Consider the following 56,397-nt stretch of genomic DNA (forward strand, 5'->3'; position numbering starts at 1 on the left):
GATTGTAGAGCAACAAATCATTAATTTAATTACAAAGATTGATCGAGAAAAAGAAATTAAAACGAATCATATGATGGTATTGGCTAGAGAATACATAGCTCAACACTTCATAGAGGATATATCGCTGGAGCAAGTAGCCAACTATTTAAAATTAAATCCAGTTTATTTTAGTAAATTATTTAAAAAGCAAACGGCTGAAACTTTCAGTGATTATTTAATGAATTTAAGAATTAATAAGGCAAAACAATTAATGGAAAATAGAGAATTGAACTTAAAAGAAATTTGCTACCAAGTAGGCTATAATGATCCGAATTATTTTAGCCGAGTTTTTAAAAAATGTACGAATGAATCTCCGAAAGAATATAGGAAGAAAGTTTTAATGAATATTTGAAGAATTACTGATAGTTGTACTCATATATAATCTAAAAAGAGGGACAAAATTTAATATGATGAAGTTTGTACGATGATAAATACAATAAATTTATACTAGTAGAAGAGTAAGTTCCGACCTTTTCTTGACGTTATGTCGAGGAAAGGTTTTTTTATGGAAACGAAAACCCCTGGCTAAGCCTAAGGTTCCAAAAAGCTTACAGCGTGGTAGTATAAAAATTCCTCAGAGGTACTAAACTTTTTTGGTCCGCAAACCAAAATAGCATCAGCTCACCGGTTTATGGACAAAACTCACCCAATTATGCACAAATCCAGTTACTTTAACCGTCGGCTTGACCACGAGTGGTTATGTTTTATTTTTTCTAGTTAACTAGTATTTTTTAGTGTTTACAATCAGTCTATTACTTAATTAAAATTGAAATTTTCTGCACTAATATGTCCTAAAGTTTAAAAAGTGCTAGTTTTAATATTCTGAATGTAACCGTTTTCTGTGGTGGGGTAAATTAGTACAGGTAATAGACAAGAGAGTGAAGGAAATGGGTAAGCGTTTTCAATTGAAAACATGATAATCTTATTTTGTAAGCGTAACCAGAAAAAAAGGGGGAAATACTTTGAAAAAGTTAACAAGGATTTTTTCAATAATTTCAGTAATTTTAGTAATGACTCTTCTTGCTGCTGGATGTGGAACTTCTTCAACATCAGGTGATAGTAGTTCTGCTGGTAAGAAAAGCAAAAATGGTAAAGTTGATATCGGTATCGTTTTACCTACAAAAGATGAGCCTCGTTGGACTCAAGATGAAACTCGTTTTAAAAATGCTTTAAAAGATACAGATTATTCAGTTGAAATTTTATTCTCACAAGGTGACTCTGCTAAAGAAAAAGCAAACGTTGATTCTTTAATCGCAAAAGGCATCAAAGTTTTAATTATTTGTCCTCAGGACGGCGCTGCTGCTGCTGCTTCAGCTGAAGCTGCAAAAGCTGCTGGTGTTAAAGTTATTTCTTACGATCGTTTAATTACAGGTACTGACGCTGTTGATTACTATGTTTCATTTGATAGTGTTGCTGTAGGTGCTGCACAAGCACAATATCTTGTAGACCATGCTTCAGGTAAATCAGGTCAACCTTTATACCTATACGCAGGTGCTGCATCTGATAACAATGCATTCTTATTCTTCCAAGGTGCTTGGAAAGTTCTTCAACCAAAAATTGCTGATGGTACATTCAAAGTTGAAAACTCTGCTGCTGCAAATAGCTTAAAAGCTAAAGCTGATTTAACTCGTGATGAGCAAGCTAAAATTATCGGTCAAGTTACAACTAACTGGGACTTTAACGTTGCTAAAAACTTAACTTCATCTAACTTAACAAAAGCTACAAAAGCTGACAAAGGTGATGTATTAGTTCTAGCTCCAAATGATGGAACTGCTCGTTCAATCGCTGATACGTTTAAAGCTGATAAAGATGTATCTTCATATATTATTACTGGTCAAGATGCTGAAAAAGCTTCTGTACAATACATCATTGATGGCAAACAATCTATGACTGTTTTCAAAGATGTTCGTACTTTAGTTAAAGATGCAATCTCAACTGCAACTTCAATCTTAAAAAATGAAACACCTGATGCTTCAGGCGTTACAAACAATGGTAAAGCTGATATTAAAACAAAACAAACAGATATTATTGTTGTTGATCAAAGCACAGTGAAGAAAGACTTAGTTGATTCTGGATACTATAGTGCTTCAGACTTCACTGGATTGAAGTAATTAATATAAGAAACAATTACAAAATAGTGATGGTCTAACCGTCACTATTTTGTTAATTATTCAATTTAATAAAGACTCAAGTAGATGGCAAATTCGGGAGACGGATCATATGAGTGAATATATTTTGGAGATGAGAAATATCTCAAAAGAGTTTCCAGGCGTTAAAGCATTAAGCGATGTTAACTTCAAAGTTAAAAAAGGTGAAATACATTGCTTAGTTGGTGAAAATGGTGCTGGAAAATCAACTTTAATGAAAGTATTAAGTGGTATTTATCCTTTTGGAACATATACAGGTGATATTGTTTTTGGAGACGAAGTTCAAAAGTTTTCAAAAATAAGTGATAGTGAAAAAAAGGGAATTGGAATTATCTATCAGGAATTATCTCTTTTTCCAGAGTTGTCCGTTTACGAAAATATTTTTATCGGACATGAAATTAAAAAGGGAATTACTGTAGATTTCAATGAAACGATTGTAAAAGCAATCGAAATGCTAAAAAAAGTAAAATTGGATGTAAATCCAGACGTGCAAATAAAAGAATTAGGTGTAGGGAAACAGCAACTTGTTGAGATCGCTAAAGCACTTTGTAAAGATGTTAAATTGCTTATTCTTGACGAACCTACTGCAGCTTTAAATGAAGATGATAGTGAAAATCTACTTTTCTTAATGGAAGAGTTAAAAAATCAAGGCATTTCTTGTATTATGATTTCGCATAAGCTTAAAGAAGTAATTGCTATTGCCGATACTGTTACAGTACTTCGCGATGGGAAAACAATTTGTTCTTTAAATAAAGAAGAAATCACCGAAAACACAATTATTAAACATATGGTTGGTCGTGAGATTGACGATATTTATCCGAAACGTCCAAACCAGAAGTTTGGTGAAGTTTCATTAGAATTAAAAGACTGGAATGTATACGATCCAAAATTAGGTCGAAAGATTCTTCATGATATCAATCTAAATGTTCGAAAAGGTGAAATTATCGGGATTGCTGGATTGATGGGGTCTGGACGAACAGAATTAGCGAAAAGTATTTTTGGAAATCCAACAAACTTCAAACTTGATGGTTCTGTATTAGTAAAAGGTGAAGTGAAGCGCTTTAAACATCCAAAAGATGCAATAAAATCTGGTATTGCCTATGTAACAGAGGATCGTAAAGGCGATGGATTAATCCTTGAACAAGATATTAAAAACAATATTTCCATTACAAATTTATTCGAAATTTCCAAATCAAGTGTGATTAATCAACATGAAGAAATTGTCGTTGCAAATGATTACTTAAATAAGCTAAACATTAAAGCTCCTTCAATCACTTCAATCGTTGGGAAATTAAGTGGTGGTAATCAGCAAAAAGTATCATTGAGTAAATGGCTATTTACAAATCCGAATGTACTTATTCTAGATGAACCAACACGTGGAATAGACGTAGGTGCAAAATTTGAAATCTATAGCTTTATGAATCTACTGGTTGAACAAGGCATGAGCATTGTCATGATTTCCTCTGAACTTCCAGAAGTCCTTGGTATGAGTGACCGAATTTATGTTATGGCAGAAGGTAAAATAACCGGGGAATTATCAAGAGAAGAAGCAACTCAAGAGAGCGTTATGGCTCTAGCTACCGTTTAAGAGAGGTTGAATAAAATGAACTTTTTTCAAGAAGCAGGCATGTTATTAAGAAAAAACATCCGTGAATATGGAATGTATATTGCTCTTGCAGTAATAATGTTAGTATTTACTTTAAATACAGATGGACTATTTATGTCATCTCGTAACTTAAGTGATTTAATTAATATGACAGGTTATGTTGCAGTCCTTGCTGTAGGTATGACACTAGTAATCGTCATCCGTCATATTGACCTTTCAGTTGGATTCGTTGCAGGTTTTCTAGGAGCAGTAGTTGCTCTATTTCTAACACACGGTTTGCCAGTGTGGATCTCAATAATTGCAGTTCTAGTATTTGGTGCTGTTATTGGTTTAATTAATGGATTCTTTGTTGCTAATTTAGGAATTCCATCATTCGTAGTTTCACTAGCGGGAATGTTAATATTCAAGGGACTGCTACTAATGTCTCTTGTTAAAACTGGTACGATCATCGTAGCTAACGAAAGCTTTAAAGCGATTGGAAATGGCTATATTCCTAGTTTAGGAGATTTGAATGGCTTACACTTATCAACACTATTAATTGGTGCGATCTCTATTATTCTTTTCATATGGAGTGACTTTAAAAAGCGAAGTGTAAACATAAAATATGGTTTTGAAGTACTTTCAATGCCAATGCAAATCATCAAATTATTATTTATTTCCGGTATCATTGGTTACATTTCCTATATTCTTGCAGGCTATCAAGGAATTTCTTGGACTGCTGTCATCATGCTTATTGTTGTAGCAGTTTATCATTTTATTACAACAAGAACTCCTTTAGGACGTCACATCTATGCAGTTGGTGGGAACCCTGAAGCTGCACAGCTAAGTGGTATTAGCGTAAAGAAAATCACTTACATCGTATTTGGTTCAATGAGTATGCTTGCGGCATTATCAGGCGTATTATTTACAGCTCGACTTGCATCTGCTTCTCCCCAGGCAGGTACAATGTTTGAGTTAGACGCAATTGCTGCTGCTTATGTAGGTGGTGTTTCTGCTGCAGGTGGTGTTGGTAAAGTAACAGGTACAATCATTGGTGCATTCGTTATGGCTTCATTAACAAGCGGTATGAACTTAATGGGTATCGATATTTCATACCAATACGTCATCCGAGGCGCAGTTCTTGTTCTTGCAGTAGTTTTTGACGTAATGACACGTAATAAAGGGAAATAATGATGAAAAACAGAAACGGTCTATGGCTTGTTTCTGTTTTTTTATTTTTGGCTCTGTTAAATTTAATGTTGATTTTGAGTTGGAAAAATGTTGAGTAATTAGACAACAGTTTAGGAACTGTTACTGGACTAAAGCATGCTTTAGTTGAATACTTTTTTTGATTTAGACTCTATACTTTCCACTAAATCCTCTATTGTACCGAAGTATTTTTCGACTTCGGGCAAATGGTAAAATGTACTCGTAGTTTCAAAGTTATCTACTTCTTTGTTTGGTGAATATAAATAGACTTTTTTGCCACTTCCAAGAGCGATACCTAATTCAATATGGCTTCCTTTTCCTGCTGGAAACAAAACAACTACAAAATCAGCTTTAATTACAGCTTCCTTCTCTTCTTGACCTATTACTTTTAGTTCTTCAAGTGTTGCAACGTTCTCATTTGTGGTCCAATCATATGTATTAATGAATCCTTTTTCTATTAAAATTTTACTAACATACCTAACCAATTCAATATTTTTAAGACTTGATGCAATATAAAACTTCATTATTTCCCCTCCTTTTTATTCTAAATTTTATAATAAATTTGAATAACTCTCATTAAACTAATCTGTCATTTTGTTGAATAAAAAAAGCGATCTTCTTATTGAAGAATCGCATGCGTTAGTTGGACAGCCAGTAAAATAATAATGAAACTATTATGCTTGGAAATCCTATTAAAGCTAACCTTATAGTTGTTTCAAGTCGTTGACGTCTATCTTCTTTTGATTCAGATGAATAATTTGCTCGCATTCGATCACCACTAACCAGTGAACCAGAAAATAACATTGATAACACAATAAACACAACTCCAGTTGCTCCTGTAATTAGTGATGCGTTATTAATTCCAAATATGAATAAAGAGAACAAAACTCCAATTATTGAAAGTATGATACCAAAATAGAAATATTTCATAGATTTCTCCTCTTCCAATTTAATCCATATATAATTTTATTCAATTTTTATTAATAAAGTCCTTTTCTTAATTAAACTAGACTGTCATTTAGCTACATAAGAATTTTAATAATCTACTCTAACAGAGCCTATTTTTTAAATTGGAATGTCTTATGCAAAGGGTGAATGAATAAGGAAAAGAGGAAAAATAATTGTTTTCTAGAATAGTTAAGAAACAAATATATTGTTAAATTTTGTAAAATGGAGTGGAGTATATGAAAAGCAATTCAGCAATTATAGGAGCATCAATTATTATTGGGTGTGCGATTTTAGGATTTTTCATACAGTTGACATTTTCAAATAATAAAAACGAACCATCCAAAATTTCGAAAGAATACAAATTTGAAATGATTCCAGTTAACGATAATAATGTGATTATTTTCAACAAAGAAACCGGAGAATATTGGAGAAAGTTTTTACCAAATAATGAAGGACCTACAAATTGGGAAAAAGAAAAGTCCCCGATTACAAAATAGTTTTTGCTATGGTTGGAAAAGGAGTAAAGCAATATGTTCTTTGGGAAAGTATTACTTACAATTGGAACAATATTATTCATTTTAGCATTACCTGTGGCTTACTTTATTGGAGGCATGTCAACAGATGATCCAAATGCTCCATGGTGGGCTTTTTGGGCTGGTTTCTTTTTTATTGAAGGAATACCAATATTAATCATCTTAAGTAGTCTAGTAATCATAAAGATTGTTAAGCGTGATGAGAAGAAATATAAGGAATCTCAATTGAAAGAGAAATAGTTGTATAGATAGAATATAGGTTCACTAAGAATGTCTAATTAGGCATTCTTTTTTTATTTCAAAACAATTTTTTAATTTTAAATTTTAATTATTTGAATATCAAAATATAAAAGCATGAGCTTCCTCCTTCACCTAATATAATAGAATATCTTTCGATTAATCCTTCTTGAATGGAGTTGGTTTTATGGTTGAAGTTAAAGGGTTGTCTTCTTATTCACCTTTAGGGCATTTGAATGAATTTCGGAAAGATCCTCTACGGTTTTTAATTGATCTTTATACAAACCATGAAACGATTGTTTCTTTTCGATTTGCTCATCGTAAAATGAATTTACTATTAGATCCAGATCTCATAAGAGAAGTATTAGTAACGAAACAAAATTCCTTTCATAAATCAAAGCCATTTCAGGAGATGAAAACCTTACTTGGAGAGGGTTTATTAACAAGTGAGGATGAAGTACATATGCGCCAGCGTCGTTTAATTCAACCGTCGTTTACGAAGCAGCACATACAATCCTATGCAGAGGATATGGCGATGATCACCGAGGAGTTTATTCGTTATTGGAATGACGGAGAAGACCGTCTAATTAGTAGAGATATGATGGAGCTTACATTAGCGATTATTGCTAAAACGATGTTTAGTATGGATATGAAACAAGGGCATGATCGAGTTGGGCGGCATTTCGATATTATTATGGATATAGCAACGAAGAGAATCCGGTCTGTATTAAAAACGCCTCTCTTGTTGAACACACCAAAAAATAAATCCTTAACGGAGGCTATTAAAGCGATTGATAAGGTCCTATATGAAATTATTGAAAAAAGAAATAACTCGGATACTAAGGATGATTTACTTGGACTGTTAATGCGAGCAAGAGACGAAGAGTCAAAACAGGGAATGACTAATCAACAATTAAGAGATGAAGCAATGACAATATTCCTAGCAGGTCATGAAACAACAGCAAATGCATTATCATGGTGTCTTTATCTATTAACTCAGCATTCTGATAAAGCTAAATTATTATATGAGGAAGTAGATCGTGTTCTTGGAAAAAGACGTGTAAATTATCATTCGATGAAAGATTTGATTTATACACAGCAAATTATTTGGGAAAGTATGCGTCTTTATCCTCCTGCATGGCTTATAAGTAGGAAAGCAGTAGAGGATGTTAGTATTGGAGATTACAGAATTCATAAAGGGGAAACCGTTATGATGAGCTCATATATTATGCAACATTCCGATAAGTATTTCCAAAATGCAGGGGAGTTTATCCCAGAGCGCTTTAAAAATGGAAAGGTAGAAGGAGTGCCTGAGTTTGCGTACTTCCCTTTTGGTGGCGGACCACGTGTTTGTATCGGGAATCATTTTGCAATAATGGAAGCAACTTTAGTATTAGCAACCATTGTGCAGCATTTTTCTATTGAATTAGCACCAAATCATCATAAGGTAGAGACAGAACCGCTTATTACACTTCGCCCGAAAAATGGACTTCGAATGATTGTAAAAAAGAGAAAATAAGCAGACTAAAGTACCTATAGTCATGTAAGTGTCCTTTCCTAGGTTTTTTCATAGAATATAACATTCTCTATACAGTATTTTTGGAAGGGGTTATATTACTTGGAAAAGACAAGACTTACTGGTAGGATTGTTACACCTGATGATGCGGAATATGAACAAGCCAGAACAAACAATACTTTAAACAATCCAAAATTTCCTAAAATAATCGTATTTTGTCAAAAGAAACGTGATGTATTGAATGCTTTAAATTGGGCGAAGGAAAATAATATGCCATTTAGAGTTAGAAGCGGCAGGCATAGCTTTGAAAACTTTTCCCTCGTAAATGGTGGGCTTGTAATAGATGTTAGCGAAATGAATACTGTTACTGTTGATTGTAAAAATATGACCGCTAAAATACAGGCTGGGGCTAATTTAGGGAAAGTTTATAATGTACTATGGGAAAACGGTACGACAATTCCAGCAGGAACAGAAAGCAGTGTGGGGGTTGTCGGTCTTTCGCTTGGCGGGGGCATTGGAATGCTGTCACGATTGTATGGACTTACATGTGATAATTTGCTTGAAGTAGAATTAGTTGTATCGAATGGCAAGGGAAAAGCTAAAATCATTAAGGCAAATAAGAAACAAAATAGTGATCTATTTTGGGCTTGCCGTGGCGGTGGTGGAGGGAATTTTGGCATCGTAACGTCGCTTAAATATAAAGTTCATCCAATTTCAAATGTATCCATTTTCTCAATAATATGGGAGTGGAATGACTTCGAAGCTGCTTTTGATGCATGGCAAAAATTTGCAACAAACACTGATAGCAGACTAACTTCAGAAATTGAACTAAGATCTAAACAAGCAAATCAAATTATTGCTCAAGGTGAATTTGTAGGGCCGGCTGCGAAATTAAGAGAACTACTCCGACCGCTAACGGAAACCGGCACACCTATAAATGTGGAAATAAAGGAAGTTCCTTATATTGAAGCTGTTCATTTCTTTGACGAACCAATTGGTAACATTCCTACTTACAAAAAGAGATCTGGATCCTTTATTAATGAAATACTTCCAAAAAGAGCAATTTTAATTATGAAAAGTTTTCTTGAAAATACACCAAATGAAACAACCGCCATTTGGCAACAATCTCTTGGGGGAGAAGTAAAACGCATTAAACCAGATGAAACAGCCTACTATTACAGGGATGCCATTATCGTTCAAGAGTATTATTCTAGATGGAAAAGGCCTGAAGAGGAAGAAAATAGTATACGATGGGTAGAAGAGTTAAGGAGTACTTTATCAAAATACACTACTGGTGACTATGTGAATTGGCCTGATCGATTTATTAGAAACTGGCCAACTGCATATTATGGTGGAAATTTACAACGTCTTAGAATCGTGAAACGAGAATATGATCCATACAATCTATTTAATTTTCCACAAAGCATTCCACCGTTAAATTTTTGGTTTTGAACTGAACACATACGAATGAATAACCGACCGATTAGATTTCTTAATTTGGTCGGTTATTATTTATGACTAATTCTGTTTCTTATTTCCATTAATAAAAATTATATAATTCAATATTCCTGCTAAAAATAAGTACCCAAAACCGAATAGAACGATTTGATAGTTTTTATCTACATAACCAAGATAACAACACGCCAAAGTTATAGGTAAAACCATTATAATAATGCAAAACTTAAGCACAAAACTAGGATAATCCATATGTTTTTCACCTTACAAAAGTATTTTTTATTTTAATTAGTTTTTCTTATTTATCGTTAGTTATTCTTTTTTATACAAAAATGAAATTCTCTTTTATGACTTATACTAATTTAAGAAGTAAAACTATTAAATAGAGGGTGTCAAAATGAATGATAAACAAATTGTAGGTGAAAAGGCAGTAGAGTATGTAAAAGATGGTATGATCGTTGGTTTGGGTACGGGATCGACCGTTTTTTATACGATAAAAAAGCTAGGGCAATTAGTTAAAGACGGACTAAATATAAAGGGTATTGCAACCTCTGTTCAGACGGAAAAGTTTGCTAAAGAGGTTGGAATCCAACTCACAAGTTTTAGTGAAATTGAGCAAATTGATATTGCGATAGATGGGGCAGATGAAATTAATCCAGACTTGGAGCTTATTAAAGGAGGAGGAGGTGCGCTTTTAAGAGAGAAAATCATTGCGAAGGCAGCTAAAACATTTTTAGTAGTTGCCGATCCAAATAAGATGGTAGAGAAATTAGGTAAGTTCCGACTTCCGGTAGAAGTTATTCCATTTGGCATGGAAATGACTATGAAACAGATTAGAGCAATTGGTTTATGCCCTGAAATTCGTTTAAATGGAACGACACCGTTTATTACGGATAATGGAAACTATATTTTTGACTGCAATATACCTAATAACGTTCAATCTGAAATAATAGAAAGAGAGCTTAACTTAATACCTGGTGTGGTAGAAAATGGATTATTTGTTGGTATGACCGATCTTGTTATTACCTTGGACAAAGATAAGAATGTAATATTATTAAGTAAATAGTACATAGTAAATTTTTGCACTCAATGAAATGAAAAAGTATATACTTGCCCCTTCTTTCTATTTACCTAATAATAGGATTAAAAGAATAAATAGGAAGAGGGGGATTCTATGCAATTAAGAGTTTCAGCTGTTCAATATCATCTTCACACAATTAACTCCTTTGAAGAGTTTGAAAATCAAGTAGAGCATTATATTAAAACTGCAGAGGAATTTGAAGCGGATTTTATCATTTTTCCGGAATTTTTTACGACTCAGCTTATGTCTATTGGCAATGAAAAAGGTGAAGCGTTAACGATTCAAGATTTACCTAGCTTTACGGAGCTATATCGCTCTTTATTTATTAAGATGGCTAAACAATACAATGTCCATATTATTGGAGGAACTCATGTAATCCGTAAAGGGGATCGACTATTAAATGTTGCACATTTGTTTTATCCAGATGGTCGGATTGGTGAGCAGGCAAAGCTTCATATGACGCCAACTGAGGTTAATGAATGGAATATGAGCACTGGAGATGGCTTAGAGGTTTTCGAGACAGATAAGGGTACGGTTGCTATGCTAACTTGCTATGATATTGAGTTTCCGGAAATCGTTCGAATGGCAAAGGCAAAAGGTGCAGACGTTATTTTCTGTCCGTCCTGCACAGATGATCGTCATGGATTCCATCGAGTACGTTATACATGTCATGCAAGAGCAATCGAAAATCAAGTATATGTCGTCAATACGGGTACGGTCGGTTCACTTCCAACCGTTGATTTTATGCGTGCAAATTTTGGTCAGGCAGCAGTGATTACTCCTAATGATATTCCGTTTCCTCCCAAAGGCATTATGGTGGAAGGTGAAATTAATCAGGATATGATTGTGACAGCTGATCTTAATTTAGATTTATTATATAAAGTTCGTGAAAAAGGATCTGTTACAACATGGCGTGACAGACGAACAGATCTTTATCCAGATTGGTAATTTGAATAAGTTTACTCTTAAAGAGAAAAGAGGATTCAATATGTATCGAAAAGAATTTTTTGTTTTCGAACAAGATAAACCAGTCTCAGTAGTAATCCGAAATTATAATGAAAATGATTTTGCAGATTTAATTCGCATTCAACAAGAAAGCTTTCCACCGCCATTTCCATCAGAGTTATGGTGGAATGAAGAACAGCTAAAAAATCATGTGACTCTCTTTTCGCAAGGCGCGTTATGCATCGAAGTAAATGGTCAAATGGCTGGCTCCATGACTGGTTTGCGCGTCGATTTTAATCCTCAACAACCGGACCATTCATGGGAAGAGGTTACAGATAATGGCTATATTCGTACCCATAATCCGAATGGGAATACCTTATATGTTGTTGATATAGGCGTCAAACCAACTTACCGAAAATTGGGTTTAGGCAAGTGGCTAATGTTTGCAATGTATGAAGTTGTCGTTCACCTAGGTTTGGAAAGATTACTAGGTGGAGGAAGAATGCCAGGCTACCATAGAGTCGCAAATAATCTGTCACCAGAACAATATGTAGATGCTGTAGTTAAAGGTGATTTAAAAGATCCCGTGATTAGCTTTTTACTACGATGCGGTCGCATGCCTGTTAAGGTTGTAGCAAATTATCTAGAGGATAATGAATCATGTAATTATGGGACTCTAATGGAATGGAGAAATCCATTTATACATTCTAATTAAAAGGAGATTAAGAAAATGGAATATAGAAGAATTACGAATATTAATGACCCATTATTTAAACAAATGCATCAGTTAATGCAAGATGTATTCCCTCCAGAAGAAGTATTAGAATTTGATCTTTGGAAAGAGCCCTTGGAGGATCCAGGAATTCGTGTTTTTGTTGCAGTTCATGAAGATAAAGTTGTTGGCGCTACTGAATATCGCTATTATGAGGATTTTAATGTTGCCATGACTGATTTTACAATAATCGGACAAGCCGGTTTAGGAATCGGTCCATATTTAGCACAAAATAGATTAGTAGATTTACAAGCGTTAGCAGCTGAGAATAATAAGAAGTTATCTGGCATGTTTGCTGAAATATATAATCCTTATAAAGTAGAACACTATGAGTTTGGCGGCGTTAAACCAATGGACCCGTATGTAAGACGTGAAGTATTAGCTCACCTAGGCTATAAGCGACTAGATTTTGATTATGTTCACCCATCATGGAATAACGATGGTGAGGCTGTTACAGGACTTGATTTATGTTTCCTTCCGATGAACGACGAAACAAATGAACTGCCATCAAGCTTAATCGTAAAATTTCTGAAGCGTTATTACACAGTATTATCAAATAGACCAGATTCATGGTATTCAATGATTGAAAACTTAGAAAAAAAAGAAAAAACTGCATTAGTGTATTTCTAATAACATTTAGCCACCAAAAAAAGCTTTTCGATCAAGTCTATACATAGACATGTCGAGAAGCTTTTTTAATGCTCGATTTAGTAGACATTAATAAATGTCGAACAATGCTTTTATTGTAATCGTTAGTCTGACTGTTTTTGTTTTTCTTTTTCCTCTTTTTTATTATTCACTGAAGTAGTATAGGTTTTGTTTTTTTCGGAACCTTTTATTAGCTTATATATATAATCAGAAGTGAGTTTATAGCTATCTTCAATCTTTGTCGTTAAATAACTTGCTCGTTCAAATATTATAGAACGGATATTGTTGAGTTGGTGAGAGACTCTTTCCAGTAACGCCTCTTGTGTATCAAGTCGATCTAAAACCCCGTGTTGAAATTCTTCTTGCTGAAGTAAACTATGAGCCACTTCATTTTGTTTTTCGATTAACTGATTTAATTGTAAGGAAAGAGTTTGGTTATCAGATTCACTTTTTTCTAAACGTTTTGTTAAATCTGTATACGCTTTATTTAAACTAATCATTTGATCAATAAGCGTTTGTTTCTCTAGACTTTCATTTGCGTCTAATATTTGTAACCGTTGAATCATTGCGCTATCAAATTTTTCACGCTCATGGTTACTAACTATGAGACTATTTATTTGATTTATAACATGATTCCATTGGTTTGTTTGCAATTCTTCTAATTGTTCATAATGCGGCTTCAAATCAGAAATTGATTTTTCTAAGTTCATGTTATTCTTTTGTTGCTCTTCCATTAGTTCAGCTAAGTAATTATGCCGAACAAGCCCTTGATTTGCTGTTTGAATTTTTTCATTGTTTTTAAAGACATCTGGGTGTTCATTCTTATTAATAAATAATCCCACTACTATTTCTCCCTTTCTTTATTTTTTTCTAATATTTTATGTTCAGGAATAGATGGGGGAACTTGGGTTTATTTAGTTGGGCTAACGTGTAGTTAGAAAAATGCTTTTCTAGGAAGTATGAATTAAATAGTGGCCTGGCTATTTTTAAATTTAAATTTTAGTAAAAGAGTAACTGCCGATCAATATGAAGTGAGTATTTAAATTATTTTCATCTGAATCTCTTATTAAATTAATATGTTAAATACAAGGATAAAGACCTATCCTAATGACTTTATAACGATTTAAAAATGTTATCTGAAAATTAAGTTAATTTATATCACCAGCCTATTATCTTTGAATAGTATGATGTAAGGTGGTGATAATTTATGGATTTAGGTTTCGGACTTGCGGATTGGATGCTATATACTTTATGGGCAGTTATGGGATTATTGATTCTTGATTTTTTAGTAGCATTTATTCGTTCTTTCTGGAAAGGTTCATTCGATACTTCTTTTATACTAGGATATTTAAAAGATATTCTTTACTTTGTATTTCCATTGCAGTTTTTAATATCGATGTATGCACTTGATCCTTCTGGTTGGATTCTAATTACATTTTATTTTATCTGCGGAATCGCAGTTGTTATTAAGTATTTGAAAGATATTTTTAGTAAATTTCAATAAGCATGGAAAGCCCTCATAACAGAGGGCTTTCTTATTTTTAAAATATAGTTTTTACATACATAAATTTATAGGCACCAATGGGCTGAGAATTTCATAGGATATTCAAAAAATTCCCTAAAAGGAAGTCATGTCATGAAGAAATATCAATGGGTAAAATGGCGAAGAGTAATAATTTGGTTTGCAGTTATCGTTATTATTGGTGCTGTGCTTATACATGGTGGCCCAACTTACTGGAGTGTAGCATTATCGCTTGTTAGTATTTTATTTCAGCTAGTCTTAGCAATGCTGTTTATGATTATACAATTTGTAGCGCTTTTCTGGTTTCTTGCCCGGGGACGTACCTATTGGATATTGCCTGGTGAAACTGGTTCGACGTGGGATGATTATCGTGGAAACCCTGAGATTGTTGAAAATGCAAAACGAATCGTAACGCTATTAAAAGGTGTCAAAACATTTAAGGAGATGGGTGGAGAGGCAATCCGTGGATTGCTACTTTGTGGTCCTCCAGGTACAGGGAAATCCTATCTTGCTCAAGTAATTGCCAATGAAGCTCAAGTACCTTTTGCTTATGCTTCGGCACCAAGTTTTCAAAACATGTTCTTTGGCGTAGGGAATTTGAAGGTAATGGGAATATACAAAAAGGCTAGAAAGTTAGCTAATATTTACGGGGCGTGTATTATTTTTATAGATGAGGTAGACGCAATCGGAATGTCTCGTCAAGGCGGTGGAGGAGCAGGCGGCGCAGGAATGTTCGGTATGGGAATGGGATCCGGATTATTGAATGAGTTGTTATTACAAATGGACCCGCCAAATATTGATAATTCTAAAATCGCAAAATTGCTTCGCTCACTTGGGTTACGGAAAAAGAAAGCTGAGCGTCCGGCGGTTCTGACGATTGCAGCTACAAATTTACCTGATGTACTTGATCAAGCGCTACTTCGACCAGGGCGTTTTGACCGAAAACTTTGGGTAGATTCTCCAGATTATGACGGAAGAATCGATGTTTTCCAATATTATCTTAAAAAGGTGAAAAGTGATGATACTCTAACACCAGAGCGGGCTGCACTTGATACAATTGGCTATAGCCCTGCACAGATTAAACATATTGTGAATGAGTCTGTTGTAATCGCTCATCAGCGAGGCGCAGAGGTTACAAATTATACTGACTTCAGGGATGCAATGGAGACTTATGAGTGGGGACTTAAACAGCCACTTAGATCCATGAGTGAAGATGAGAAGAGTAATGTAGCTTATCATGAAGCGGGCCACGCAGTTGCTCAATATTTACTAAAACCACATGACCGAGTTTGGAAAGTAACGATCATTCGTAGAGGTGACGCTCTAGGCCTAGCAGCAACTAAACCAACAACCGAAAGATACAACCGAAGCGATAGCGAGATTCTCGCAGGTATCCAAGTTTGCTTAGCGGCTAGAGCAGTAGAAGAAGAATTTCTACACAAAAAATTAAACGGTGTTACTTCTGACCTGCAACAAGCTACACTTCTTGGTGGTGCATATTTAGGTTTAGTCGGTATGGGAGATGAACTTTTCAGCTGGAATGCATTAGGATCACAAGCAGAAGGTCTAAGAGCACTTCGACCTAAAATCAACCTTCTTCTAATGGATCAAATGAACCAAGTCAAAAAACTTGTAAAAGACCACTCTGAATTCGTACATTCAATTGCCCAAGAGCTTCTAAAAAGAGGAGACTTAACTGGTGAAGAAATTGAAGATATTTACGAAAGCTTATATGACCGCACTCGTCCTGAGCCTCCCATTGTAACGGTGGGGAGTTATTACGAGAAGAATATTCAAAGATTGTTAAAGGACTTTGATCAGTTACCTGAAAGCGAGTAAATTTGCGATTGGGGTCAGAGTGACTATATAAACAAGTGAACCCACAAGGTAATTAATTTCCTTGTGGATTTTTTACGTAATTTCTTAAATTGTGGAAAAGTGCTACATACCTAAGTACGATATCGACGAATTTTAGCGAACGATTAATAGTGAGTGGTGAGATCTAAATGAGTTCTGGCTATATATCAACAGAGAGTGGTGATTATCAAGGAGTTTTAGTCAGATATCAACAGAGGATGGTGTTAATCAAGGAATTTTAGTCAGATATCAACAGAGGATAGTGAGATATCAACGAGAATTAGCGATATATCAACGGATGATAGCGATATATCAACGAGATTTAGCAATATATCAACGAAGTTCACAACTTTATCAACAATGTTCACAGAGTGTTCGGCTTTTGAAGCACTAAATTGGTTTTAATTTAACAATCATAATGAGTTCTAGCGTTTTATGCACAAAACTTTGCGTTATGCACAAAATGCTTTATGAACGAACTACTGTGCTTTAATCACAAAGTGTCACCACCAAAAATAAAGGAATTCTCAATAGATAAACTGAATCAAAATAAAGTCCCCACAATTAAAAGTATCTTTTCAATCCCACGAGCATATTGATTAACAAATCTTAAATAGCATACTTGTCACAATAGACAGGAGAGTGAATAATGGACAGTCTTTCAAACAAGCTAGGAAACGCAAATACAATCGACGAAGTAATTAATCAATTAGATCAGATTATTTCTATGAGTAATCAAACAAAAAGTAAACTAGGATATTTTGCTTCTTTATATCGGATGGTAACCATTAAAGTAAAAGAAGGGATTTTAGCAGATCAATTTGAAGATGGTGCAAGAATGGAAAGTCTGGATGTGAATTTTGCAAATTTCTATTTAAAAGCACTCAAAAAATATTTAAATGGTGATGCTTGTAGCCTTAGCTGGCAGTTAGCGTTTCGACAAGCAGAGGGCCGTAAATCTATTTTGCTACAGAATTTATTGCTCGGTATTAACGCACATATTAATTTGGATTTAGGCGTAGCAGCTGCAATGGTATGCCGAAATACTGATATTTCATCTCTCTACAATGACTTTATGAATATAAATCGTATATTGGCATCTTTAGTGGACGAGGTAAGGGATGACATGGATCGAATATCGCCATGGATTGGTTTTTTAGACCGTGTTGATCCAAAGGCTTCTAAGGCGATTATAAACTTCAGCTTAGAGAAATCACGGAATTATGCTTGGGATTTTGCAAAAAAGCTTGCAGGAGCCAAAGAGGCAGAGTGGGAGGGGTTAATTAAATTACATGATAATGAAGTTGCATCGATTGGCAACATGGTAGCACAACCAAGTGGTTGGATGCTAAAGACTGGTTTGTGGGCAATTCGTTTGCGTGAATCTAAAAATATTGAAAGAAATTTAGATCTTTTAAATCATAATCGATTTGAAACTGCAACAACAGATGCTTTTCAATTGTAAGTTAAGGATTGTAATTTTTAGACCTTAATAGAAGAAATTTCGATTGCATTAATTGTATCGTTATTTAAAGCAATTAAGTAATCAGTACATATTAAAGGAGTGAATAAATTTGGAGGAACGTCAAAAAAGCTATGGACTTCTAGTTCGCCCAAGAGGATTAGTTGAAACGGATTTGCCTCACGATTGGTTTAAAAAGATGCGAGAGAACTCTCCTATTTCTTTTGATCCGGATCGAAATTGTTGGGATGTATTTTGCTATAAGGACGTCCAAATGGTCTTACAAAACTATAAGCAATTCAGCTCTAATAGAAATGGATCTTTTCCAACATTACTAAGCTTGGATCCTCCAACCCACCGAAGATATCGTAATATTGTAAGCCAAGCATTTACGCCTAGAGCAATTCAAGCACTTTCTCCAAGAATTAAAGCTCTTACAAATGAAATATTAGCATCACTAAAAGGAAAAAATGAGATTGATATTGTTGCGGATATTGCTTTTCCACTCCCAGTTATTGTCATTTCTGAAATGCTCGGAGTACCAAGTGAAGATCGCGAAAAATTTAAGGAATGGTCTAATATTGTAGTATCGGGTACTCAAACTCTCTCTTTTGATGAAATGAATGAGTTGAAGGCAAAACAAGGTAAAGCAATTCATGATTTACGAAACTATTTTTATCAAATAGTTGAAAAAAGGCGTGATGATCCTAAAAATGACTTAGTTTCTACTTTAATTGCTGCAGAAGTAGATGGTGAGAAATTATCAGTTGAAGAGCTATTAAGCTTCTGCTTCCTTCTACTCGTTGCAGGTAATGAAACCACTACAAATCTAATTGGTAATACAATGCTTACGTTGTTTGAGCATCCAAATGTACTGGATCAAGTATACAAAGATCATTCATTGGTAGCTGCTGTTATTGAAGAATCTCTTCGTTACCGTTCTCCTGTACATAGCATGAATCGTTTTGTCACCGAAGATATGAATTTTAATGGAATAAATCTTAAAAAAGGGCAAGAAGTTTTGGCATGGATCGGTTCAGCAAATAGAGACGAAACTGTATTTACGAGACCTGAGAACTTTGATGTTAATCGCTCTCCAAATAATTATCTATCATTTGGTTCAGGTGTGCACTTTTGTTTAGGATCGCAGCTTGCAAAACTAGAGGCGAAAATTAGTATTACAGAAATGCTAAAAACTTTACCAAATATGAAATTGGATAGAACGAGAGAGCTTACTATCATATCAAGTACATTTGTATATGGGTATAAAGAACTACCAGTTATTATAGGATAAATAGTAAAGACAATACTCGTTAACAAGAGTGTTGTCTTTACTATTTAAAAAATTAAACTTCTTCTGTTATATTATATAATTAGATAGATTTAGGATGAAAAGTTAACGATAGGTGATCAAATGATACATACATACTTAGGAGAGACAATTAGTTTTAATGTACTTTATAAAAAGAGGAAATCAATTGGTATTTATATAGACTCTTATGGGAATGTTGAGGTTCAAGCTCCTAAAGATACGCCAGACAAAAATGTCACTGAAGTATTAGAAATTAATTGGGAGTTGATTCTTCAGAAATCAAATGAAATGAAGGAGCGACTTCGAGGTCCAAAGGAAAGGGCATATGAATTCGGCGAGACATTTCTTTATTTAGGAAGCTCATATCCTATTCAGATTTCGCACGATGAAAGTATTCAGCAAGATCAAGTGGTTTTAAAAAAAGATTGTCTAAATATTATTGTAAAACAACTAGATGATGAGCGAATACAACAGGCACTTAAAAGGTTTTATTATCAGCAGTGTAAAGCAATCGTTGAAAAGAGTATCAAAAAGTATCAAAGTAATTTTAAAGTAAAACCTTCTTCGATTCGTATTACTGATAGTAAAACGAACTGGGGGACTTGTGATTCAAAAAGGCAATTAACGTTTAATTGGAAGCTAGCTATGGCTCCACAACAAGTAATTGACTACGTAGTCGTTCATGAAATGTGCCATCTCATTCATCTGAATCACGATCGTTCATTTTGGAGACTAGTAGGTAAAATAATACCTGATTATAAGGAAAGAGAAAATTGGCTAGCATTATCTAGTTGGAAAATGACTGTATAGTAGTAGTTCAAATTTCTTATTTAAAATGGGACGACTTTTGTCGTCCCATTTTTTTAAGAGTCTGCCAACCATCTTATCAACAAAAAATCCGATATATCAACAAAAATCAGTACTATATCAACAAAAACCAATACTTTATCAACAAAGTTCACAGCTTTATCAATAAAGTACACAAAGTGTTCGCCATTTCCAAATAACAACTAGATTCAACCATTTTCTTTATTTCTTATATAAAAAGTCAGCTAATTCCTTACTTTTTAGTCTTCTATTTTTACGGATTTTAGCGCGTTCTTCTCCGCCTTTGTATAAGAATTTTTCTTCCTCAGTTTCCGGAATAATTTGTGGAACTTTAATTAAACTTCCGTCTTGATCCAAGGCAACAAAAGTTAAAAAGGCAGTTGCTGCAATTTTTTCTTCACCTGTTTTTAAGTTTTCTGCAGTTACTTTAACGAAAACTTCGAATGATGAGGTACCAGTCCAAGTTACATAACTTTCGAATGCTACAGAATCTTTCATCGTGATCGGGTGAAGAAAATCTACTGAATCTGTAGAAGCAGTTACAATTGATGATCTACAGAATTTCATTGCGGAAATACTCCCGATTATATCTAAGTCATTCATCAGTTTTCCACCGAACAAAGTATTATGACTATTTACATCATTTGGTAAAACTAAATTTGTTCTAATGACTCTTGTTTCTTTACAAGTTACCATATGTTTTTCCCCATTCTTTAATTTTCTATAAATTGTACACTATTTATTGGAGAAATTATCAAACTTTATTTAAAAAAATACAATTATGGTCTTCCTACTGCAGGATGCTTATTAAGCCTCAATTCTTATAGATGCTATTTAACAGCACTTAGTTAAAAGTAAATTTGTCAATGAAATTTGTGGGAAAATGTGCAAATTTAAATAAGTTTATTTGGGTCGTTTACATTGACTTTTACTTCTTAAGTCGGTATATTTATATCTTGTTGAGACGGGATAAATACTACATATGGGTGTTATGATGAAAGTGAACACCTATATATCGATATATGGTAAAATCGATATAATCTATACGAGGAGGAACAGGTGATGATAAATACAATAATTGATGCTGAATTACCTGCGAATATACAGAAATTAAACAAAGACATAATGCATTTTCCAATGATTACACCAATTAATCCTGAAATGCATAAAACGACATTTAAAGGTGTATCTAGAACGGTTATGTTAGATCGATATGCATTTAAAGATATTAAGCTTAAAACTTTAGGAGTAGGTGACCTAGTTGTTTTAACATATAAGGATGATCCAAAGTTTCCTCGTCGTGGATATGGTGAAGTAATTGCAATCGACTATAATGATGAAGAAGTAACTGTTCAGTTAGATTCTCAATTTGAGGATGGGGCAATGATTACAGTTGCATTTAATAAAGTCGACAAGCCACTTGAAATCTTCTATGAACAAATTGCAGACCGTGTAGCACGTGGACTTGCATCTGCAGAAACTCCAGAAAAATTCTCCGAAGTAAAAGATATGTTTTATGAAATTTTAGCGAACAAAACATTTGTACCAGCGGGACGTGTGTTGGCTGGTGCGGGAACAGGGGCTTCAACTACATTTTTTAACTGTTATGTTATGCCTCATATTCACGATTCTCGCGATGGGATTGGTGAACACCGTAAGAAAGTAATGGAAATTATGTCACGTGGTGGTGGCGTAGGGACGAACGGATCAACTTTACGTCCAAGAGATACAATTGTATATAGTGTGAACGGACGATCAAGTGGATCAGTATCTTGGCTACACGATTTATCTGAACTAACAAACTTAGTCATTCAAGGTGGTTCAAGACGTGGGGCACAAATGATTATGATGAATGTAAATCATCCTGATATCGTAGAATTCATCGTATCGAAAAACCAAAATCCAAAGGTTTTACGTTATATAGCACAAACAACAAAATCGAAATTAATTCGTGAAGAAGTAGAGCGCAAATTAAAGTTTGAGCCAATTAGTACAACTGAAAAGGCTGCTTTTGAAGCTTTAATTCAACTTGCAACAAATGACGGAAAGCTGGATACACCTGAAGTAGAGCAAGCAAAAGAACTTCTTAAAGATGGCGGTAAATATTCAGTTCATAATCCTGAGTTTTTAACTGGTGCAAATATATCAGTTTGTTTAACAGATGATTTTATGAAAGCAGTTGAAAATGACGGGGAATACAAGCTTCAATTCCCGGATTTAGAAAACTATGACGATGAAATGCGTTTAATTTATGATCAAGAATGGCAGGAATGTGGAGATGTACGTGAATGGGCAGCGCGTGGATACGGTGTAAGAACATACAACACTATAAAAGCAAAAGAGCTTTGGGATTTAATTAATGTGTGTGCTACTTATTCAGCTGAGCCTGGTATCTTCTTCTTAGATAATGCAAACAAAATGACAAATGCTGTATCGTATGGTCAAAAAGTAGTTGCAACAAACCCTTGTGGAGAGCAACCACTAGCTCCATACTCGGTTTGTAATTTAGCAGCAGTTAACTTAGCGGAAATGACTGAAAATGGTAAAGTTAACTGGGAAAAGTTAAAACGAACTGTTCAAATCGGGACGAGAATGCAAGATAACGTAATTGATGCTACTCCGTATTTCTTAGAAGAGAACACGAAGCAAGCAAAAGGAGAACGACGTATTGGATTAGGTGTAATGGGATTACATGATTTACTAATCCGTTGTGGTCTTGTGTATGGTTCAGAAGCTGGAAACAAGCTAGTGGATCAACTTTTTGAAGCAATTGCTACTGCTACTTATGAAACTTCAATTGAGTTAGCGAAAGAAAAAGGTGAATTTCCTTTCTTATCAACATTTGAAGATGGAAGAGAACGTTTTATTAACTCAGGATATATGAAAAAAATGCCTGAGGAAATTCGTGAAGCTGTATTAGAAAATGGTATTCGTAACTCCCACTTATTAACAATCGCTCCTACTGGAAGCACTGGAACGATGATGAATGTTAGTACAGGGCTTGAACCTTATTTTAATTTCGTATACTTCCGTTCAGGCCGTCTAGGTAAATTCATACCAGTTGTAGCAGATATCGCGTTAGAGTGGTTAGAATCTAATGGTTATGAAGTAACGGAAGAAAATGTTTATGAGATGATTGAACATTTACCAGAACAATTTGTTGGAACGATGGATCTTTCTCCAGAAGCTCATGCAGATGTTCAATGTATTATCCAAAGATGGATCGATTCTTCAATCAGCAAAACGGTTAATGCTCCTAAAGGTTATACTGTTGAACAAGTAGCGAAAGTGTATGAAAGATTGCATAAAGGTGGTGCGAAAGGCGGAACGGTTTATGTAGATGGTTCTCGTGACGCTCAAGTGCTATCACTAACAAATGAAGAAAATGATTTTACAACTGTAGAACTAGAAGCAGTTGAAAATGTTGATACGCAAAATAATCAAGATCAAATTTCTCCAACGAAAACAGGTAATATAGGTGTAGAAAACGGAGACACTTGTCCAATCTGCTTGGTTGGTACTGTAGTTGAACATGGTGGTTGCAATACATGTGATAACTGTCAAGTACAGCTAAAGTGTGGAATATAAGTTATGGAAAAAGAAGCCAATTGAGGCTTCTTTTTTTCATACTTTTTTACTCAGTGAATAGATTGAATTGTATGGTAGAGACTAAATTGAGATATAGATTGTGAAGCAAAATCATAGTCAATCTATGGTTTTTTTGATATATGTAGAGAGAATATATTGAAGAAAAATATGGAAAAGGGGGATTAGATGACACAGGGAAATGGCGCAGGATGGAATTTTGATAATAGTTATTCAAAGCTACCAGAATTCTTTTTTGCTATTCAAGACTTAAATCCAGTCAGTTCACCAGAATTAGTTGTTTTAAATAAGCCATTAGCAGAATCTCTTGGTTTAGATGTTCAAGCACTTCAAAACGAAGAAAGTATAAATGTTTTTGCTGGGAATCAAATTCCAGAAGGTGGATTACCGCTTGCTCAAGCATACGCAGGTCATCAGTTTGCTCATTTTAATATGCTTGGGGACGGAAGAGCATTATTGTTAGGCGAACAGATTACTCCAAATAATGAGCGATATGATGTACAACTTAAAGGGTCAGGTAGAACGCCTTATTCAAGAGGTGGAGATGGTCGTGCAGCACTTGGGCCGATGCTAAGGGAATATATAATTAGTGAGGCAATGCACGCCTTAGGGATTCCTACAACACGGAGCCTAGCCGTAATAACGACAGGTGAGCAGATTCAACGTGATACTAGACTACCAGGTGCAATCATGACTCGGATTGCTGCTAGTCATATTCGTGTAGGTACGTTCCAGTATGTTTCAAGATGGGGCAGTGTAAATGAGTTAAAAGATCTTGCTGATTATACGATAAAAAGGCATTATCCAGAAATAAAAAGTGATGGTCCGAATCGTTATCTTTTATTGCTAAAGGGAGTTATTAAAAGGCAAGTTTCATTAATTATCAAATGGCAAATGGTTGGGTTTATTCATGGAGTAATGAACACTGACAATATGACAATTAGTGGAGAAACAATTGACTATGGTCCATGCGCATTCATGGATACGTATGATCCTGCAACAGTTTTTAGTTCAATTGATCTCCGTGGTCGATACGCATATGGTAATCAACCAAAAATGGCAGGTTGGAATTTGGCGCGTTTTGCTGAAACAGTTTTACCTTTATTGCATGATGACCAAGAAAAGGCGCTAGAAATAGCACAAGATGCAATTTCTGAATATCCTATTGCTTATGTTGATAATTGGGTAGCTGGAATGAGGAAAAAAATAGGATTATTTAATGAAGAGGAACAAGATAAATCATTAATTGATGAATTACTTGAAATAATGGAAAAGAATAAAGCGGATTATACGAATACGTTCAGAGCATTATCATATGGGCAGCAAGATGAACCGTTGTTCGAAACTACTGAATATAAAAAATGGGAAAACCAGTGGCAAAAGAGACTAAATAGACAATCAGAATCAAAAGAAGAATCTCTTCAACTGATGAAAGACAACAACCCTACGGTCATTCCGAGAAACCATCGAGTAGAAGAAGCATTAGAAGCAGCGACTAAAGACGGAGATTATAGTGTAATGGAGAAGTTGATTAAAGTACTTTCTAATCCATTTGTTAAGTCTAAAGAACAAGTAAATTATTGTTCACTTCCACCTGATCCGGATCGTCCTTATCAAACTTACTGTGGAACTTGATTAAACTTTACTATATAAAAGTGCTACCCTTAATTTGGAGGTAGCATTTTTTTATAATCATTTAAGAATTTGAGCATACATTTTGAATATATCTCTAAAATTTACTATATTGGTAAAAGTATATTAAAAGTTTTCGGATTCATAAAATTAGAGGGGAAGCATTTCCCTCTTTTTATTTTTAATCGATAGGCTAAAGAGAAAGAAGTGGAGAAGTTGAAGAAGCAACAAATTTACATCATTTTATTTTGTATTATGGTGGTATGGGGATTTAATGTTATTGCTACAAAAGTTCTAGTAGAAAACTTTATGCCTGTTACGATGACAGCAATTCGCGTATTTACTGCTGGGGTAAGTGTTTTTATTATTTTATTTTTAATTAAAAAAGTTCGACTACTTACTAAGAGGGAATTTGGGTATGTATTTCCTGCGATGTTATTAAATGTAGTCGCACATCATTATTTTTTATCGATTGGTCTTTCTCAAACTTCAGCATCAAACGGGGGCCTAATACTCGGGATGGGGCCACTTTTAACAGCCTTACTGTCAGTTTTCTTTTTAGGTAGTGTAATGACCTTTGTTAGAATTTTAGGCGTTTTATTTGGATTTGCAGGAGTTGCTTTTATTGTCTTCCAAAGTGGTGGCGGATTTCATGGAGTGTCACATGGAGATTTTTATGTGTTTTTAGCAATTTTAGCTCAAGCTTCAAGTTTCGTGTTAATTAAAAAAGCTTCTAAAACTTTAGACCCAAGATTAATGACTGGATACATGCTAGTAATGGGATCAATCATTTTATTTGGAATCAGTCAAATACTTGAGCCAGATGGATTGGCAAGTATGGTACATCATTCTGCTGGAATTTGGGCGGTATTTTTTGCATCTGCAGTTGTTGCTACAGCTATGGGGCATATGCTATATAATTTTGCACTTGGCAAGGTTGGTACAACAGAGGCAGCAATATTTTTAAATCTAAATCCGTTTTTTTCTCTAATTGGAGCGGTACTATTTTTAGGAGAAAAAATCGTTTTAACACAAGTAGTCGGCTTTATTTTAATTTTAATCGGTGTGCTGTTCGGTTCAGGGGTTTACGAAGATCTATCACGTAAAATTAAAAGGGATAATCAATTTCAAGCTTAATTCAATATGATTACTTAAGACAATTTACCTAAAGGTGATTGTCTTTTTTATTTTGTCTAAGAAAATGAAATTTAATCTTTACATTTCATGAAAAAAAACTTGCTATTTAGGGCATATTAAAGAGTATTCATACTATTTGGAAGGACCTCTTGATTATGACAACAATCGATCCTAGAACTCACTCGTTAAATTCAGAAATAAATGAATCAGAAATTCCTAGTTGGTTTTTAAAACTAAATAAGCTTAAAGCTAATTTTAATCATATTGAAAATGAATCGCAGTTTTATGAACAGTTTTTAACCTTCTTAACTAATGAAGAAACAGCGCTAGAGCTACAATATAAAAATTTAAAGCATATTGAAAAATTGGAGAGAGAAATCCAATTATTAGAAGAGCGTTATTCGAAAGTAATGCAATCAAAGCTTGGTAAAATAATTCGATTTTATTGGAAGTTAAAAAGATGGGCTATAAGAAAGATAAAAGGTAGGTGAGTTATTTTTGAACAAGTTTGAAATTCAACAAAGACTAGAAGAAATTGAAAAAATGAAAATCGAAATATACCAACGAATGAAGAAAGAAATCCCTGAGGACTCTAACTTTTCAAAATATCATTTCAAAAAGCTAGTAAATGGTATTAGCGTAATTGTCCCAACATATAAAGGCGAAAAGGTTATAACTAAGTGCATTGAATCATTAAAAGAACAAACCCTTTCATCAAAATATTTCGAAGTCATCTTTATTATTAACGGAGAAAAGGATCAAACGGAAGAGATTTTGATGCAATTTATAAAAGAGCAAAGTATAAATCACTTCAAAGTTCTTTATTCAGAAGCAGCTAGTGTTTCGGCGGCAAGAAATATGGGGATTCAAGAAGCATCTAAAAAATATATTACTTTCTTAGATGATGACGATTATATTTCTACTAATTATCTTGAGAAACTGTTTAATCACGCTGATGAAGATTCAGTAGTTATTTCACAAGTTGTCGATGTGGATCTAAATGGAAACATGAATCCCAATAACCCAATTAACTCCCAAATTAAAAAAGCGTTGGATAATAAACTTTATACTTATAATGACTTGAATAGTGTTTTAACAATGAACGCTTGTAAACTAATACCAACAAAGAATGTAAAAACCCAGCACTATTCTGTCGGATTAAAAAGTGGAGAAGATGTAGTATTTTTTACTAAATTATTTGCTTCACATTACTTTCATCTTAAAGTTGTGCCATTAGAAGAGCATGCAATTTATTATCGAGTTTTAAGAGATAACTCGGTTTCTAGACGTGAAAATTCATTTGAGTTTAATGTAATAGAGCGTCTTCAAGTAATGAAACATCTTGATGTTTTACTTGGAGAAACAAATAGTCCTACAATTCAACAATTCATTAAAGGGAAGATACACGCTCAATATGGATTTATAGATCGGTATATAAATAATAGCAATGAATTGAGAGAAAAAGTAACTGAAGAAGTAAATAAACATCGTTTTGTCTATTTCCCTTATTTTAGGCTATACAATGGTGAGGCACGTTCTTTAATAATTTCTTATTGTTTTCCACCTTATGTTGATACAAGTGGAACTGTGATGGCTAAACGTATTATCGAAAATAATGAAGTAGTGGACGTCATTTATAATGATATGTCAAAGGTAAGAGAAACTGATTATCGTCAAAATGCAATGGTGGATGGGTTTATTCTTAATAGAATGGAAATTTCATCTGCTAGTAGTTTTAAACAATGGAAATCAATGAAAGATTTTATAAAAAAATCTCTAAAGGAAATTAAATTTAAAGAAAAAAAAAATGGTACATATCATAAAGTTTATAGCCGAGCACTCTGGCCAGCTTCACACTTTTTGGCATTTGAATATAAACTAAAAAATCCAAAAGTAAGATGGATTGCGGAGTTCTCAGATCCAATCCTTTTGGATATTCAAGGAAATGAGCGTAAGTCTGCAATTATTGATTTAGGATTTTATAAAAAGGTTAATGCCCTTTTAAAGAAAAATAAATTCCCACTAGCGTTTAATAATAATATGTTTTTTTGGTGTGAATATATTGCTTATGCATTTGCAGATGAAATTGTGTTTACAAATGAAAATCAGATGAAGTACATGTCCGAAATGTTCCCGTTGCAAGAAATGAAAGAAGTCATTTTAAATAAAGCAAAAATTTGTAATCAACCGACATTACCGGAGCAATATTATCATGTTAAGGCAAGTAAATATGGAATTGATCCAAGTAAAGTAAACCTAGGGTATTTTGGTACATTTTATCAAACGAGAAAATTAAATGAATTAATAGAAGGGCTTAAAATAACGAAGCCTGAATTAAGAGATAAAATTAAACTTCATATTTTTACTTCTGATCCAAAGGCTCTAGCAAATGAATTATCAGGAGAGACAATTGAACAAAATATTAAAGTTAATCCGTACGTTAACTTTTTAGAGTTTTTGAATTTTACTACGAAATTTGATTGTCTAGTTGTAAACGATGCATTCACGAAAGATTATAAAGATATTAATCCTTATTTACCGTCGAAATTGAGCGATTATAAAGGTAGTGGGAATAATATTTGGGGGATTTTTGAAAAAGGTAGTATATTAAGTAGATTTGATACGAAATACAAATCAGAAATTGGTGATACAGAAGGAGCCGCTAAAGTTTTTGAATCTTTAGTTATGGAGAAGATCATTCAACAAATCAACCAATTTGATGAAGAATTACCAAATGAGAAATTAAATTAAAACCGACGATATTTTTTATGAAGCTACTTCTAAATTGAGAGTAGCGATTAATTATAAAGGGTAGATGTTTAATGGTTAAAAAAAGCTTTCATTTCCTAGGACCAATTCTTATAGGGTTGGTCTGTAGTTATTTACTTGTTATCTGGTCTCATAATTATTTGTGGAAAAACGATGTGAAACTTTATCAGAATTGGATGCTAACAGATACTTTTAAATGGAACTTTTTGATTGTATCTGTTATTGTTTCCATCATTGTGATCGGTCTGTATGCCCTTGGCTATAACGTTTGGTGGATTTTAGTGACGATTGTCGGGGCATTAGGAATATTCTCTTATGCACTATCGGAAAAAATAAAATATACTGGAGAGCCATTTCATCCGAGTGATTTACTTTTTCTACGTGATCCAATCGTCTTTATTCAATTTTCAAAACTTCCTTCTATTCTAAAATGGAGTGGCCTATTTGCGATTCTAGCTTTTCTATGTTTAGGCACTTATTTTGCCTATAAAAAATGGAGAAATGCTTCTAAAAGGAAAAATGCTTTCCGCTTCCTATTAATCGTTTCACTAGGCGTGTTTTTTTCATTTGGGACTAAAGAAGGGTATGCTTATTTTGTTAAATATTCAAATGTAAAATATATTCCTTGGAATTACGAAACTAGCGTAGAAAGATATGGTATGTATCCAACATTTTTAGTAACGTATATAAACAGTAAAAAAGAAGAGCCTAAGTTAGCTCCTAATGTAAAAGATGGAATTATTAATGAGTTAAAATCATCGAAACCACTAACGAAGCCTGCACAATTACCGGATATTTTAGTGATCCAAAGTGAGGCTTATAATACTTTTGATGGTACGAAATTAACATGGAATACCGATCCAAATGCACCCCTTCGTTCAATAAATGAAGGGATTCATGGGACTTTAATCAGTAACACATTTGGAGGCCGAACAGCTAATGAGGAATTTGAAATCTTGACTAGCCTAAAATTAAAACGGAAATTGGAAGAGCGTACTCCATATCAAGAAGGAAAAATGGGAAATAGAGAAATGCCTAGTTTCGTTCAGGATGTTAGAAAATTAGGTATGGATCCAATTGCGCTTCATCCTTTTAAAACAACCTTTTTTAAAAGAAAAGAAGTTTATCCTCACTTAGGGTTTAATCAGTTCTTGTCTGAAAAAGATTTAACATCATGTGAAAAATTTGGTTCTTATATATCTGACGACTGTAGCTCCAAAAAAGCATTATCCTTAATTAATAAAAAAGGGAGTCAGTTTGTTTTCTTTGTGACAATGCAGAACCACTTTGATTGGCATAAAGGTCGCTTTCCGGAAGAAAATATTAAAGTAAGTGGAGTTCCAATGGATGACACGTTAAAAGAAAAAGTGGGAAGCTATGCAAGTGGTATTTATAAAAGTGGAAATTCGCTTGTCTCAGTATGGCAGGAAATCAAAAAACGTAAAAATCCTACAATCGTCCTTTTTTATGGTGACCATCGTCCAACATTTGGTGATAAAAAAGAAACTTACGAGCAGTGGGGAGCTCCGGTAGAGAAGATCGAAGAAGAAGATTGGTATAATGAAACTCCTATGTGGATTTGGAGTAATGACAAAAATACAATGGACAAGATTAAGAATTATTCAAAGCCATTTTTACAAAATGGTAATCTTAAATTAGAATCATATGAAATTGGACCACTTCTAATGAAGATTCTTACGAATAATCAGATTGAACAATCTTGGTATGATTGGGTACTTAAAAATCACTCAAATGATGTTTGGGATTGGATCATTTATGATCGAGTATATGGTGAAGGTATTACTTTTAATAATAGCATTCATCAATAAAATAGTATCCGAAAAATCCATTTTTTGACTTTATACAGAAAGGGCCAAAACGGTCCTTTTTTTTTGATAATAAATTGGCATTATACTGATTTACAAGTGATTCTTTAGCTTTTTAAAAAGATTTTTACATAAAATGGTTCGTTTGGAAATATATACAAAAAGCGAATCATACTTTGGCAAAATATTCAAATTATATATTTGTTTTTTTAGAAAATAATGAGTTTTTTTGTAGTATAATCTTCTGGTTGACAGTTTAATAGATTGTCAGATTAGGAGGAACTATGAAAAAATTAAGTGCAATATTTTTAGCAGCCATTATGTTATTTTTTACTACTATTCATTCATTTGCTGAAGTAAATAAAGAAATTTATTTAACGAAGAGAAGTCAAGTATCAAATGATTCAGCAGCTATTGCTGATCGCATCTTAGGGGGAGAATTGTATGTTTCTCCAACCTATTCTTTTTATAAACCGACTAAAAAGATTACTTGGAAGGAGGATCCCTTTCATAGTACAACATGGCGTTTGTATTATCAAAGCTTAGATACTTTAAGTTTTTTAACAAATGCATATGAAAAAACGAATGATACAAAGTATTTATTATACGGTTTAAATTTAATCAAGTCATTTTGGAGTGTAAATTCGAATCCGGCTAAGCCATCGGATTACTATACATATAATGCACATACTATTGCGAATCGCACGAATAATTTAATGTATTTTTATCATTATTATGCAAATTCATCAGTAGCAACCCAAACAAATGAAGACTACATAAAGAATATACTTCGATTACATGGCAGCTTGTTAAATAGCTCTAAGTATTATGATACAAAAACAAACTATGGTTATTTTCAAGATCGTGCCCTTATTCAATTTGCGGCCTATTTCCCTGAAGAAGCAACGAGTTCAATATGGAGAGTAAATGCACTAAATCGAACGAAGGCTCATATAAAAAAGGATTTCACGGTAGATGGTCTTCATAAAGAACATAGTCCACAATATTTTGACGTTGTTATGACTTTGATCGGGGATATAAATAAGATTGCAAATGATCGTGATTTGACGAATCTTTTACTAAAAGCACAAAATGCATTTGCGAAGCTTGTTTTATCAGACTTTTCGGTTCCTAGATTAGGTGATACAGACTTTCGTTATTTACCAAGGCCGAGTCAATATTCAGTATTAGATCCTGAATTCGAATATGTTATTACAAAAGGAAAAAGTGGGGTACAACCACCATTAGTAAGTAATCTATCTAACGCAGTTGCAGTTATTAGAGATGGTTGGGGAGTAAATACTTCATCATTATTATTTACAGCTAGTAATTTTAGTACCTCGCATAAACATGCTGATGATTTATCGTTTATCTATTCTCAAAATGGTAAGGAAATCTTTACCGATGGGGGTAAATATAATTACAATACAAGCGATCCTTATCAAAAGTACTTAAGAACAACATTTGCTCATAATGTAGTTACGATTGATGGAAAGTCATATCCAATTTCAGTTAGCAATGTTGGAAAATCTAAAATGACGAATTTTATTGATAGCCCAGAAAGTGTCATTATTACAGGAGAACATACAATTTATAGCGGTGTTCGAGTTTATCGTACAATCGTGTACTTAAAGGAGAACAAAGTAACGCTCATTCAAGATGAAATTCTTTCAAATACTAGTCATAAAACAGAACAAATTTTTAATATTGGTCAAGGAATCGAGAATTCAAAAATTGATCCAAGTACTTTTTTACTGAATCAATCGATTATGTTCAAACAACATAACTCTTCTAGCGTAAAAGAGTATTTTGGTCAGAAGACACCAATTAGAGGATTTGCTTCTACGGTATTTAATAGTATTTATCCTATTAAACAATTAGATTTTCAATCTAGTGGAAAAAATGTTCAATATTTTACAAGTATAAGTAATAATGCTAATTCTGTGATGAATTTTTCATTAAATGAAGATTCATACAAAATAGACATGTCGGATGGAACATCATTTAATGTGATAAAACCACTAGGCACACCATATGTTTATAATGTCTCTGATCAAGACAAGGTATTGAAAGGATTCACACAAGGTGGAGCATTAATAAGTGTAATGGATGGAACGAAGCTGATTGCTAGTGGACAAGCTGATCTTACTGGTAATTTTATGATTAGTTTACCACTTCAAAAAGCAGGCAAAAAGCTAAATATTGTTGTAACTAGTAAAAATAAGCAATATAAGAATTCTGCGGTTACTGTAGTGCTGGATAAAACACCACCTAGTACGCCTACAGTAAAAACTGCTTCTAGTAAAACAAAAATAGTTAGTGGAACAACTGAAAAATACATTAGCGTATTAGCTAAAAATGGTAGTAAAACATATACAACTACATCTGATAAATATGGAAATTATCAACTAAAAATTCTTGATTTGAAAAAAGGGTTTACCTTATCTGTATCGGCAAAGGATAGTGCAGGAAATATAAGTAAAGCGAAGCTAGTTAAAGTTAATTAGTTTCACGAAAAAAAAGTCATAATATTATTCAAGACAATTTACCATCAAGGTGAATTGTCTTTTTTTATTAAAAGAAACAGTTATCTCATCACAATCAGATGGATCTAAATAATTCACTTTTTAAATTTTTTTACATAAATTGGGTGTTCTTGAAAAAAATACAAAAAGGGATATTTATACTTTAGGAGGTTTGAAATGAGGAAACTAGTTTTCTTAAAGGGTCCGTTAATTTTTTGGATCGTTTTTATGAGCATTTTCTGTAATGTTCAGCTCAATAATGTACAAGCTTTTACAAGCCAAGTTTTACAAATGGGTGCTACCGGAGAGGATGTTATTGAATTACAGTCTCGCTTAAAATACAACGGTTATTACACTAGTAAAGTAGATGGTGTCTTTGGATATAACACATACTGGGCCGTTAGAAACTTTCAAAACAACTTTGGGATGCCAGTTGATGGAATTGTAGGAGCAAAAACAAAAGCAATGCTAGTAAAAGCTACAAAATATGAAAGCTCCGGAAATACAGGTAATTCTGGATCAAATGTACCAAATGGTTATTCGCAAAATGATATTCAGCTAATGGCAAATGCAGTTTATGGAGAATCGCGTGGCGAACCGTATATCGGTCAAGTGGCTGTTGCAGCAGTAATTTTGAATCGTGTAAGTAATTCTTCATTTCCAAATACAGTTTCAGGTGTCATTTTTGAACCAGGTGCCTTTACTGCAGTATCTGATGGACAAATCTATTTAACGCCGAATGAGACTGCAAAAAATGCAGTTTTAGATGCTGTAAATGGATGGGATCCAAGCGAAAATGCTTTATATTATTTTAATCCTGACACAGCGACTAGTGCTTGGATTTGGAGCCGACCACAAATTAAGCAAATTGGTAGACATATATTTTGCCGATAAGAAAGGAGTGTTTGTGTGATTAAAGAAGCTGCAATAGGCGTTTTAGCAGTAGGAATATTAGGAACTTCATATTGGGGTTATACAGAGCATAAAGCTAAAAACGAAATTAAAGTTCAGGCAGAAAACAATTATCAACGTGCATTCCATGAATTGACTTATGAATTAGATTTATTACACGATAAAATTGGTGACACCTTGGCAATGAAGTCGAAGTCATCCATCTCACCAGCCCTCGTTGAAGTATGGGGTATTACCTCACAAGCTCATTCTAATGTGGGACAGCTGCCACTGCGACTTTTACCAATTAATAATACAGAAGAGTTTCTAACCGATATAGGTGACTTCAGTTATCGAACTGCAGTAAGAGATTTGGATAAAGAACCTTTGACTGAAAACGAATACGCAAAGCTACAAAAATTATATGAGAACTCTGCTGAGATACAAGGTGAGATTCGAAAAGTGCAGCATATGGTTTTTGAAAATAAACTGCGTTGGATGGATGTTGAACTCGCTTATGCAAAGGATCAAAATCCAAAAAATAACGCAATTATTGACGGATTTAAAACAGTCGAAAAGAATGTAATGACATATTCGGATGCAAATGCAGATCCTTCACTGACTGATTTTAAAGTAAATCGGTCAAACCTAGCGAATGTAAAAGGTGAAAAAGTAACAAAAGAACAAGCAATCGATATTGCCAAGAAATTTCTAGAATTAAATAGTACTGTACAAATAAAAGCTCAACTCACAGGCGAGAAATTAAAAGATCGATACTATACTTTAGAAATTAGGGAACCAAAAACAAATAGTGAAATTTATATGGATATTACTGAAAAGGGAGGCTATCCTGTTTGGGTAATTGATAGCCGAGCTATAAAACCACAAAAAGTCGACTTGAATCAAGCTTCAATTAATGGCCTTAAATTTTTAGAAAGAAATAAATTCTCAAATATGGAGCTTACCGAAAGCTCGCAATATGATACTGTCGGTGTATTTACTTATGTTTCAAAGCAGGATGGTGTCAGAATATATCCTGAATCCGTTACGATGAAGATAGCTCTTGATGACGGAAGTATTGTTGGATTTTCATCAAGAAATTATTTATCAGCATTTGCGAAAAGAACGATTCCAAAGCCAAAAATATCAGTTGAACAGGCGCGAAATAATATTAGTTCAAATATAAAAATAATGGAAGAGCGCAAAGCAATTATTTTAAATAAATTAAATCAAGAAGTGCTCTGCTACGAATTTGTTGGCATTAGAGGGAATGATACATATCAAGTATTTATTAATGCAGATACTGGTATGGAAGAGCAGATTAAAAAGTTAAATGTTCTTGTTGAAAACTATGACTGATCTAAGTAGCTGTCTGAAGTTCTCAGCCAGAGCCTTAAGTTATTAAGACTTAAGGCTCTGCTTAGTATCATTTAGAATGGAAATTTATAATTGACAATTTTAGTAAGGTACCTTATTATCATATTTGATAAGGTACCTTACTTTTTTTGAGTGAAGTTATAATTTTTCAAAATACTATTTGGAGGTATTAGTATGACCAAACTAAATGAGAATGATCTAATTGAACAATTTTTTAGACTTGAAAATCAACTTCGAAAATATTTCGTTATTAAATCAAGAGAAAGCGGAGTATTACGCAACAAGCTTTTAGGTCAGGGACGTATATTGAGTTTACTAAAATTAAAACCAAAAACGACGCAAAAAGAACTATCTTATTTATTAGATATGAGACCGCAATCCTTGGGAGAGCTACTAGGTAAACTTGAGAAGAAAGGGTATCTTACTCGCGAACCATTAGAAAATGACCGTCGTATATTATCTATTCAGCTAACAGAAGCAGGATTAGAAGCAGCGAATGAAAACGAAAAACAACAAGATCAATTGAATGTTTTTGATGTTCTTTCAGATGAAGAAAAATTTAGTTTTTCCGAGATCACTTTAAAGTTACTAGATGCATTAGAGCAAGAATTGTCACAAAACGGTGGTGAATATCGAAGAGTCAGAAGTCATGATGAAAGTGAGCTTGTTCAACGACTTCGTGGATTTAGAGACGAACATCCCCTTCGTAGAGTTAAGCGTGAACATAGTCTTAGAAGAGCTAGACACGAACACGAATCAAGGGAATTTGAATCTGGCCAAGACCAAAGAGAATTTGAACAAGAACATGACCAAAGAGGTTTTGGACCAGGACATGGCCGAGATGGATTTAGAACGGGACGGGATCCACGTGGTTTTGGTCCAGGTGAAACCCCCCGCGGATATGGACCAGGATTTGATCCACGTGAATTTAGGCCACATGAAGACACGCGTGACTATGGGAGAGAACAAGCCCAACGCGCATTCAGACCCGAACGTGACCCACAAAATTACGAATTTAATCAAAGCAGTATGGAAAAAGATTCACCGGATCATGACGATGAAAACTCATAATAAGTAAAAAGAAATGGCTTCGTTATCTAGCCATTTTTTTTGTTTGTGAGTAAGGAAAAGAGTAAAAACCAAAAATAACATACTCATAAAAGGCCGTTTAGAAACAGCCTAAGGAGGATGTCACAAATTTGCACAGGGGCATCCTTGATTTTATAAATATGGAATTTTAAAAGAAGAGCGTCGAGGTGCAAATTAGAACGATAAACGTGCAAATAAGTAATTAGAAACTGCAAATAAAGGTCGAACTGCAAATAAAATTAGCAAAACTGCAATTAAAAATAACAAAACTGCAAATAAAATTAGCAAACCGACTCTTAGTTTTTCAGAATATAAAATACCGAGATGCTAGTTGTTTGGAGAGCAAATTTAATTACTAGTTTATAAATAGACGTTTTACACATACCATTTCTTTTTTATGGATAGTCTCTTTCGCATTTCTAGTTCAAAACACCAGTCATTTTTATTACGAATATGAGACTTTAGTTTTGCTATCTGATCATCATAATCTTGTTAATTGAGTTTAGTAAGACAATCTACCCAAAGCATGAGCAGTGCTTTATTTGAAGCGACTCTAAATGTGAAAATCTATAGGTTTCGACCAGTAAAAAAATTTTTTTATATTTGTCCTATTGTCCAAAATGGTGAATATATATTTCTTGAGATTAAAATTTTAGGGGAGAGAGGTAAGTTCGTAAGGTCTGCTTGGTAGTAGAAGTTTAATTGTGTTGTAAGCGTTTTCTTTAGAGAGAAGGGGGGATTTAATGAATATTTTACTATGTTGCGCTGCCGGTATGTCTACAAGTTTATTAGTTACGAAAATGGAAGCTGCTGCAAAGTCCGAAGGGATCGAAGCAAGAATTTGGGCAGTAAGCGCTAATGATGTTAAAAATCATCTTGATCAAGCAGATGTATTACTCGTAGGTCCCCAAGTAAGGTATCTACTTCCACAATTAAAGAAAGAAGGTTCACAAAAAGGAATTCCGGTTGATGCCATAAATCCTGTTCACTACGGGATGTGTAAAGGAGCAGAGGTCCTGAAATTTGCAATCGATTTAATAGGTTCATAATTTCATATAGGGGTGATTTGTAATGGCCAACTTTACTCAGATGTTGGAAGAGAAAGTAATGCCTGTTGCTGGTAAAATTGCGGGTCAACGACACTTGCAAGCATTACGTGATGGAATTATTTTAACGCTACCTCTTATCATTGTCGGTTCTATTTTCTTAATTTTAGGCTTCTTACCATTTGACAGTTATCCGGAATTTATGGCAAAAACTTTTGGCGCTGCTTGGCAAACAAAGCTGCTCTATCCGGTAAGTGCTTCGTTTGATATTATGGCGCTAATTGCAGGATTTGGTATCGCTTATCGACTTGCTGAACATTACAAAGTAGATGCATTGAATGCTGGTTCGATTTCAATTGCTTCGTTTATTTTATCAACACCATACTTCACAATGTTTACTCCTACTGGTGCAACTGCAGCAATAAAAGTAGGCGGAGTACTACCTATGGCGTTTTTAGGAAGTAAAGGTCTGTTTGTTGCTATTATTATTGCTTTATTCTCAACCGAAATTTATAGATGGGTAATTCAGAGGAATTTTGTCATTAAGATGCCGGATGGTGTACCACCAAGTGTAAGTAAATCATTCGTTGCATTATTTCCAGCTTTTTTAGTTATTCTTTGCGTATGGATTATTCGTTTATTAATTGAACACACACACTACCAAACTTTACACAATGTTGTAGGTGATTTATTACAAGATCCACTTAGTAAACTTGGTGGATCATTAGCAGGTGCCTTAATAGCGGTATTATTAATTCAATTATTATGGTCAGTTGGTTTACACGGTGCGGCAATTGTTGGTGGCGTAATGGGTCCAGTATGGTTGGCAGCAACTGATGCAAACCGTATGGCTTTACAAGCACACCATGCAATGCCAAACGTTGTTACACAACAATTCTTTGATATCTTCGTCTATATGGGCGGTTCTGGTGCAACTATTTGTTTTGCACTTATGATGCTACTATTTGCAAAGAGTCAGCATGCAAAGCAATTGGGAAGACTATCGATCGGTCCTGGTATCTTTAATATTAATGAGCCAATTACTTTCGGGGCACCGGTAGTAATGAATCCTTTACTTTTAGTTCCATTTATTTTAACTCCATTAGTTCTTGTTGTAACCACATATATAGGAATGAAGACTGGTTTTGCACCAAAAACTCACGGTATTGCCATTCCTTGGACGACTCCACCAATTATCGGCGGTTGGCTAGCAACTGGAGGTAACTGGAGAGGATCTGCAATGCAATTGATTAACCTAGTTATTGCATTTTTAATCTACTTCCCGTTCTTCAGAATGTGGGATAAACAAAACTTGAAAACTGAAAATAGTTCTACTAACTAAAAGGGCTTTCCCCAGACTGTTTACAAAATCAGTCTGGGTATCTTATTTATTATTTTTTGTAAACACACTGGAAGCTTGCCCTGTGGCAGGCTCTTGGTATTGTTTTCTTCAAACCTATTGAAGGGTGTGATTCAAATGACAAAGGAAGAATTGTACAACCTATCTTTTCAACTAATTTTGCATAGTGGAAATGCTAGAAGTCTTGCAATGGAGGCGATTTATACAGCTAAGGAAAAAAAGTTTGATTTAGCGTTTGAAAAGCTTTCAGAGGCAGATCGTGAATTTAGTCATGCACATCGTTTTCAAACTCAATTGATTCAGGCAGAAGCTGGGGGAGAGGATTTTGATACTCCAATCCTATTAATCCATGCCCAAGATCATTTAATGACAGCAATGACGTTAAAGGATTTAGCGAGGGAAATTATTGAGCTGCGGCAAGAAGTTAACAACAAATAAAAGGAGGTTTACATAGTAATGAGTAAAACAATTAAAATTGCGACAATTGGTGGAGGTTCTAGTTATACTCCAGAGCTAGTAGAAGGATTTATTAAGCGGTACAACGAGCTTCCATTACGAGAGCTATGGCTTGTAGATATTGAGGAAGGTAAGGAAAAATTAGAAATCGTTGGCCAATTAGCAAAGCGAATGTTTCAAAAGGCGGGTCTTCCTGTAGAAGTTCACTTGACGCTTGATCGTCGAGAAGCGCTTAAAGATGCTGATTTTGTAACAACTCAATTCCGAGTTGGTTTATTAGATGCAAGGGCAAAGGATGAAAGAATTCCTTTAAAATACGGAGTACTTGGCCAAGAAACAAACGGACCAGGCGGTTTATTTAAAGGTTTAAGGACAATACCTATTATTTTAGATATTGTGAAGGATATGAAGGAGCTTTGTCCTAATGCCTGGTTAGTTAATTTTACAAATCCTGCAGGCATGGTTACTGAGGCAGTTCTTCGTTATACTGACCATCGAAAAGTTGTTGGTTTATGTAATGTTCCGATAGGAATGGAAATGGGAATTGCTAAATTATTAAACGTTGAGCATTCTCGTGTACGAATTAATTTTGCTGGATTAAATCATATGGTTTATGGATTAGATGTATTTGTTGATGGAGAAAGTGTAAAAGATCAAGTCATTGAACTTTTAACGAATCCGGAAAATTCTAGCTTTGTTAAAAATATTCAAGGTTATGGCTGGGAACCTGAGTTTCTTCGTGCGCTAAATGCACTTCCTTGTCCATATCATAATTATTATTATAAAACTCGGGATATGGTTGAAAAAGATATTAAAAATGCTGAAACTGTCGGTACACGTGCTGAAGTTGTTAAAAAATTGGAAGATGATCTTTTTGAACTTTATAAAGATCCAAATCTATCAATTAAACCGCCACAGCTTGAAAAACGCGGGGGAGCATATTATAGTGATGCTGCTGTTCGTTTAATTTCTTCTATTTATAATGATAAAGGTGATATACAACCAGTTAACACAATGAATAATGGATCGATTGCTAGTATTCCAAATGACTCAGCAGTTGAGGTTAGTTGTGTCATTACTAAGGATGGTCCAAAGCCAATCGTAATGGGAGACTTACCTGTTTCCGTAAGAGGTCTTGTACAACAAATCAAATCATTTGAAAGAGTGGCATGTGAAGCAGCAGTCACTGGTGATTATGACTTAGCAATTTTAGCATTAACCATTAATCCTTTAGTCGCATCAGATAAAGTGGCCAAACAAATTGTTGATGAAATGCTAGAAGCTCATAAGAAACACTTACCTCAATTTTTTAAAGAGGTGAATGTCAATTGATAAAATTAATAGTTAACGCAGACGATTTTGGCTATTCAAGAGGGATTAATTATGGAATAATTGATGCGCACAAGAATGGAATTGTTAATTCAGCTACGATGATGATGAATATGCCTGGTGTAAGTCACGCAGTTGAGCTGGCTAAAGAAAACCCTGGCCTTCAAGTTGGGATCCATCTCGTTTTAACTTGCGGAAAACCTCTTTTAAGTGATGTTCCTACGCTTGTTAATGAAGAAGGAAATTTTAAAAGTAGGAATGAATTCTTCGAGCATAAAAATATCTCCCTAGAAGAATTAGAAAGAGAATGGACTAAACAAATTGAAACATTCCTAGAATCAGGACTAAAACCAACCCATTTTGATAGCCATCATCATGTTCATTCCATTCCTGAATTCCTACCAGTCGTACAGAAGTTATCGAAAAAATATAATTTAAGTGTAAGACGTATTTCGGAAAATGCCTTACAAGGGGTAACGCCATTCACTGATGTTTTTCTTCACGGTTTTTATGGAGAAGGTGTAACTGAGGATTATTTTGAAAAGGTTTTGACACATGTTCAAGATGGTCAATCGGTTGAAGTAATGTGCCATCCAGGTTATCTAGATCATGAAATTTTAAACAATTCCTCATATGCTAAAGATCGCGTAAAAGAAACGCTAGTTTTATCGGCTGTCAAATTACCTAAAGAAATTGTTTTATTATAATATAGAGTACTAAATAGTTTAATTGATTAGCATAAAGACCATCTTTTGGTGGGATTTATGCTTTTTTATTTCTATAATCTTATTAATTAGAGTTTTATAATCTTGGGAAAAAATGTAAGATGAAATAAGGATAGATATACATTATAATGAATATTAACAATATTAAAATAATATTTAAGGAAAATACTTATGAAAATAGGAAAAATCATTAATTACCATCGAAAAAAACACCAGATGACACAAGAACAATTATGTGATGGGATATGTTCCGTTTCTCATTTGAGTAAAATTGAGAATAACACAAAAGAAGTTAATATTGAAACTTTAAACCTACTATGCTTGAAATTAGGTATTTCAGTTGAAGATGAAAAAAATAAAGTAAATCGTTTAAAAATTAAATTACAAGAGTTTTATGATGCAATTGAACGATTACACCATAAAAAGGCAGATACTCTCTATTTAGAACTATCTAAATATAAGGAGTATGTCCAATATACGGAAATGCTTTATGTATATGAAATATATATGTTAAGGTATATTTTGTTTTTAAATCAGCTAGATTTAGCAGAGAAATTAATTATTAATATAATGAAAAGCACGAGAATGTTTTCTGAATATGAATTATTTGTTTGGAATGTATTAAATGCAATCTTTAATCATAAAAAGGGTAACTATCAAAAAGCTTTAGAGTTACTAGATGAAGTAAATGATTTGAGAAAGCTTTATCGTGATGAAATTACAGAATATTATTATTTAAAATCCTTAATGCACTGTCAATTAGGACAATCAGCATTAGCGATCTATTTTGGTAATAAGGCACTTGAAGTGTTTAAAAAAAGGAATAATATTATTAGAACATTAGATGTGAAAACAATTTTATCCATTCATTTAACTGAAACTGGTGAATACGAAAGAGCTGAAAATTTACTAAAAGAAATACTAGATGATGCGGAATTAATTCAAAACACAACAATTGTTGAGATGGCTTGGCATAATTTAGGGTATTTATATGGTACTCAAAACCTTTCTGGAAAAGCATTGGAGTGTTATTATAAATCACTTCCATTAATTGAGAAATATACTGAAGGGTATTATCTTACTATAGGAAATATTGCTAATCATTTACTAAAGCTAAAAAAAAATGAACAAGTAATAGATTTATTAGAACATGAACTAGAACTATTCAAAGATACAACAAGAGTAGAGTATGTGAAGTTAAAAGTATTATATTACGAAGCAAAAAGTGAAAAAGAGACATTAATTCACTATTTAATGAACGACGGCATTCCAATAATGGAGAAGCATGGTAATCGAATCAAGATACATGAATACAGTGAGCGAGTTGCTGAATATCATCAAGAGCAAGGCGACTTACTTTTAGCTAGTAAATATTTAAAAATTAGCTTGAAACAAATGAAAAAGACACATAATATGGGAGTTCTCAGATGAAAAAAATGATTAAAGTTATTAGCCTTACCCTAATTATCGCAGTACTTACGAATACTGGGATTCATACTATTCAAAATCAGCATTTATCAAACAATGCATCATACGTAGCTGCAAATACGACAGATGATGATCCAAAACCACCTGGAAGCTGATTTAGGTTACTAGAGTGAACCACAAGGGATAATTTCCTTGTGGTTTTTTGTTTTTTGGTAATTTTAATGTAACGATATGAATGGGTTGGGTTGATTTATCAACGGATGCTAGTAATATATCAACGAGTTTTGATGATATATCAACGGATGTTAGTAATATATCAACGAGCTCTACCGATATATCAACCAAGTTCACAACTTTATAAATATTGTTCAAATACTGTTCGCGTTTTTCATTCATAAGTCCAGACAAAAAAGGGAAGTCTCAAATAATACCGAGACTTCCCTTTTTTATTTATAAACTAACTGGTTTATTTGTATCCTTTTGATTGCGTTGTTTTTTAGATTTTCTAAAGTAAAGTAACTCGTATATAACTGGGATTACAATTAGTGTTAATAATGTTGAAACAGTTAATCCGCCAATTACTACTACTGCAAGGCTTTGAGATACGAGGCTGCCGGTTTCAGCTTTTTTGAATAATAGTGGAAGCATTGCGCATATTGTAGCGACTGCAGTCATTAGGATTGGTCGAATTCGAGTGACGGCAGCGTCAACAATTGCTTCACGAAGTATCATTTGTTTTTCTTTTTGTTTTACGCGGTCTAGTAATACGATTGCGTTTGTCACGACAATTCCGATTAACATCAGTGCTCCTAATAAGGCAGTTGGTTCAACAGAAATGCGACTTATGATTAATCCAAGTACAGCTCCAATTGCAGCTAAAGGTAAAGAACATAGGATTGCAATTGGTGCACGGAATGTTTTAAATGTGATAATCATGATTAGGAATACTAATCCAATTGAAACGAGCATGATCATATATAAATCTGAGAAATCTTGTGATTGTTGTGCAAGAGCACCACCAATGTATACATTTACACCATCAGCTAGTTTCATTCCTTTTGATTTTTTGTCTCCAAATATAACTTTATTTAAATCTGCATTAATTTTTGACAGTTTATCAGGTTTTACTTCGGCTGAAATACTTAAATACGTATCACCATCTTTATGATATAGATTAGTAGGCTTTTCAGCTACTTTTAATGCGGCAATTGATGATACTGGAACCATTCCTGTTTTCGTCATTATTGGGATTGATTTAAGATCCTCTGGAGTTTTAGGATTCAAAATTGGTTCAAGATAAACATCAGTCGGTTGCTGATCGATTGTAACTGTGCCAAGTGGAGTTCGATTCAACATAACGAATAACTGTTGTGATAACTGCTCGGCATTACCTTTTGAAGGATCAACCTCTAATGAATAAACAGTCTTTTTATCTTCCTCATTTGTTGTTACTTTTTTAATTCCATCAATATTTTTTATTTTATCTTTAATATTGGTAGCAGTAGCTTCTAAGTCATTTAAATTATTACCGATAATATCAATTGTAATTTGAGTTTGTGCACCGCCAAATAAACTAGAGGCCATCGTATTTAATTCGGCATCGGCATAGTGAGACTTTTGTGTATTGATTTGTTTTACAATCTTGTCAGTAAGCTTTTTATCATCAAGTGTAATTAAAAAGATTGCTTGTGTAGAAGAGCGAACATCTCCATATTTCGCAGCATCAGCCGTACTTCCTAATTGAGTATACACACCTTTTATGCCTTTTTGATTTAAAATGTAATTTTCTAATTTAAGAGTGTTTTCTTTTACTTTTTCAACTGGGGTATCACTAGGATACGTTAAAGTTGTTTGAACAAAGTCTGAAGATGAATTATCGGTCGCGCCTTTTGGCATTGCGAAATAAGTACCGATTGAGCCGACAAATAATAAAAATGAAACAACTACAATGACCAATTTATGATTTAATGACCAAGTAAGAATTTTTTTGTAACGCACTGATGGGTTGTGAGCTTTTAATTTAGCCTTTTTAAGGAAGAATGCACTTAATAATGGTACGACAGTTAGTGCTACAAATAATGATGCTAATAAAGAGTAAGTAATTGTTAAAGCAAATGGAAGCATGAAGTCTTTAAGACCAGTGCTAATGACTCCGATTGGTAAAAATACCGCAACAGTCGTTAAAGTAGAGGCTGTAATTGCACTCCCAACTTCTTTTGTTGCATCAATAATCATTTGAACTGAAAATTTTTCTGATTGAGTTTTTCTAAAAATATTCTCGATTACTACGATACTATCATCAACTAATCGACCAACTGCAACAGCTACTCCACCGAGCGTTAAAACATTGAGCGTAATCCCTGATTGAGCAAGTAAAAATAATGTTAAACATAGCGATAAAGGAATTGAAACAATTGTGATTAGCGTCGAGCGTACATTTCTTAAGAATAGCATGATCACAATTGTAGCAAATAAAGCACCTAGTAAAACCTCTTTAATCATTGCATGTACAGAAGCCTTAACCATATCTGATGTTGCGACCATGACATCTGAATTCATATTTTTATATTTTTTGTTTAAGTGTTTAGTAGCATCTCTAATATCCTTTGTAATACTCACGGCATTGGAATTACTATCCTTCGTTACGATTAATAATAATCCGTCTTTCCCATTGATTCTTGTTAGATTGTTTGAAGGTTTTTGCACTTCAACTGTTGCGATATCAGCTAATTTAACATTTTCTGAGATCATAAGATTTTTTACTTTATCGATATTATCTAAATTCCCAACAACTTTTATATTACTAGTTTTATCATTTATGATTCCTTCTCCAACTGATACGGCAGAATTTTTGCCACGAATGATCCCCATGATTGTTTCTAGGGATATTTTATTTTGTGCGAGCTTTGCATTATCAACTTTTACAGAAACAAATGATTTTTCCGTTCCGTAAGTTTGAACGTCTGCTACACCGTTAATGTCTTTAAAATATGGAATAACTTTTTTGTTTGCGAAATCAATATTATTCGGACTTAAGCCGTCCTCGAACGTGATTGCAACATCTGCGATTGGAATCATTGAAGTGTTTAATTGAACGATTGTAGGTTTACTAACATTTTGAGGTAGTGTGAGATTACTTAAAGATTCTTGGACTTCTTGCTTAGCATCCTTCATATTTGTTCCAGATTCATAGTAGACATCGACTTTTGAAAAACCATTACTTGTACTTGAATAAATATGACTTTTACCTTTTACGCCAGAGACAGCATTTTCGATTGGAGTTGTTACTTGATCCTCCATTGTTTTTGAATCAGTACCTTGGCCCATAACAATGACTGAGACGATTGGTTGGTCTGCAGCAGGTAGAAATTCCATTGGAAGCTTATTATAGCTGAGCACTCCAATTAACAAGATGAGAACGGATAGAAAGGTAATGGCGGCTTTATTATTAAAGGCCCATTTTGTAAACCAAGACATCAAACTTATCCCCCTTTTATGGTAAAATTATCCAGTAACACACAAGTTGAATCGTAACATACTAAACTTGAAAATTAAATACATTTTATTTAGAATTTACAAAATATTTAAAAGCATAGTTCGACAATTCATTTGGTATGAGGAGTACATACTTTACTAAAATATGAGACAATTTGTCTTTTATACTTTCGATTGAAAATTTTAAAACTCATTTTATAAAAATATTGTTTATTTAAATGGAAAATTCAGAAATAATAGCACACTTATAGTACATGTGGTAAGGTATAAACATCTGACGAACTAGATTATTCAATCGAATTGAGGTGCTGTATTTTTATGATTAAACGTTTTTTTAGTTATTATCGTCCACATAAAAAGCTATTTTATATAGACTTTTTCTGTGCACTATTAGTAGGATTAATGGAGCTTGGATTTCCTTTAGCAGTATCTTGGTTTATTGATACTCTGCTACCAGAAGGGAACTGGAGCAAAATTATTTCAGTAAGTATCGGACTTTTACTACTTTATTTAATGAGCTCTGGTATGCAATTTGTAGTAAATTACTGGGGGCACAAACTTGGTATTAATATTGAAACAGATATGCGTCGTGAGTTATTTAATCATGTCCAACGTCAATCATTCCGTTTCTTTGACAATACAAAGACTGGTCATATAATGAGCCGTATTACAAATGATTTAATGGATATTGGAGAATTAGCACACCATGGTCCAGAGGATTTATTTATTGCAATTATGACCTTCATTGGGGCATTTTGGATCATGCTAACAATTAATGTGAAGCTTGCATTAGTAGCCATCATTATCGTGCCATTTTTAGTTTGGTTAATTTCATACTCAAACATGAAAATGAATAATTCATGGAGTAAAATGTATGGGAATATTGCGAATGTAAACTCGCAAGTTGAAGATAGTGTTTCAGGTGTAAGAGTCGTTCAATCATTTACAAATGAACAATATGAAATGAAACGATTTAATAAAAATAATCAATACTTCCGCAAAACAAAATTAAAAGCTTATAAAGTAATGAGCATGAATTTACTAGGAATCTATGTATCTACTCGATTAATGACACTTGTTATTTTAGTTTTTGGAGCATGGTTAAGTTTTACGAAAATTTTATCTTATGGAGAATTAGTAGCGTTTATTTTATATTTAAATGTTTTATTTAAACCAATTGATAAGATTAGTGCTTTACTTGAACTATATCCAAAAGGTATGGCGGGCTTTAAACGATTTACGGAATTAATTGATAATGCGCCAGATATTGTAAATACAAAAGATGCAATTGAAGTCGTTAATCTAAGAGGAGATATTAAGTTCAAAAATGTTACTTTTGGTTATGAAAACAAACGTACAATTTTAAATGATTTATCCTTCTCAATTGAGGCCGGCAATACAATCGCTTTCGTAGGTCCTTCAGGCGCAGGGAAAACAACAATTTGTTCATTAATTCCAAGATTTTATGATGTTTTAAATGGTGCTATCACAATTGATGGAATCGATCTTAGAAATATGACGAAAGAATCATTACGAAAAAATATAGGAATCGTTCAGCAAGATGTCTTTTTATTTACTGGTACATTAAAAGAAAATATTGCTTACGGTAAGCTAAATGCATCTAATGAGGAGATTGAAGAAGCAGCAAGAAAAGCTCATCTAACAGATTTAATCGCTTCATTGCCAGATGGTTATGAAACTCAAATTGGTGAGAGAGGATTAAAGCTTTCAGGAGGACAAAAGCAGCGCTTAGCAATCGCTAGAATGTTTTTGAAAAATCCGCCAATCCTAATACTAGATGAAGCAACATCAGCATTAGATACAGAGACAGAGGCAATCATCCAAGAAGCTTTGAATGACTTATCAAAAGATCGTACAACGTTAGTAATCGCTCATAGATTAGGCACAATTAAAAAAGCAGATCGAATTTTAGTAATAACAGAAGAAGGTATTGCTGAAGATGGTACTCATAAAGAACTACTATCACAGGAAGATGGAATTTTTGCTAAGCTTCATGCTCATCAAATTTAACATTTTTAAAGAAGGTGTTTTGTATTGATTGAAAATTTTACTGGTAAAGCAGATTTATATTCGAAGCATAGACCGAGTTATCCGAAAGAATATATCAATAATTTACTCTCTGAAAATCAATTAAGTGAGAGTAGTGTCATTGCAGACATTGGTTCAGGGACAGGTATTTTAACTAAACTTTTACTTGAAAAAAAGTTACATGTTATAGCAATTGAACCGAATGATGATATGCGGAGAAACGCAGAGAAGGCTCTGAATAAATACGAAAAATATAAGTCAATTAATGCAGCAGCTGAAAATACTTCATTACAAAATAATAGTGTTGATTTAATAACAGTAGGACAAGCATTTCACTGGTTTGATAAAGAAAAATTCAAATTAGAATGCAAACGCGTTTTAAAAGAGAGTTCACAAGTCTCTCTAGTTTGGAATAGCAAAGACTTATCAAGCCCAATAATGATTGAATTGCAGGAGATTTGCAAAGAAACTTGTCCTAAGTTTAACGGCTTTAGTGGTGGAATAGAAGATACACCAGATGTTTATGGACAATTTTTTAAAGATGGTATTTTTGAAATAAAAGTTTATAAAAATGATTTTGAAATGGATTTAGAAGGATTTTTAGGTAGGAACATGTCATCTTCCTTTTCTCCATTACGTGGGGAAAAAGAATATGAGACATATAGAAGTGCACTAGGCAATTTATTTAATAAGTATAGTTTAAATGGTAAAATCGTTTATCCTTATATTACTAAAAGTTATTTAGGGCATGTGTAAATCTAACAAAGGGGCAACGTATATTTTTGCGTTGCCTCTTTATTGTACATTTTGTCATAATAAGTATTAAGTTTAAACTTAAGAGGATGCCACTAAAATTAAGAGAAAGCCATGAGCTATCAAACTACTAGTAATAAAGAAAAAGATTTACAACAAATACTTTCTGATCTAAAAAAAACAGGAATTAATTACAATTATTCTAGATTTAGCAGAAGAAAATGAAGATATAGAGCAATGTTTATTATATAAGTACTCAACGAATGAAGATGTAATAGCGGGTAGTAAAAAAATAATTAAGGAATATATCAATCAAGCTAAATATCGCGGGTTTATTCCATGGAATAAATTAAACTATGCACTTCAAGGTGTATATATGACGTTAGATAAAGCGAGACAAATGCTATTAGAAGAGGAACCTGATTTAGCCATTTCATTAAGCTTAATTATTCTTCCAGAAGTGATAAAAATGTTGAATTATAGTGATGATTCTGGGGGCTACATAAGTCCCGTTATCTCTAAAAGTTTAGATATTATAGAAGATACAGCTTATTTTGTAAGTCACTTAGATGAAAGCGAGCAAGTGACTTTTTTTGAGAAGATTTTAAAAGAGGCCAAGCATGCACGTTATGATGATTGGTCTGAGTGGAGATTTAGATTGTTAGAGTGCTGCATCCATTTTTGTAGCATAAAAAAAGTAAGAAATAAATTGGAAAATCTACTTGAAAAACTGCTAATTGAATTAAAAGGAAGTTCATGGAGTGTAAACTACAATAAAGAGAATATAAAATTACTTCAATATCAAATTATTGAACGATTTGATGGAATAGAACAAGCAATGCAGTTCGTTAATAAAAATGTAAAGTTAAGTAAATTTAGAGAAATAGCTATTGAGCATTTAATTCAATCAGACAATTATTTAGAGGTATTGAGACTTTGTGAGGAAGGTATTATTGAAGATCAAGAATTGCGTGGACTAGTTAAGCAATGGAGACAATTTCAATTAGTTGCTTACGAAAATCTTAAAAATAAAATGAAACAATCTGAGTTACTTTTAGAATTTATTTATGATAACGAATTTGTGTATTATTCAAAGTTAAAAATACTTTATCAACGAGATGAATGGCCTGGCATTTTAGAAGGGATTTTAGCTGAATTTGAAAAGCAAAGCTATATTCCTACTACCTATGTAGATATCCTAATTGAGGAAAAGATGAGTAAGAAGTTATTACAATATTGTAGAATGTATATTTCATCTGTAAAACAGCTATACCCTCATTTAGTTGAAGAGTATTTAGAAGAAACAAGGGTCTTATTTGAAAGGTCTATTGTAGTTGAAGCAGAACAAGCAACCGACCGAAAAATGTATAAACAGGTTTGTAAAACGATCGTACAATTTAATAAAATTTTTGGTGGTGAATATGCTTCTAATATAATTAGTAACATGAAACAAAAATACGTTAAAAAACCAGCATTTATTGATGAACTAGGTAAATTAAAATAATAAAATGGATAAGAAGGTCACGATCATTAGTTAAAATATCGGGACCTTCTTTTTATTGTATTTATGAAAGGGCCAAATCCCATCTTTCTTCAATTAACTCCGATCCAATCCACTCGAAATTAGGTTTTTCTTCAGTTAAAGTAAAACCATATTTTTTATAAAGATATCTGGCTGCCCCTAGAGTACTAACCGTCCATAAAAAGACATGTTCAAATTGATTTTCTTTACAAAAGTTTAGTGCCGTCTCGATTAATTTTTTACCAATTCCTAGGCCTTGGAACCTTTCATCTAATACAAACCATCTAAGTTGTGCAACGGACTCATTTGCCTTCGTAATAGCGATTGACCCAACGATTTCACCATTCACCTCTGCAACCCAAAGTTCACCGCCCTCGGAGTTCATTAGAAATTCACTTAAACCTTTCATTACATAATATTCAAATACTCGTCCAAATTGGAAAGTTGTACTATAAATTTTTCCATGTATATAAGCGACATACCCAACATCTCCAGGAATAAATGGTCGAACTGATACTTCAGTGCTATTTGAATTGGTTAATGAGAAAATAGATTCAATTGTTTCCATTGATAATACTAATTCCTTTATTTGATCGTGAGAAAAGCTTTTAATCATTTTTTCAACCCCGATGTTCGCGTCCTCAACTAATTTACAGTAGATGTCCTTCCCTTTATTAGTTAGGTGAAGAGAATATTGACGCTTATCTTCTGGTGATTGAATTTTTTCGATAATGTTCTCGTCTTCAAATCGTTGAGTTATTCGACTTAAGTAGCCACGGTCAATGCCTAGTTTCCCGATAATATCGGAAGCGGTACATCCACTGTTTTCATTAATTTCAGTAATGATTCTTGCTTCAGTTAACGGAAATGGATGATTGTAAATTTCTTGATCAATTTTCCCTAATACATTTGCATAATGCCTGTTAAACTTTCGTATTTTTTCAATATAGTTCATCTATTACCACTCCTAATATTCTGAAATTTTAGATTTATTATAACTATAATAGTTGACTCAGTCAACTAATTAGAATGACAAACAATAAAATTGTACTAGAATATTCAAAAATTTGGATAAAGAAAATACAAAAATGAGAATATAATTAAAAAGAGGTTAAAAGTAAATTAAAACAGGGGGAACGTATGGAACTATCTCTTTTACTAGAGTATGGATGGGTATTACTGATATTAATTTTATTAGAAGGTTTATTATCGGCTGATAATGCATTAGTGCTAGCCGTTATGGCAAAGCATTTACCCGAACAACAACAAAAGAAAGCTATAAATATTGGTTTACTATTAGCGTTTATATTTAGAATCGGTGCCATTTTCATTATTTCATTTCTTTTTGATGTATGGCAGGTTCAAGCGATCGGAGCAGCCTATTTAATTTTCATTGCATTAAAGCATTTATTGAAAAAGCACGACAATGATAAAGGGAAAAAAGGGAAAAGCTTTGCAATGACAGTCGCTCAAATATCATTAGCAGATATTGCATTTGCCATTGATTCAATACTAGCAGCAGTAGCCCTAGTTATTGACCTACCTAATACTAATATGAGTAATATAGGCGGAATGGATGGCGCTAAATTTATCGTCATTATCATTGGAGCAATAGCAGGATTAATCGTAATACGATTCGCTGCAGGTATATTTGTAAAGCTACTCACAACACGCCCAAGTCTAGAAACAGCGGCTATGCTTCTAGTTGGTTGGGTAGGGGTTAAACTACTAATGCATACCCTAGCACATCCTTCACTACACATTATTTCACATCACTTTGTTGAAGGCCCAATTTGGAATACAATCTTCTGGACAGTAATGCTTCTAATTGCTCTAGGTGGATGGTTTTTCTCTAAAAAGAAATCACCCGACGTAAACGCAGAATAAAAAAATAAATGAAAGACGATGTCCCAAAAGTATAACTTTTAGGACATTTGTTTTTTACTTTAAGAAAGTATTTATTGTAGAGGGAAGAAAAGTCGATGTAGATTCCAAATTTAAATCCAAATTAAATTTAGGAATATGTAAATAAGAAGCGAGAGAGTGAAGTCAGTTGATGATTTCTTAGGTAAATTCAATCTAAAAGAAATCACAGAACCAACTATCTTTGGTTTTTTAGTATGTATGAAAAAAGAGTGGGCTTAATGAAAAAACGACAAAAATAAAAAACATCGCTAAAATACCCCCAACCTACTTTAGTAGAGAGCAGTTTCTGATAAGTATAATTTTATTTAATTTCTCAATGTATGAAATGAATTTAAACGTTAGCGTTTTTTATTTGATCAACTTCACTAAGTAATGCTTCTAAATGCTTTAAAATTGTTCTAGCTATTTGATGTTCATTATTTTGTTCTAAGTGTTCTTTAGCAACTTTAGATAATTCAGCGTAGTCATGATGTTTACTTTGGTTATGATTGTCAGTAGTTTCTGCAAAGTTGAATGTATTGCTAAGTTTAACGCTTATTTCATTGTGTAGACTTTTCAGCGTTTCAATCATTTCATTCGTTTCAGTCATTCTTTTTAATCTCCATTTCGTTTAGTAAATTTCATAGTTAGTATTTACATGTTATCGGTTAAGAATGAATAGTTTTTAATTTTTCACAGAATCTTTAATTTAAATAAGGGCTATCTATTTGTCAGTTATCCCGATTTTTTGACAGCCCATTTAGTTATTGTTTTATTATTCTCTTGCACTAATAATTCCTATTTAACTAAAGCAATAAAATCATGTAGTTTATCTAAGGAAGTAATATTTTGATTGCATTTTTGACTATCTTTGCAAATATAATTTCCTCTTTGAGTGAAAGTACCTTCAATTTTTCCTTTAGTTTTTGTCATAAATAAACCTAAGTCTTCAAATTTATTACAAATCGTGCAATTTCCTTTTTTATTAATAGGATTAAAAGTACCTTGTAAACCGATTAATTTTTGATTTAAATAAGTTACAATGAATTTTGAATTTGATCCTAGATCGTCCCATCCAATATACGTAGTTTGTAGTAAATCGAAGTTTTTTAGGATTGGAAGTTTCAGTTTTTTAGCTTTTGGAAATAGTTTTTTTATGGATTGCTCTGATACTTCTTTAAAAGGAATTACATATGGTAGTAATTGTCTTAATAATACTTCTGCCTGTTCGGATTTTTTAATTGTGTCAATTTGTATGAACAGTTGTTGTTGCTCTTTTGTAAGGTCAGTAAATAAACCTAGCGCTTTATCGCTGACTAGGGAATGTAGAGCGTTTAAAACAGCTCTGTCATTTACTGATGCGTGCCCGTTTGTAAGGACTTGAAGCTGTTGTTTAATAAAATTGTATTGTTCCGTTCGAATAAAAGGTTCCATTTATATCACTCCTAATTTAGGAAAGTTCAATTTAGACTTAACATCTATTAATTTACAACAAATTAATGGATTTATATATGCTGAGTTTAGGTAATAAACAAAGTAGCCATAAAAAAACACTGACCATAGCTAGTCAGTGTCAGTTTATCTATTTAGTATATACAATTTTTTTGATTGTTTCGATTGAGAGGAAATATTCTTTAGCTAATTGTTCAATTGGTTGACCAGTTTTAAATGATTTTTTGATTGCATTATTTCGATCGTCAATTAGCTTTCTTGTACCTGAACGCGAGCCCCATTTTTTTGGAACCTTTTCAGATTTTGGAATATAAAGAGTTTCTCCCTGTACGTATTTTTGTATTTCCGATAATAATTTCTCTGGTAAAATCGCAGTTGCTTTTATATATGCCATCTTTGATAAGCCCCTTATTCTTATTAGTTAAATAAGGTGCAAAGCCATCAAATTAGAACTGCTTACTTGGGCGATTAGTTAAAACCTACCCATGCAAAGTATCGCCTTTCTAAATCTAGGCTTTGCATGGGATGCTGATTTATCTGACAAATTAACAGTGTTTGTCATAATCGATCACCTCCTAAAAGTAATTATAAATGAATTTTATTTTGATTGCATTGTTGATATGAATAATTTGAAAAAGGAATAAAACCTTCCACTATATGGACTGTAATTATTCCTTTAAATTATTTATTTAGTTGAAATAACATGTGTTTAATAATTTCTCTTGATGAACTAGATAATCCATTTTCTTGAGAAAAAATGGCCCATACATCCTGATATATGTAATCTGATTCATCAGTATAAGTTATTGGGATTACTTTTAGTTCATCAGTACGAAATGTAGGATAGTTTTTTACTGTAAATTCATGGATAAATGAAAATGCAGTGCTTTCTTTAACGACATTTAACAGTAATCTAGGATTATTCGTAGTCAAAATTGCATGATTAGACAAGCTTTTTGAGAATTTTTTTACTATGCTATTTTTTGTATTTTTTAAGATTACTATTTTCTCATTATTTAGATCTGCCGGTGTAACATATTCATAATTGTATAGATTAGAATTTTTTCCTACTACAATTCCAATTCTTGCTTTATTAATTAACTTTTTTCCCAGTTTTGGATATTTAGCTAATTCTTCCTTATCGATCGGTAAGAAGCCAACATCATTACGATCAGGATTAAAATTCTTTAGTAATTGCTCTGGGAGCATTTCTTCTACATCAATTGAGATTTGAGGATTTTCTAGATTGAAGTTAGTCACTGCTTCTTGAAATATATCAAAAAATGCAGTTGCTGCTATTATTTTTAATTGTTTTTCTTTTTTTATATTTAAATTGCAAAGTTCATCATTTAACTGCTTAATATTCGATAAAATATTTATTGCCTTCGTTATAACAATATTACCTTCAGGTGTTGGAGTAGTTCCTATTCTTGAACGATTAAATATTGTTATATTTAATTCCCTTTCCAGTTGTGAAATAGATTGGCTAATGGCTGATGTAGAAATAAATAATTTTTCGGCAGCCTTTGAGATCGATTTTTCACTTGCTACATAAACAATATACTCTAATTGTTCAAAATTCATAGTAAGCTCCTAATTGTATAAAATTCTAATAACGTAATAACCTAAGACCAATAAAACTTAAAGACAGTGGATATCGTTGGTAAATATTTTATTTCAATAATTTTAGAGAGGTTATAAAATTATCTTGCGTACAGTATGAAGGAACACTTAACATTAGAAAACAGTTTAATGATACACTTTATTCACTGGAAAATGTTGTGAAAAGTAAAATTTGTATTATTAAAATAATTCTTAATTTTTTATTGTATTAATTACTTCATGAATAGTAAGAGGTTTAGACGTTATAAAGTAATTTTTTTCTCGGAGAAAATTATAGTAATAAATAAATTTCGGTATATATTCATC

At 33.3% G+C, this 56,397-nt stretch carries 48 protein-coding genes (1 of these 48 cut by a window edge); 38 read left to right on the top strand and 10 right to left on the bottom strand.

What is annotated here, in order from left to right:
* The 4 genes from ACFCYN_RS11025 to ACFCYN_RS11040 all read left to right on the top strand — a co-directional run.
* A protein-coding gene (locus ACFCYN_RS11025) for a response regulator (RefSeq protein ID WP_375949304.1) crosses the window boundary here: on the top strand, positions 1–391 show its final stretch. It extends 1,151 nt beyond the left edge of the window; the window shows 391 of its 1,542 coding nt (coding positions 1,152–1,542); its start codon lies off the left edge, out of view; it ends in the stop codon at positions 389–391.
* A gap of 610 nt (positions 392–1,001) precedes the next feature.
* Positions 1,002–2,150, top strand: coding sequence for a sugar ABC transporter substrate-binding protein (locus tag ACFCYN_RS11030; protein WP_216853990.1), 1,149 nt, complete (start codon positions 1,002–1,004; stop codon positions 2,148–2,150).
* A 109-nt stretch (positions 2,151–2,259) separates the two neighbouring features.
* Positions 2,260–3,774 (top strand): sugar ABC transporter ATP-binding protein, encoded by a 1,515-nt coding sequence (locus tag ACFCYN_RS11035; protein ID WP_172446991.1) that lies wholly within the window; start codon positions 2,260–2,262, stop codon positions 3,772–3,774.
* A gap of 15 nt (positions 3,775–3,789) precedes the next feature.
* Positions 3,790–4,962 carry a sugar ABC transporter permease gene (locus tag ACFCYN_RS11040; RefSeq protein WP_098119377.1) on the top strand — a complete coding sequence of 391 codons (1,173 nt, stop codon included), beginning with the start codon at positions 3,790–3,792 and terminating at the stop codon, positions 4,960–4,962.
* 140 nt (positions 4,963–5,102) lie between these two features.
* Here ACFCYN_RS11040 and ACFCYN_RS11045 read toward each other — a convergent pair whose 3' ends face one another.
* On the bottom strand, positions 5,103–5,504 hold the full coding sequence (locus ACFCYN_RS11045; RefSeq protein ID WP_172446992.1) for a TIR domain-containing protein: 402 nt from the start codon (positions 5,502–5,504) through the stop codon (positions 5,103–5,105).
* A 115-nt stretch (positions 5,505–5,619) separates the two neighbouring features.
* Entirely contained in the window at positions 5,620–5,910 is a 291-nt protein-coding gene (locus tag ACFCYN_RS11050) for a DUF5316 domain-containing protein (RefSeq protein ID WP_172446993.1), read from the bottom strand.
* Between the two features lie 254 nt (positions 5,911–6,164).
* Here ACFCYN_RS11050 and ACFCYN_RS11055 point away from each other — a divergent pair, with 254 nt between their 5' ends.
* The 8 genes from ACFCYN_RS11055 (at position 6,165) to ACFCYN_RS11090 (ending at position 13,097) form a co-directional block, all read left to right on the top strand.
* Entirely contained in the window at positions 6,165–6,425 is a 261-nt protein-coding gene (locus tag ACFCYN_RS11055; RefSeq protein WP_375949308.1) for a hypothetical protein, read from the top strand.
* Between the two features lie 33 nt (positions 6,426–6,458).
* Positions 6,459–6,701, top strand: coding sequence for a hypothetical protein (locus ACFCYN_RS11060; protein ID WP_172446995.1), 243 nt, complete (start codon positions 6,459–6,461; stop codon positions 6,699–6,701).
* Positions 6,702–6,885: 184 nt separating this feature from the next.
* Entirely contained in the window at positions 6,886–8,217 is a 1,332-nt protein-coding gene (locus ACFCYN_RS11065) for a cytochrome P450 (protein WP_375949310.1), read from the top strand.
* A gap of 99 nt (positions 8,218–8,316) precedes the next feature.
* Positions 8,317–9,666 (top strand): FAD-binding oxidoreductase, encoded by a 1,350-nt coding sequence (locus ACFCYN_RS11070; protein ID WP_375949312.1) that lies wholly within the window; start codon positions 8,317–8,319, stop codon positions 9,664–9,666.
* A gap of 400 nt (positions 9,667–10,066) precedes the next feature.
* A complete protein-coding gene (gene rpiA / locus ACFCYN_RS11075) occupies positions 10,067–10,735 on the top strand; it encodes a ribose-5-phosphate isomerase RpiA (protein WP_375949314.1) in 669 nt (222 codons plus the stop codon).
* Positions 10,736–10,843: 108 nt separating this feature from the next.
* A complete protein-coding gene (locus ACFCYN_RS11080) occupies positions 10,844–11,698 on the top strand; it encodes a carbon-nitrogen hydrolase family protein (protein ID WP_375949316.1) in 855 nt (284 codons plus the stop codon).
* 40 nt (positions 11,699–11,738) lie between these two features.
* The gene (locus ACFCYN_RS11085; RefSeq protein ID WP_172447000.1) at positions 11,739–12,410 is read left to right on the top strand and encodes a GNAT family N-acetyltransferase; all 672 of its coding nucleotides are present in this window, start codon (positions 11,739–11,741) and stop codon (positions 12,408–12,410) included.
* A gap of 15 nt (positions 12,411–12,425) precedes the next feature.
* Positions 12,426–13,097: a GNAT family N-acetyltransferase gene (locus ACFCYN_RS11090; RefSeq protein ID WP_375949318.1), complete on the top strand. Its 672-nt coding sequence runs from the start codon at positions 12,426–12,428 to the stop codon at positions 13,095–13,097.
* A 122-nt stretch (positions 13,098–13,219) separates the two neighbouring features.
* On the opposite strand, the gene ACFCYN_RS11095 is transcribed toward ACFCYN_RS11090, so the two are convergent.
* Positions 13,220–13,957 carry a hypothetical protein gene (locus tag ACFCYN_RS11095; RefSeq protein ID WP_172447002.1) on the bottom strand — a complete coding sequence of 246 codons (738 nt, stop codon included), beginning with the start codon at positions 13,955–13,957 and terminating at the stop codon, positions 13,220–13,222.
* Positions 13,958–14,322: 365 nt separating this feature from the next.
* On the opposite strand from ACFCYN_RS11095, the gene ACFCYN_RS11100 reads away from it, so the two are divergent.
* The 5 genes from ACFCYN_RS11100 to ACFCYN_RS11120 all read left to right on the top strand — a co-directional run bounded on the left by ACFCYN_RS11100 (position 14,323) and on the right by ACFCYN_RS11120 (position 20,078).
* On the top strand, positions 14,323–14,619 hold the full coding sequence (locus ACFCYN_RS11100) for a hypothetical protein (protein WP_172447003.1): 297 nt from the start codon (positions 14,323–14,325) through the stop codon (positions 14,617–14,619).
* A gap of 132 nt (positions 14,620–14,751) precedes the next feature.
* Entirely contained in the window at positions 14,752–16,476 is a 1,725-nt protein-coding gene (locus tag ACFCYN_RS11105; RefSeq protein WP_375949320.1) for an AAA family ATPase, read from the top strand.
* A 667-nt stretch (positions 16,477–17,143) separates the two neighbouring features.
* Positions 17,144–17,959 carry a DUF5995 family protein gene (locus ACFCYN_RS11110; RefSeq protein WP_172447005.1) on the top strand — a complete coding sequence of 272 codons (816 nt, stop codon included), beginning with the start codon at positions 17,144–17,146 and terminating at the stop codon, positions 17,957–17,959.
* Between the two features lie 109 nt (positions 17,960–18,068).
* Positions 18,069–19,250, top strand: a complete 1,182-nt coding sequence (locus ACFCYN_RS11115; protein ID WP_375949323.1) for a cytochrome P450 — start codon at positions 18,069–18,071, stop codon at positions 19,248–19,250.
* A gap of 120 nt (positions 19,251–19,370) precedes the next feature.
* A complete protein-coding gene (locus ACFCYN_RS11120) occupies positions 19,371–20,078 on the top strand; it encodes a M48 family metallopeptidase (protein WP_375949325.1) in 708 nt (235 codons plus the stop codon).
* A gap of 219 nt (positions 20,079–20,297) precedes the next feature.
* Here ACFCYN_RS11120 and ACFCYN_RS11125 read toward each other — a convergent pair whose 3' ends face one another.
* Positions 20,298–20,792, bottom strand: a complete 495-nt coding sequence (locus ACFCYN_RS11125; protein WP_172447008.1) for an acyl-CoA thioesterase — start codon at positions 20,790–20,792, stop codon at positions 20,298–20,300.
* Between the two features lie 366 nt (positions 20,793–21,158).
* Between ACFCYN_RS11125 and ACFCYN_RS11130 the strand changes: the two genes are divergently transcribed.
* The 17 genes from ACFCYN_RS11130 to ACFCYN_RS11210 all read left to right on the top strand — a co-directional run bounded on the left by ACFCYN_RS11130 (position 21,159) and on the right by ACFCYN_RS11210 (position 43,447).
* The gene (locus ACFCYN_RS11130) at positions 21,159–23,684 is read left to right on the top strand and encodes a vitamin B12-dependent ribonucleotide reductase (RefSeq protein WP_375949327.1); all 2,526 of its coding nucleotides are present in this window, start codon (positions 21,159–21,161) and stop codon (positions 23,682–23,684) included.
* Between the two features lie 186 nt (positions 23,685–23,870).
* Entirely contained in the window at positions 23,871–25,337 is a 1,467-nt protein-coding gene (locus ACFCYN_RS11135) for a protein adenylyltransferase SelO (RefSeq protein WP_375949329.1), read from the top strand.
* Between the two features lie 204 nt (positions 25,338–25,541).
* On the top strand, positions 25,542–26,471 hold the full coding sequence (locus ACFCYN_RS11140) for a DMT family transporter (RefSeq protein ID WP_375949331.1): 930 nt from the start codon (positions 25,542–25,544) through the stop codon (positions 26,469–26,471).
* Positions 26,472–26,626: 155 nt separating this feature from the next.
* Entirely contained in the window at positions 26,627–26,962 is a 336-nt protein-coding gene (locus ACFCYN_RS11145; RefSeq protein ID WP_172447012.1) for a hypothetical protein, read from the top strand.
* A 7-nt stretch (positions 26,963–26,969) separates the two neighbouring features.
* A complete protein-coding gene (locus tag ACFCYN_RS11150; RefSeq protein WP_375949333.1) occupies positions 26,970–29,222 on the top strand; it encodes a glycosyltransferase in 2,253 nt (750 codons plus the stop codon).
* 173 nt (positions 29,223–29,395) lie between these two features.
* Positions 29,396–31,069 carry an LTA synthase family protein gene (locus tag ACFCYN_RS11155; protein WP_375949335.1) on the top strand — a complete coding sequence of 558 codons (1,674 nt, stop codon included), beginning with the start codon at positions 29,396–29,398 and terminating at the stop codon, positions 31,067–31,069.
* A 281-nt stretch (positions 31,070–31,350) separates the two neighbouring features.
* Positions 31,351–33,573: a heparinase II/III domain-containing protein gene (locus ACFCYN_RS11160; RefSeq protein WP_375949337.1), complete on the top strand. Its 2,223-nt coding sequence runs from the start codon at positions 31,351–31,353 to the stop codon at positions 33,571–33,573.
* Between the two features lie 195 nt (positions 33,574–33,768).
* Positions 33,769–34,485 (top strand): spore cortex-lytic enzyme, encoded by a 717-nt coding sequence (gene sleB / locus ACFCYN_RS11165; RefSeq protein WP_098170851.1) that lies wholly within the window; start codon positions 33,769–33,771, stop codon positions 34,483–34,485.
* Between the two features lie 15 nt (positions 34,486–34,500).
* Complete coding sequence (gene ypeB / locus ACFCYN_RS11170) at positions 34,501–35,841, top strand: germination protein YpeB (protein ID WP_375949340.1); 1,341 nt, start codon at positions 34,501–34,503, stop codon at positions 35,839–35,841.
* A 192-nt stretch (positions 35,842–36,033) separates the two neighbouring features.
* Positions 36,034–36,930, top strand: a complete 897-nt coding sequence (locus ACFCYN_RS11175) for a MarR family winged helix-turn-helix transcriptional regulator (protein WP_375949342.1) — start codon at positions 36,034–36,036, stop codon at positions 36,928–36,930.
* 761 nt (positions 36,931–37,691) lie between these two features.
* Positions 37,692–37,997 carry a PTS sugar transporter subunit IIB gene (locus tag ACFCYN_RS11180; RefSeq protein ID WP_098119347.1) on the top strand — a complete coding sequence of 102 codons (306 nt, stop codon included), beginning with the start codon at positions 37,692–37,694 and terminating at the stop codon, positions 37,995–37,997.
* A gap of 22 nt (positions 37,998–38,019) precedes the next feature.
* Positions 38,020–39,336, top strand: a complete 1,317-nt coding sequence (celB, locus tag ACFCYN_RS11185; protein WP_172447019.1) for a PTS cellobiose transporter subunit IIC — start codon at positions 38,020–38,022, stop codon at positions 39,334–39,336.
* Positions 39,337–39,471: 135 nt separating this feature from the next.
* Complete coding sequence (locus tag ACFCYN_RS11190; protein WP_375949345.1) at positions 39,472–39,792, top strand: PTS sugar transporter subunit IIA; 321 nt, start codon at positions 39,472–39,474, stop codon at positions 39,790–39,792.
* A gap of 18 nt (positions 39,793–39,810) precedes the next feature.
* Entirely contained in the window at positions 39,811–41,142 is a 1,332-nt protein-coding gene (locus ACFCYN_RS11195) for a 6-phospho-beta-glucosidase (protein ID WP_375949347.1), read from the top strand.
* A complete protein-coding gene (gene chbG / locus ACFCYN_RS11200; RefSeq protein ID WP_172447021.1) occupies positions 41,139–41,846 on the top strand; it encodes a chitin disaccharide deacetylase in 708 nt (235 codons plus the stop codon). Before ACFCYN_RS11195 ends, chbG begins: the two co-directional genes overlap by 4 nt.
* A gap of 189 nt (positions 41,847–42,035) precedes the next feature.
* Complete coding sequence (locus ACFCYN_RS11205) at positions 42,036–43,295, top strand: helix-turn-helix domain-containing protein (RefSeq protein WP_375949349.1); 1,260 nt, start codon at positions 42,036–42,038, stop codon at positions 43,293–43,295.
* Positions 43,292–43,447 (top strand): hypothetical protein, encoded by a 156-nt coding sequence (locus ACFCYN_RS11210; protein ID WP_375949351.1) that lies wholly within the window; start codon positions 43,292–43,294, stop codon positions 43,445–43,447. The genes ACFCYN_RS11205 and ACFCYN_RS11210 overlap by 4 nt, the downstream gene beginning before the upstream one ends.
* A gap of 295 nt (positions 43,448–43,742) precedes the next feature.
* Here ACFCYN_RS11210 and ACFCYN_RS11215 read toward each other — a convergent pair whose 3' ends face one another.
* Entirely contained in the window at positions 43,743–46,769 is a 3,027-nt protein-coding gene (locus ACFCYN_RS11215) for an efflux RND transporter permease subunit (RefSeq protein ID WP_375949353.1), read from the bottom strand.
* A 336-nt stretch (positions 46,770–47,105) separates the two neighbouring features.
* Here ACFCYN_RS11215 and ACFCYN_RS11220 point away from each other — a divergent pair, with 336 nt between their 5' ends.
* The 3 genes from ACFCYN_RS11220 (at position 47,106) to ACFCYN_RS11230 (ending at position 51,093) form a co-directional block, all read left to right on the top strand.
* The gene (locus tag ACFCYN_RS11220; RefSeq protein WP_172447025.1) at positions 47,106–48,818 is read left to right on the top strand and encodes an ABC transporter ATP-binding protein; all 1,713 of its coding nucleotides are present in this window, start codon (positions 47,106–47,108) and stop codon (positions 48,816–48,818) included.
* Between the two features lie 24 nt (positions 48,819–48,842).
* Positions 48,843–49,592 carry a class I SAM-dependent methyltransferase gene (locus ACFCYN_RS11225; protein WP_375949355.1) on the top strand — a complete coding sequence of 250 codons (750 nt, stop codon included), beginning with the start codon at positions 48,843–48,845 and terminating at the stop codon, positions 49,590–49,592.
* A 373-nt stretch (positions 49,593–49,965) separates the two neighbouring features.
* Positions 49,966–51,093 (top strand): hypothetical protein, encoded by a 1,128-nt coding sequence (locus tag ACFCYN_RS11230; RefSeq protein WP_375949357.1) that lies wholly within the window; start codon positions 49,966–49,968, stop codon positions 51,091–51,093.
* 61 nt (positions 51,094–51,154) lie between these two features.
* Here the strand turns inward: ACFCYN_RS11230 and ACFCYN_RS11235 are convergent, their stop codons facing one another.
* Positions 51,155–52,066 carry a bifunctional helix-turn-helix transcriptional regulator/GNAT family N-acetyltransferase gene (locus ACFCYN_RS11235; RefSeq protein ID WP_172447028.1) on the bottom strand — a complete coding sequence of 304 codons (912 nt, stop codon included), beginning with the start codon at positions 52,064–52,066 and terminating at the stop codon, positions 51,155–51,157.
* 185 nt (positions 52,067–52,251) lie between these two features.
* Here ACFCYN_RS11235 and ACFCYN_RS11240 point away from each other — a divergent pair, with 185 nt between their 5' ends.
* Complete coding sequence (locus ACFCYN_RS11240; protein ID WP_172447029.1) at positions 52,252–52,998, top strand: TerC family protein; 747 nt, start codon at positions 52,252–52,254, stop codon at positions 52,996–52,998.
* 370 nt (positions 52,999–53,368) lie between these two features.
* Here the strand turns inward: ACFCYN_RS11240 and ACFCYN_RS11245 are convergent, their stop codons facing one another.
* The 4 genes from ACFCYN_RS11245 to ACFCYN_RS11260 form a co-directional block, all read right to left on the bottom strand.
* Positions 53,369–53,626: a hypothetical protein gene (locus tag ACFCYN_RS11245; RefSeq protein WP_172447030.1), complete on the bottom strand. Its 258-nt coding sequence runs from the start codon at positions 53,624–53,626 to the stop codon at positions 53,369–53,371.
* A 188-nt stretch (positions 53,627–53,814) separates the two neighbouring features.
* Entirely contained in the window at positions 53,815–54,450 is a 636-nt protein-coding gene (locus ACFCYN_RS11250; protein WP_172447031.1) for a FusB/FusC family EF-G-binding protein, read from the bottom strand.
* A 148-nt stretch (positions 54,451–54,598) separates the two neighbouring features.
* Entirely contained in the window at positions 54,599–54,862 is a 264-nt protein-coding gene (locus tag ACFCYN_RS11255; protein ID WP_172447032.1) for a CD3324 family protein, read from the bottom strand.
* A 287-nt stretch (positions 54,863–55,149) separates the two neighbouring features.
* The gene (locus ACFCYN_RS11260) at positions 55,150–56,052 is read right to left on the bottom strand and encodes a LysR family transcriptional regulator (protein ID WP_375949360.1); all 903 of its coding nucleotides are present in this window, start codon (positions 56,050–56,052) and stop codon (positions 55,150–55,152) included.
* Positions 56,053–56,397 lie beyond the last annotated feature (345 nt).

Origin of the sequence: Gottfriedia sp. NPDC056225, from assembly GCF_042267765.1 — a bacterium.
Classification (GTDB): domain Bacteria; phylum Bacillota; class Bacilli; order Bacillales; family Bacillaceae_G; genus Gottfriedia.

Bases quoted from the DNA above. Each gene is read 5' to 3' on its own strand.
- ACFCYN_RS11035 (WP_172446991.1), top strand. From the start codon at position 2,260: ATGAGTGAATATATTTTGGAGATGAGAAATATCTCAAAAGAGTTTCCA.
- ACFCYN_RS11040 (WP_098119377.1), top strand. From the start codon at position 3,790: ATGAACTTTTTTCAAGAAGCAGGCATGTTATTAAGAAAAAACATCCGT.
- ACFCYN_RS11045 (WP_172446992.1), bottom strand. From the start codon at position 5,504: ATGAAGTTTTATATTGCATCAAGTCTTAAAAATATTGAATTGGTTAGG.
- ACFCYN_RS11050 (WP_172446993.1), bottom strand. From the start codon at position 5,910: ATGAAATATTTCTATTTTGGTATCATACTTTCAATAATTGGAGTTTTG.
- ACFCYN_RS11055 (WP_375949308.1), top strand. From the start codon at position 6,165: ATGAAAAGCAATTCAGCAATTATAGGAGCATCAATTATTATTGGGTGT.
- ACFCYN_RS11060 (WP_172446995.1), top strand. From the start codon at position 6,459: ATGTTCTTTGGGAAAGTATTACTTACAATTGGAACAATATTATTCATT.
- ACFCYN_RS11065 (WP_375949310.1), top strand. From the start codon at position 6,886: ATGGTTGAAGTTAAAGGGTTGTCTTCTTATTCACCTTTAGGGCATTTG.
- rpiA (WP_375949314.1), top strand. From the start codon at position 10,067: ATGAATGATAAACAAATTGTAGGTGAAAAGGCAGTAGAGTATGTAAAA.
- ACFCYN_RS11080 (WP_375949316.1), top strand. From the start codon at position 10,844: ATGCAATTAAGAGTTTCAGCTGTTCAATATCATCTTCACACAATTAAC.
- ACFCYN_RS11085 (WP_172447000.1), top strand. From the start codon at position 11,739: ATGTATCGAAAAGAATTTTTTGTTTTCGAACAAGATAAACCAGTCTCA.
- ACFCYN_RS11090 (WP_375949318.1), top strand. From the start codon at position 12,426: ATGGAATATAGAAGAATTACGAATATTAATGACCCATTATTTAAACAA.
- ACFCYN_RS11100 (WP_172447003.1), top strand. From the start codon at position 14,323: ATGGATTTAGGTTTCGGACTTGCGGATTGGATGCTATATACTTTATGG.
- ACFCYN_RS11105 (WP_375949320.1), top strand. From the start codon at position 14,752: ATGAAGAAATATCAATGGGTAAAATGGCGAAGAGTAATAATTTGGTTT.
- ACFCYN_RS11110 (WP_172447005.1), top strand. From the start codon at position 17,144: ATGGACAGTCTTTCAAACAAGCTAGGAAACGCAAATACAATCGACGAA.
- ACFCYN_RS11120 (WP_375949325.1), top strand. From the start codon at position 19,371: ATGATACATACATACTTAGGAGAGACAATTAGTTTTAATGTACTTTAT.
- ACFCYN_RS11125 (WP_172447008.1), bottom strand. From the start codon at position 20,792: ATGGTAACTTGTAAAGAAACAAGAGTCATTAGAACAAATTTAGTTTTA.
- ACFCYN_RS11130 (WP_375949327.1), top strand. From the start codon at position 21,159: ATGATAAATACAATAATTGATGCTGAATTACCTGCGAATATACAGAAA.
- ACFCYN_RS11135 (WP_375949329.1), top strand. From the start codon at position 23,871: ATGACACAGGGAAATGGCGCAGGATGGAATTTTGATAATAGTTATTCA.
- ACFCYN_RS11145 (WP_172447012.1), top strand. From the start codon at position 26,627: ATGACAACAATCGATCCTAGAACTCACTCGTTAAATTCAGAAATAAAT.
- ACFCYN_RS11160 (WP_375949337.1), top strand. From the start codon at position 31,351: ATGAAAAAATTAAGTGCAATATTTTTAGCAGCCATTATGTTATTTTTT.
- sleB (WP_098170851.1), top strand. From the start codon at position 33,769: ATGAGGAAACTAGTTTTCTTAAAGGGTCCGTTAATTTTTTGGATCGTT.
- ACFCYN_RS11175 (WP_375949342.1), top strand. From the start codon at position 36,034: ATGACCAAACTAAATGAGAATGATCTAATTGAACAATTTTTTAGACTT.
- ACFCYN_RS11180 (WP_098119347.1), top strand. From the start codon at position 37,692: ATGAATATTTTACTATGTTGCGCTGCCGGTATGTCTACAAGTTTATTA.
- celB (WP_172447019.1), top strand. From the start codon at position 38,020: ATGGCCAACTTTACTCAGATGTTGGAAGAGAAAGTAATGCCTGTTGCT.
- ACFCYN_RS11190 (WP_375949345.1), top strand. From the start codon at position 39,472: ATGACAAAGGAAGAATTGTACAACCTATCTTTTCAACTAATTTTGCAT.
- ACFCYN_RS11195 (WP_375949347.1), top strand. From the start codon at position 39,811: ATGAGTAAAACAATTAAAATTGCGACAATTGGTGGAGGTTCTAGTTAT.
- ACFCYN_RS11205 (WP_375949349.1), top strand. From the start codon at position 42,036: ATGAAAATAGGAAAAATCATTAATTACCATCGAAAAAAACACCAGATG.
- ACFCYN_RS11210 (WP_375949351.1), top strand. From the start codon at position 43,292: ATGAAAAAAATGATTAAAGTTATTAGCCTTACCCTAATTATCGCAGTA.
- ACFCYN_RS11215 (WP_375949353.1), bottom strand. From the start codon at position 46,769: ATGTCTTGGTTTACAAAATGGGCCTTTAATAATAAAGCCGCCATTACC.
- ACFCYN_RS11220 (WP_172447025.1), top strand. From the start codon at position 47,106: ATGATTAAACGTTTTTTTAGTTATTATCGTCCACATAAAAAGCTATTT.
- ACFCYN_RS11230 (WP_375949357.1), top strand. From the start codon at position 49,966: ATGACGTTAGATAAAGCGAGACAAATGCTATTAGAAGAGGAACCTGAT.
- ACFCYN_RS11235 (WP_172447028.1), bottom strand. From the start codon at position 52,066: ATGAACTATATTGAAAAAATACGAAAGTTTAACAGGCATTATGCAAAT.
- ACFCYN_RS11240 (WP_172447029.1), top strand. From the start codon at position 52,252: ATGGAACTATCTCTTTTACTAGAGTATGGATGGGTATTACTGATATTA.
- ACFCYN_RS11245 (WP_172447030.1), bottom strand. From the start codon at position 53,626: ATGACTGAAACGAATGAAATGATTGAAACGCTGAAAAGTCTACACAAT.
- ACFCYN_RS11250 (WP_172447031.1), bottom strand. From the start codon at position 54,450: ATGGAACCTTTTATTCGAACGGAACAATACAATTTTATTAAACAACAG.
- ACFCYN_RS11255 (WP_172447032.1), bottom strand. From the start codon at position 54,862: ATGGCATATATAAAAGCAACTGCGATTTTACCAGAGAAATTATTATCG.
- ACFCYN_RS11260 (WP_375949360.1), bottom strand. From the start codon at position 56,052: ATGAATTTTGAACAATTAGAGTATATTGTTTATGTAGCAAGTGAAAAA.